At 62.9% G+C, this 56223-nt stretch carries 57 protein-coding genes (1 of these 57 only partly in view); 13 read left to right on the top strand and 44 right to left on the bottom strand.

The window, feature by feature from the left end; all coding sequences use genetic code 11:
* On the top strand, positions 1-433 hold the 3' portion of the coding sequence (locus Q0025_RS04230; protein WP_297296344.1) for a TSUP family transporter. 341 nt of this gene lie to the left of the window's left edge; the window shows 433 of its 774 coding nt (coding positions 342-774); the start codon falls outside the window, past its left edge; it ends in the stop codon at positions 431-433.
* Positions 434-484: 51 nt separating this feature from the next.
* Positions 485-982, top strand: coding sequence for a TOBE domain-containing protein (locus tag Q0025_RS04225; RefSeq protein WP_297296343.1), 498 nt, complete (start codon positions 485-487; stop codon positions 980-982).
* On the opposite strand, the gene Q0025_RS04220 is transcribed toward Q0025_RS04225, so the two are convergent.
* Positions 912-1310: a LysR family transcriptional regulator gene (locus Q0025_RS04220; RefSeq protein ID WP_297296341.1), complete on the bottom strand. Its 399-nt coding sequence runs from the start codon at positions 1308-1310 to the stop codon at positions 912-914. The two genes, Q0025_RS04225 and Q0025_RS04220, sit on opposite strands and share 71 nt — an antisense overlap.
* Before the next feature lie 160 nt (positions 1311-1470).
* Here Q0025_RS04220 and Q0025_RS04215 point away from each other — a divergent pair, with 160 nt between their 5' ends.
* Positions 1471-1761: a hypothetical protein gene (locus Q0025_RS04215; protein WP_297296339.1), complete on the top strand. Its 291-nt coding sequence runs from the start codon at positions 1471-1473 to the stop codon at positions 1759-1761.
* Between the two features lie 60 nt (positions 1762-1821).
* Entirely contained in the window at positions 1822-2265 is a 444-nt protein-coding gene (gene cdd / locus Q0025_RS04210; protein ID WP_297296337.1) for a cytidine deaminase, read from the top strand.
* Here the strand turns inward: cdd and Q0025_RS04205 are convergent.
* Positions 2252-3103 carry an NlpC/P60 family protein gene (locus Q0025_RS04205; RefSeq protein WP_297296334.1) on the bottom strand — a complete coding sequence of 284 codons (852 nt, stop codon included), beginning with the start codon at positions 3101-3103 and terminating at the stop codon, positions 2252-2254. The two genes, cdd and Q0025_RS04205, sit on opposite strands and share 14 nt — an antisense overlap.
* Positions 3100-4491, bottom strand: a complete 1392-nt coding sequence (locus Q0025_RS04200; RefSeq protein WP_297296332.1) for a M17 family metallopeptidase — start codon at positions 4489-4491, stop codon at positions 3100-3102. Before Q0025_RS04200 ends, Q0025_RS04205 begins: the two co-directional genes overlap by 4 nt.
* Before the next feature lie 209 nt (positions 4492-4700).
* On the opposite strand from Q0025_RS04200, the gene Q0025_RS04195 reads away from it, so the two are divergent.
* Positions 4701-5558, top strand: a complete 858-nt coding sequence (locus Q0025_RS04195; RefSeq protein ID WP_297296330.1) for a tetratricopeptide repeat protein — start codon at positions 4701-4703, stop codon at positions 5556-5558.
* Between the two features lie 39 nt (positions 5559-5597).
* Here the strand turns inward: Q0025_RS04195 and Q0025_RS04190 are convergent, their stop codons facing one another.
* The 9 genes from Q0025_RS04190 to Q0025_RS04150 form a co-directional block, all read right to left on the bottom strand.
* Entirely contained in the window at positions 5598-6569 is a 972-nt protein-coding gene (locus Q0025_RS04190) for a type II secretion system F family protein (protein WP_297296328.1), read from the bottom strand.
* 28 nt (positions 6570-6597) lie between these two features.
* The gene (locus tag Q0025_RS04185; protein WP_297296326.1) at positions 6598-7572 is read right to left on the bottom strand and encodes a type II secretion system F family protein; all 975 of its coding nucleotides are present in this window, start codon (positions 7570-7572) and stop codon (positions 6598-6600) included.
* 35 nt (positions 7573-7607) lie between these two features.
* Entirely contained in the window at positions 7608-9059 is a 1452-nt protein-coding gene (locus Q0025_RS04180) for a CpaF family protein (RefSeq protein ID WP_297296324.1), read from the bottom strand.
* Positions 9060-9185: 126 nt separating this feature from the next.
* Positions 9186-10430, bottom strand: a complete 1245-nt coding sequence (locus Q0025_RS04175; protein WP_297296322.1) for a CtpF protein — start codon at positions 10428-10430, stop codon at positions 9186-9188.
* Positions 10427-11182 carry a CpaD family pilus assembly protein gene (locus Q0025_RS04170; RefSeq protein ID WP_297296320.1) on the bottom strand — a complete coding sequence of 252 codons (756 nt, stop codon included), beginning with the start codon at positions 11180-11182 and terminating at the stop codon, positions 10427-10429. Before Q0025_RS04170 ends, Q0025_RS04175 begins: the two co-directional genes overlap by 4 nt.
* 26 nt (positions 11183-11208) lie before the next feature.
* A complete protein-coding gene (locus Q0025_RS04165; RefSeq protein ID WP_297296318.1) occupies positions 11209-12645 on the bottom strand; it encodes a type II and III secretion system protein family protein in 1437 nt (478 codons plus the stop codon).
* 40 nt (positions 12646-12685) lie between these two features.
* Positions 12686-13486: a Flp pilus assembly protein CpaB gene (gene cpaB, locus Q0025_RS04160; RefSeq protein ID WP_297296317.1), complete on the bottom strand. Its 801-nt coding sequence runs from the start codon at positions 13484-13486 to the stop codon at positions 12686-12688.
* Positions 13487-13615: 129 nt separating this feature from the next.
* Entirely contained in the window at positions 13616-14119 is a 504-nt protein-coding gene (locus Q0025_RS04155) for a prepilin peptidase (protein ID WP_297296315.1), read from the bottom strand.
* A gap of 278 nt (positions 14120-14397) precedes the next feature.
* Positions 14398-14562, bottom strand: coding sequence for a Flp family type IVb pilin (locus tag Q0025_RS04150; protein ID WP_297296313.1), 165 nt, complete (start codon positions 14560-14562; stop codon positions 14398-14400).
* A 432-nt stretch (positions 14563-14994) separates the two neighbouring features.
* Here Q0025_RS04150 and Q0025_RS04145 point away from each other — a divergent pair, with 432 nt between their 5' ends.
* Positions 14995-15405, top strand: a complete 411-nt coding sequence (locus tag Q0025_RS04145; protein ID WP_297296311.1) for a pilus assembly protein N-terminal domain-containing protein — start codon at positions 14995-14997, stop codon at positions 15403-15405.
* Between the two features lie 347 nt (positions 15406-15752).
* On the opposite strand, the gene Q0025_RS04140 is transcribed toward Q0025_RS04145, so the two are convergent.
* Positions 15753-17252 carry a phosphomannomutase/phosphoglucomutase gene (locus tag Q0025_RS04140; RefSeq protein WP_297296309.1) on the bottom strand — a complete coding sequence of 500 codons (1500 nt, stop codon included), beginning with the start codon at positions 17250-17252 and terminating at the stop codon, positions 15753-15755.
* A 256-nt stretch (positions 17253-17508) separates the two neighbouring features.
* Here Q0025_RS04140 and fae point away from each other — a divergent pair, with 256 nt between their 5' ends.
* Positions 17509-18030: a formaldehyde-activating enzyme gene (gene fae / locus Q0025_RS04135; RefSeq protein ID WP_297296307.1), complete on the top strand. Its 522-nt coding sequence runs from the start codon at positions 17509-17511 to the stop codon at positions 18028-18030.
* Between the two features lie 148 nt (positions 18031-18178).
* On the opposite strand, the gene Q0025_RS04130 is transcribed toward fae, so the two are convergent.
* The 5 genes from Q0025_RS04130 to Q0025_RS04110 form a co-directional block, all read right to left on the bottom strand.
* On the bottom strand, positions 18179-18724 hold the full coding sequence (locus Q0025_RS04130; protein ID WP_297296305.1) for a TIGR02281 family clan AA aspartic protease: 546 nt from the start codon (positions 18722-18724) through the stop codon (positions 18179-18181).
* Positions 18725-18815: 91 nt separating this feature from the next.
* Complete coding sequence (locus tag Q0025_RS04125) at positions 18816-19478, bottom strand: CoA transferase subunit B (protein WP_297296303.1); 663 nt, start codon at positions 19476-19478, stop codon at positions 18816-18818.
* 10 nt (positions 19479-19488) lie between these two features.
* On the bottom strand, positions 19489-20196 hold the full coding sequence (locus Q0025_RS04120) for a CoA transferase subunit A (RefSeq protein WP_297296301.1): 708 nt from the start codon (positions 20194-20196) through the stop codon (positions 19489-19491).
* A gap of 91 nt (positions 20197-20287) precedes the next feature.
* Positions 20288-21061 (bottom strand): trans-aconitate 2-methyltransferase, encoded by a 774-nt coding sequence (gene tam, locus Q0025_RS04115; protein WP_297296299.1) that lies wholly within the window; start codon positions 21059-21061, stop codon positions 20288-20290.
* An 11-nt stretch (positions 21062-21072) separates the two neighbouring features.
* Positions 21073-21276, bottom strand: a complete 204-nt coding sequence (locus tag Q0025_RS04110) for a heavy-metal-associated domain-containing protein (RefSeq protein ID WP_297296297.1) — start codon at positions 21274-21276, stop codon at positions 21073-21075.
* 62 nt (positions 21277-21338) lie between these two features.
* Here Q0025_RS04110 and Q0025_RS04105 point away from each other — a divergent pair, with 62 nt between their 5' ends.
* On the top strand, positions 21339-23639 hold the full coding sequence (locus Q0025_RS04105) for a heavy metal translocating P-type ATPase (protein ID WP_297296295.1): 2301 nt from the start codon (positions 21339-21341) through the stop codon (positions 23637-23639).
* 98 nt (positions 23640-23737) lie between these two features.
* Here the strand turns inward: Q0025_RS04105 and Q0025_RS04100 are convergent, their stop codons facing one another.
* The 9 genes from Q0025_RS04100 to Q0025_RS04060 form a co-directional block, all read right to left on the bottom strand.
* Entirely contained in the window at positions 23738-25492 is a 1755-nt protein-coding gene (locus Q0025_RS04100) for a PAS domain S-box protein (protein WP_297296293.1), read from the bottom strand.
* 180 nt (positions 25493-25672) lie between these two features.
* A complete protein-coding gene (gene moeB, locus Q0025_RS04095; RefSeq protein ID WP_297296291.1) occupies positions 25673-26491 on the bottom strand; it encodes a molybdopterin-synthase adenylyltransferase MoeB in 819 nt (272 codons plus the stop codon).
* 38 nt (positions 26492-26529) lie between these two features.
* Positions 26530-27144 carry a Holliday junction branch migration protein RuvA gene (ruvA, locus tag Q0025_RS04090; protein WP_297296289.1) on the bottom strand — a complete coding sequence of 205 codons (615 nt, stop codon included), beginning with the start codon at positions 27142-27144 and terminating at the stop codon, positions 26530-26532.
* Positions 27141-27659: a crossover junction endodeoxyribonuclease RuvC gene (ruvC, locus tag Q0025_RS04085; protein ID WP_297296287.1), complete on the bottom strand. Its 519-nt coding sequence runs from the start codon at positions 27657-27659 to the stop codon at positions 27141-27143. Before ruvC ends, ruvA begins: the two co-directional genes overlap by 4 nt.
* Positions 27660-27725: 66 nt before the next feature.
* Entirely contained in the window at positions 27726-29189 is a 1464-nt protein-coding gene (gene dnaA, locus Q0025_RS04080; RefSeq protein ID WP_297296285.1) for a chromosomal replication initiator protein DnaA, read from the bottom strand.
* 1025 nt (positions 29190-30214) lie between these two features.
* Positions 30215-31858, bottom strand: a complete 1644-nt coding sequence (locus Q0025_RS04075; RefSeq protein ID WP_297296283.1) for a cisplatin damage response ATP-dependent DNA ligase — start codon at positions 31856-31858, stop codon at positions 30215-30217.
* Positions 31855-32874 carry a ligase-associated DNA damage response exonuclease gene (locus Q0025_RS04070; RefSeq protein ID WP_297296281.1) on the bottom strand — a complete coding sequence of 340 codons (1020 nt, stop codon included), beginning with the start codon at positions 32872-32874 and terminating at the stop codon, positions 31855-31857. Before Q0025_RS04070 ends, Q0025_RS04075 begins: the two co-directional genes overlap by 4 nt.
* A gap of 50 nt (positions 32875-32924) precedes the next feature.
* Complete coding sequence (locus tag Q0025_RS04065; protein ID WP_297296279.1) at positions 32925-33230, bottom strand: hypothetical protein; 306 nt, start codon at positions 33228-33230, stop codon at positions 32925-32927.
* Positions 33231-33467: 237 nt separating this feature from the next.
* Positions 33468-33866 (bottom strand): hypothetical protein, encoded by a 399-nt coding sequence (locus Q0025_RS04060; protein WP_297296278.1) that lies wholly within the window; start codon positions 33864-33866, stop codon positions 33468-33470.
* A gap of 339 nt (positions 33867-34205) precedes the next feature.
* Between Q0025_RS04060 and Q0025_RS04055 the strand changes: the two genes are divergently transcribed.
* The gene (locus tag Q0025_RS04055) at positions 34206-35132 is read left to right on the top strand and encodes a methyltransferase domain-containing protein (protein WP_297296276.1); all 927 of its coding nucleotides are present in this window, start codon (positions 34206-34208) and stop codon (positions 35130-35132) included.
* Between the two features lie 3 nt (positions 35133-35135).
* Here the strand turns inward: Q0025_RS04055 and Q0025_RS04050 are convergent, their stop codons facing one another.
* The 9 genes from Q0025_RS04050 to Q0025_RS04010 all read right to left on the bottom strand — a co-directional run bounded on the left by Q0025_RS04050 (position 35136) and on the right by Q0025_RS04010 (position 41917).
* On the bottom strand, positions 35136-35465 hold the full coding sequence (locus Q0025_RS04050) for a polyhydroxyalkanoic acid system family protein (protein ID WP_297296274.1): 330 nt from the start codon (positions 35463-35465) through the stop codon (positions 35136-35138).
* Positions 35466-35541: 76 nt separating this feature from the next.
* Complete coding sequence (locus Q0025_RS04045) at positions 35542-36423, bottom strand: CopD family protein (RefSeq protein WP_297296272.1); 882 nt, start codon at positions 36421-36423, stop codon at positions 35542-35544.
* Between the two features lie 65 nt (positions 36424-36488).
* On the bottom strand, positions 36489-36848 hold the full coding sequence (locus Q0025_RS04040; protein WP_297296270.1) for a copper resistance protein CopC: 360 nt from the start codon (positions 36846-36848) through the stop codon (positions 36489-36491).
* Positions 36849-36859: 11 nt separating this feature from the next.
* On the bottom strand, positions 36860-37819 hold the full coding sequence (locus tag Q0025_RS04035; RefSeq protein ID WP_297296268.1) for a hypothetical protein: 960 nt from the start codon (positions 37817-37819) through the stop codon (positions 36860-36862).
* A gap of 119 nt (positions 37820-37938) precedes the next feature.
* Entirely contained in the window at positions 37939-38295 is a 357-nt protein-coding gene (locus tag Q0025_RS04030) for a DUF2946 family protein (RefSeq protein ID WP_297296266.1), read from the bottom strand.
* A 165-nt stretch (positions 38296-38460) separates the two neighbouring features.
* The gene (locus Q0025_RS04025) at positions 38461-39162 is read right to left on the bottom strand and encodes a glutathione S-transferase N-terminal domain-containing protein (RefSeq protein WP_297296264.1); all 702 of its coding nucleotides are present in this window, start codon (positions 39160-39162) and stop codon (positions 38461-38463) included.
* Positions 39163-39217: 55 nt separating this feature from the next.
* Positions 39218-40090, bottom strand: coding sequence for an NAD-dependent epimerase/dehydratase family protein (locus tag Q0025_RS04020; RefSeq protein ID WP_297296262.1), 873 nt, complete (start codon positions 40088-40090; stop codon positions 39218-39220).
* A gap of 13 nt (positions 40091-40103) precedes the next feature.
* Positions 40104-41219, bottom strand: coding sequence for a tRNA epoxyqueuosine(34) reductase QueG (gene queG / locus Q0025_RS04015; protein ID WP_297296378.1), 1116 nt, complete (start codon positions 41217-41219; stop codon positions 40104-40106).
* 5 nt (positions 41220-41224) lie between these two features.
* Complete coding sequence (locus Q0025_RS04010; protein ID WP_297296260.1) at positions 41225-41917, bottom strand: glutathione S-transferase family protein; 693 nt, start codon at positions 41915-41917, stop codon at positions 41225-41227.
* 1098 nt (positions 41918-43015) lie between these two features.
* On the opposite strand from Q0025_RS04010, the gene Q0025_RS04005 reads away from it, so the two are divergent.
* Entirely contained in the window at positions 43016-43591 is a 576-nt protein-coding gene (locus tag Q0025_RS04005) for an arginine decarboxylase, pyruvoyl-dependent (RefSeq protein WP_297296258.1), read from the top strand.
* Positions 43588-44481, top strand: coding sequence for an agmatinase (gene speB / locus Q0025_RS04000; RefSeq protein WP_297296256.1), 894 nt, complete (start codon positions 43588-43590; stop codon positions 44479-44481). The genes Q0025_RS04005 and speB overlap by 4 nt, the downstream gene beginning before the upstream one ends.
* Positions 44482-44605: 124 nt before the next feature.
* Here speB and Q0025_RS03995 read toward each other — a convergent pair whose 3' ends face one another.
* The 7 genes from Q0025_RS03995 to Q0025_RS03965 form a co-directional block, all read right to left on the bottom strand.
* Positions 44606-45817 (bottom strand): AIPR family protein, encoded by a 1212-nt coding sequence (locus Q0025_RS03995; RefSeq protein ID WP_297296254.1) that lies wholly within the window; start codon positions 45815-45817, stop codon positions 44606-44608.
* Positions 45818-45948: 131 nt separating this feature from the next.
* The gene (locus Q0025_RS03990) at positions 45949-46830 is read right to left on the bottom strand and encodes a transglutaminase family protein (protein ID WP_297296252.1); all 882 of its coding nucleotides are present in this window, start codon (positions 46828-46830) and stop codon (positions 45949-45951) included.
* Entirely contained in the window at positions 46827-49337 is a 2511-nt protein-coding gene (locus Q0025_RS03985) for a circularly permuted type 2 ATP-grasp protein (RefSeq protein ID WP_297296250.1), read from the bottom strand. Before Q0025_RS03985 ends, Q0025_RS03990 begins: the two co-directional genes overlap by 4 nt.
* Complete coding sequence (mog, locus tag Q0025_RS03980) at positions 49334-49879, bottom strand: molybdopterin adenylyltransferase (RefSeq protein ID WP_297296248.1); 546 nt, start codon at positions 49877-49879, stop codon at positions 49334-49336. Before mog ends, Q0025_RS03985 begins: the two co-directional genes overlap by 4 nt.
* Before the next feature lie 51 nt (positions 49880-49930).
* Positions 49931-50692, bottom strand: coding sequence for an SPFH domain-containing protein (locus tag Q0025_RS03975; RefSeq protein WP_297296246.1), 762 nt, complete (start codon positions 50690-50692; stop codon positions 49931-49933).
* Positions 50693-50737: 45 nt separating this feature from the next.
* Positions 50738-51895: a hypothetical protein gene (locus Q0025_RS03970; RefSeq protein ID WP_297296244.1), complete on the bottom strand. Its 1158-nt coding sequence runs from the start codon at positions 51893-51895 to the stop codon at positions 50738-50740.
* Entirely contained in the window at positions 51892-53775 is a 1884-nt protein-coding gene (locus tag Q0025_RS03965; protein WP_297296242.1) for an extracellular solute-binding protein, read from the bottom strand. Before Q0025_RS03965 ends, Q0025_RS03970 begins: the two co-directional genes overlap by 4 nt.
* A 349-nt stretch (positions 53776-54124) precedes the next feature.
* Here Q0025_RS03965 and Q0025_RS03960 point away from each other — a divergent pair, with 349 nt between their 5' ends.
* Positions 54125-54775 (top strand): invasion associated locus B family protein, encoded by a 651-nt coding sequence (locus tag Q0025_RS03960; protein ID WP_297296240.1) that lies wholly within the window; start codon positions 54125-54127, stop codon positions 54773-54775.
* Positions 54776-54834: 59 nt separating this feature from the next.
* Here Q0025_RS03960 and hspQ read toward each other — a convergent pair whose 3' ends face one another.
* Positions 54835-55164 carry a heat shock protein HspQ gene (gene hspQ / locus Q0025_RS03955; protein ID WP_297296376.1) on the bottom strand — a complete coding sequence of 110 codons (330 nt, stop codon included), beginning with the start codon at positions 55162-55164 and terminating at the stop codon, positions 54835-54837.
* Between the two features lie 207 nt (positions 55165-55371).
* Between hspQ and Q0025_RS03950 the strand changes: the two genes are divergently transcribed.
* On the top strand, positions 55372-56223 hold an 852-nt coding region (locus Q0025_RS03950; RefSeq protein ID WP_297296238.1), incomplete at its 3' end, for an NAD(P)H-hydrate epimerase.

Below are 56223 nucleotides of genomic sequence, written 5' to 3'. Positions count from 1 at the left end.
CTATTTCTTATTCGCGCCGACGGCGGCCGAGATCGGCGGCGCGGCGCGCCTCGGCCCCAAGGCCTATTTCGGCGCGGCGGTACCGGGGATCGGCTTCTATGACGGCTTTCTCGGGCCGGGCACCGGGTCCTTCTTCGCCTTGGCCGGCGTCGCGTTGCGCGGCGAGCCCCTGCTCAAAGCCACGGCGCTTGCCAAAGTACTCAATTTCGGGAGCAATCTCGGGGCCTTAACCCTGTTCCTCCTGGCCGGCAAAGTCGTCTGGGCCTATGGCGCGGTGATGATCGTCGGGCAGGTGCTCGGCGCCATCGCCGGCTCGCATGCCATGATCCGCGGCGGGGCGCGGCTGATCCGGCCGCTGATCGTTGCCATCTGCCTCGTCATGCTGGCGCGCTATCTTTGGCAAAAGGGCTATTTCGCCGCGCCTGGGCGGTGAATTGACGCCAACGCCGCGGCGCGCGAAGACTGCGCGATGGATCGCGGACCGATGCAAACTCTCCCCGCCAATGACGAGACGGCGCCCCCCAGCGCCCCGCAGCTCGAAACGACGGTCTTCGCCCGCATCCTCAGCCATGATCCCGACCTGGCGCTGACCAGTCTGCTCTTCGACGATGGCGAACTGCGCTTGCCCCTGGTCGATCTGCCGCTCGGCAGCAGCGTGGTCGTGAAGATCGATGCGCGCGATGTCTCGATCGCCCTATCGCGGCCGATGGATGTTTCGATCACCAACCGGCTGCCGGGCGCCATCGACGAGATCGAATATCTGACACCGCCCTATGTGCGGGCCACGTTCAGCCTCGGCAAGACGCGGCTGCATTCGCTCATCACGCGCGAATCGGTCGTGCGGCTCGCGCTCGTGCCAGGACTTAAAGCCTGGGCGATGATCAAGGCGGTGGCGATTTCGGGGCGTGGCGTCAGGCCAGATCGCGCTCCGCAACCGCGCTCCTGGCCTTCGGGTCGAAGCTCCAATCAAGAGACGCCGTAATTTCGTCGAGCGATTTTTTCGCCGCAGTGCCGGCGTGCCGCTCGATTGACAGATAAAGCGCGACAAGCCGTTCGCCGAAGGCGGTGATTTCCGCGCCGCCGCCGCGCCGCCCCGGATAAGTCGCAACGACCGGGCTTTCGAAAGTCCGGTTCAACGCATCCACGATCAGCCAGCATTTGCGGTAGGAGAGGCCGAGCGCCCGGCTCGCGCCGATGATCGAGCGCTGCGTGCGGATAGCGTTGACGAGCTCGATTTCCTCACGCCCGAATGTGCCGCCATTGGGGAAATTGATTTCCACAGTCACCCGTGCGGAGTTTTGCCCGTCCATGACCTCTCCCTTGCGCCGGGCGCAGGCTAGCAGACGCGCCGGGGTTTGTCGCCGCGGACGCGGCCTCGACCGGCTCGCCGTACGTGCGCAAAAGCACAGAAATGCCGGTGACGACAGGGTTTTGGTCGCCCGCACCGAACCTCCCCCAAAGGTTTCCCCTATGGCCATCGAAGCCCTTTATCCAAGTCGCCGCTATCCCCAGAGCAACAATCCACTGCTTCGGCGTGAACGCCGCCGCCAGCAGCAGATCGCGGCCTTGGCCTTGGTTTTGTCCGCCCTCTCCATGGCGGCGTTGCGGGTCGTGCCGAACGAAGCGGCTGCGGAATCGCGCGCCCCGGCCGTGCAACGGGCCGCAACCATGATGCCGCAGCCGCATCGGCCGATCAGAGTGATCCCGCTCTACACAATTCCGCCCGAGCAGGCGGCCGGGATTTTCTCATATCGGAACTAGTTTTCGGCGGGTTCGGGCGATTATATCTAGCCGGGTTCCAGCTCTACGAAGCCGACGGATATGAACACCGAAAACAAGATCTCGAAAGCCGCCCTCGACAAGCTTTTCGCAGCGGCACTCGCGGCGCGCGAAAATGCCTATGCGCCTTATTCGCATTTTGCGGTTGGCGCCGCCGTTCAGACGCCCTCCGGGGACGTCTTCGCCGGCGCCAATGTCGAGAATGCCGCTTATCCCGCCGGCTGTTGCGCCGAAACCGGCGCGATTGCCGCGATGGTCGCCGCAGGCGGCCGGCAGATTGCCGATGTTCTGGTGATTGCGGATTGCGACCGCGGCATCTTGCCTTGTGGCGCCTGCCGTCAACGCATCGCCGAATTCGCGACGGAAGACGCGATGGTTCACAGCGCCGGTCCCGATGGCGTGCGCAAGAGCATCCGTTTCGCCGCGCTTCTACCCGAGGCTTTCGATCGCGAGACGCTCGACAGCGAGCCGGTCAGAGCCGTTTGATCGACGTGATCTCGCCGGCGCCTTTTTGGCGGTTACGCGCGCGCGCTTGCGCCAAAGGCTCCGCGGCGACGAGCATATGGTGGCCGTTGGCATGCACGAGCGTAGCCGCATCGCGCATGATGCCGACGTGACCCTTCCAGAAGACGAGGTCCCCGCGGTTGAGATGGGCGAGCCCATCGTCCGCCGGTAACGCACGGCCCAAGGCCGCCTCCTGCAAATCCGTGTCACGCGGCGCAGCGTGGCCCGCAGCGGCAAGCGCGATCTGCACCAGGCCCGAGCAATCGATGCCGAGGCTGGTCTTGCCGCCCCAGAGATAGGGGCTGCCGAGCAAAGTCTCTGCGATCGTAACGAAGTCGGTGGCCGCCTCGGCAAGCGGCATGAGATGCGCGGCAAAAACGAAGCCGCCTTCTGCAAGCCGAGCGAAATCACCCGCCATGTCGGTGATCTGCACTGCTGCGCCACGTGGCAATGCAGCTTGCGCCGGCAGCTTCATGTTTGCCGCCGGATAGATAAAGGTGCGGTTGACGCCGACGCGATGCGTCGGCGCGGCGGGTCCTTCGGCCAATGCTTCGCGCGACAGATAGCCGACATAATGGTCGGCTGCGAGCTGTACCCAAGCCCAGCCTTCGTGCTCCTCATAAAGCATGACGTCTTCGCCGAAGAGAACTTGCGTATCGATCGGCGCGTCGAGCGCCGGCACGCGGCGCAGGTCGGCGGTCTCGGTGCGCAGGCGCATCGGCCGGCCTTCGACAAAGTGCGAAGCCTCGACGCTGCCACGCAGCTGCGCGGCGGCGAGATCGGGCCGCGCCGGGGTCAGCCGGGGATCGAAAGCGATCACGCGTGTGCTCCGTAACGGGCTTCGAGAAGATCGAAGAGGAGACGCGCGACTTGAATTTCGCCGCCCTCCGGCCGCGCCGGTTTTGCGTTCGGCGTCCAGGCATAGAGATCGAAATGCGTCCAGCTTTTGCTCTTCTCGACGAAGCGTTTGAGGAACAAAGCTGCTGTGATCGATCCGGCGAAGCTGCTGTTGCCGCTGTTGTTCACATCGGCCAGCTTGCTGTCGATCAGTTTGTCGTAAGGCGCCCAGAGCGGCAGCCGCCAGACCGGATCGTTGGCGGCCTTCGCCGATTTTTCGATCTCGGCGGCGAGCCGGTCGTCCTGCGTGTAGAACGGCGGCAGGTCGGGGCCCAGCGCGACGCGCGCGGCGCCGGTCAGCGTCGCGAAATCGAAGAGCAAGTCGGGCGCCTCCTCATCGGCAAGCGCCAGGGCGTCGGCGAGGATCAGTCTGCCTTCGGCATCGGTATTGCCGACCTCGACGCTGAGGCCTTTGCGGCTCGGATAGATGTCGCTCGGCCGCATCGCGCTGGCCGAGATGGCATTCTCCACGATCGGCAGCAGAACCCGCAGCCGCACTGGCAGGCCCCGATCCATGATGAAATGCGCCAATGCCAGGGCCGTCGCCGCGCCGCCCATGTCCTTTTTCATGAGGATCATGCCGCTCGACGGCTTGATGTCGAGGCCGCCGGTGTCGAAGCAGACGCCTTTGCCGACAAGCGTGACTTTCGGCGCCGCTTCCGGGCCCCAGGAAAAATCGACGAGCCGGGGCGCCTTCGCCGCAGCGCGGCCGACGGCATGGATCAGCGGAAAATTTTCTTCGCGCAGCGCGTCGCCGAGCGTGATCGCGGCTTCGGCACCGAATTGCGCCGCAAGCATCACAGCCGCCGCTTCGAGCGCATCGGGGTCGAGGTCGTTGGCGGGTGTATTGATGAGATCACGGCCAAGCGTCACGCCGGCGGCGAGAGTCTTGATCCGCGCCAGGTCGATGTCGGCGGGCGGCACGAGCTGCGCTTGATCGTGCTGCTTCTTTTTTTTGTATTTATCGAAGCGATAGGATGCGAGCGCCCAGGCTAGAACCGCGAGCGCCGTATCGTGCGGTGCGTTGGCGAAGCGATAGACCGCGGGCGGCAGTACCGCGGTGAGCTTGCCGGGCAAAAAGGCATCGCGATGAGGTGTCGACTTACCCTCAAGTCCGAAGAGCACGTGGCCGAGCCGCCCTTCCGCATCGGGAATCACGAGGTGCTGGCCGGGAGTCGGTTCGAATTTCGAACTGGCGGCAAAGTGCGCCGCTGGCGCCGGCAAGGCGGCCTTGATCTCCGACCAGGACTCCTGCGTCACGAACCTGATCGGCACCGCATCGGCCGGCGAGGGCCTCTCGTAAAAAGCCATTCAAACATCTCCTTCAACACAAACTTTAAGCGAAGCGGCATGTCCATGCAGCCGATTAAAGCCGCAAACAGGTCGTTTAACAGTTTATTAGGGTTAACTTTTTATTTCTAACGTCAGTTGGAAATGAGGGTCAATCCATGCGCATGTCTTGCACCGCGAGGCGCTGTGCCATCCCTGCGAGGCCATCTCGGGCATGGCTCAAGAGCGCCGTGGCGCCGGCCGCGCTCCTCATCGCGGCGCTCTGCCTCGCCGGCTGCCATAATATCAGCGACGACATCACCGGCTCGATCGGCCAGGATTCGGTGCCGCCAAATTCGCCGGCCCAGCTTCAACGCTATACCGAGGATCTCGGTCAGCGTTATGACGCGCAGCCCTACGACAAACATACCGCCATGGCTTACGCGCGCGCGCTACGCGCCAGCGGACGCTACGATCAGGCTGTGGCCGTGGCGCAGCGGCTCGCCGCCAAATATCCTAAGGATATGCAAGTGCTCGGCGCTTATGGCAAGGCGCTGGCCGAGGACGGACGGCTGCGCGAAGCCGAGACCATCTTGCCCGAGGCGCATACGCCCGACCAGCCGAACTGGTCGATCCTTTCGGCGCAGGGCGTCGTCGAAGATCAGCTTGGCGATCACGATCAGGCACAAGCCTATTATCGCGCCGCGCTGAAGATTGCGCCGAACCAGCCGGAAGTTTTGTCGAACCTCGGTCTTTCCTACGCGTTGTCACGACAATTGCCGTTGGCGGAAGAGACCATGCGGCTCGCCGCGGCCCAGCCCGGCGCCGATACGCGCGTGCGGCAGAACCTCGCACTGGTGCTTGCCCTCGAAGGCAAGTTCGATGCGGCGCAGGGCGTCGCGCAGGAGGATTTGTCGCCGGTCGACGCGGCGGAGAACGTTGCTTCGATCAAAGAGATGATCGCACAATCGGACACGTGGAATCAGATCCGCAGCTACGACAAGCCGAAACTCGCCGCAGCCGCCCCGCATCGGGTCCGTCATTACGCGCGGCTCAATAAAACCCCACCGGAAGACCTGCGCCCGACCCAGGTCGGTGCCGCCGACTGAGACGGGTTTGCTGCCAGACCGGCGCGGCAGATCCTCGCATCAGTGCATCGTCGCCGTGACTTGGATCATGGCCGGCGTGATGATCACCGCAAAGAGCACCGGCAAGAAGAACACGATCATCGGAACGGTGAGCTTCGGCGGCAAAGCCGCGGCTTTCTTTTCCGCCTCGTTCATCCGCCTCTGCCGGCTTTCGTTGGCGACGACGCGCAGCGCCTGACCGAGGGGGGTGCCGTAGCGCTCCGCCTGGGTCAGAACGGTCGAGATTTGCTTCAGCGACTCGACGCCGGTCCGGGCGGCGAGATTTTCAAACGCTTGGCGCCTGTCGGACAGATACGAGAGCTCAGCGGTCGTCAGCGTCAATTCCTCGGCGAGCGGTATGGATTGAGCGCCGACTTCCTGCGCGACCTTGCGGAAGGCAAGCTCGATCGACATGCCGGATTCGACGCAGATGAGCATCAGGTCGAGCGCATCGGGCACCGCTCTCGACATCGACTTCTGCCGCTTGGCGATCGTATTGCTGATATAGATTTCCGGGGCTTTCAGCCCGAGATAGGTGGCGGCGATGGCCGCGCCGATTTTCATCATCGTCGGCCAGCCGAAATTGCTTAAAAAGAACAGATAAAGAAGCGCGAAGACGAACAGTCCGATCGGCGTCACGAGACGGAAGAAGAGGAACCCGACTTCCGCCTGGGGGCCGCGGAAGCCCGCCATGATCATCTGCTTCTTCGCCTGGTCAGTACCGAGCCAAGACGATAAATTGAACCGATCGACGATGTTCTTCATATAGGCTTTGGGCTGCTGGCGCAGGCTGATCTTCGACTCGTTCAGCCGTTCACGCTCGCGCGCGCGGATGCGCTCGCGTTCCGAGGCGATGACCTTCATGCGCCGGCCGAGCTTGTCGGAGTCAAACAGCGACATGGCAAGCGTGAGGATCGTGGCGAAAGTCGCGATCGCGACGAGAGCCGCCAAAATCGTCTGTCGGTTCAGCAGAAATTCAATCAGATCGTCCATGCCGGTTCGCCTATCGGTTGCTTTTGCATCAATAGTCGAAATTGACCATTTTGCGCATGATGAAAATGCCGATTGCCATCCAGATCGCGCTCGCAGCCAGGACGATTTGGCCGACCGGCTTCGTCCACAGCAGAGAGATGTAGCTGGGGCTCGTCAGATAGACGAGGCCGGCGACGATAAAGGGCAGCGAGGCGATGATCATCGCCGAGGCTTTCGCTTCGGACGAAAAGGCCTTGATCTTACCCTCCATCATCTTGCGATCGCGCAACACGCCGGAGAGGTTCGACAAAGCCTCGGAGAGATTGCCGCCGGCCTTTTGTTGGATGTTGATGACAATGGAAAAAAAGCTCGTCTCGGTGATTGGCACTTGTTGGGCGAGACGCTCGCAGGCCTCCGAAATCGATAAGCCCATGGTCGCCGATTCGACCACCTGGCGGAACTCGCTGCGCACCGGTTCGTCGACTTCGGCGGCGATGATGCGCAGGCAGTCGCCGAGCGGCAGGCCGGCCTTGACGCCGCGCACGATGATGTCGATCGAGTCCGGAAACAGATTGACGAATTTCCGCAGTCGCCGCTTGGCGAGAAAGTCGAGCGCCCAAATCGGCAGGCCGAAGCTGCCGGCCAAAGCCGCGGCGGCGGCCAGATAGGGCTTGTGGGTCAAGGCAAAAAACAAAAATCCGAGCAGAAGACCGGAGAGTGCGGAATAGACGAAGAAAACCTGCCGCGACATACGCAAACCGGCGCGGGTGATCCGTGTATCGAGGCTCGCGCGTTTGCGGGCGTTGCGGCGCTCGATCTCTTTCAGACTATCGGCGATCTGCTTGCGCCGCGCCGTGGCATCGGGCTGTCTGTCGATTGGCCTGCTGCGGGCAGGGGCCGAGAAGACCGCCTGGCGTTTTTCGGCTTGGCGTTCGCCGCTGAGCAGCGGATAGACGAAGACGAAGCCGAAGCCGCCGACCGCGATCGTCGCCAACAGAGCCGAGAGCAGGGCGTGAATGGGCATGATTTAGCCTCGCATCGCGGTATGGCGCATGGCGGTCATGCGCTGTTCTTTTCGCTGGCGTCGAGCGCCGCGGCGAGCCGCACTTCCTCGCCGAAATAACGAGCGCGTTCCCAAAACCGCGGCCGGCCGATGCCGGTCGAGCGGTGCTGGCCCTTGATACGGCCGGAGGCGTCTTCGCCGTCGATTTCATAGACGAGCAGATCTTGGGTCGTGACGACATCGCCTTCGAGCCCCATGATCTCGGTGATGTGGGTGACGCGGCGCGAGCCGTCGCGCAAGCGCGCCGTCTGGATGATGACGTCGATCGACGAGACGAGCATTTCGCGCACCGTGCGCGCCGGCAGCGCAAAGCCGCCCATGGTGATCATCGATTCGATACGGCTGAGCGCTTCGCGCGGCGAGTTGGCGTGCACGGTGCCCATCGAGCCGTCGTGGCCGGTGTTCATCGCCTGGAGCAGGTCGAACGCTTCCGGGCCGCGGACCTCACCGACGATGATCCGCTCGGGGCGCATACGCAGGCAGTTGCGGACGAGATCGCGCATCGTCACGGCGCCGCTGCCCTCGAGGTTCGGCGGCCGGGTTTCGAGCCGCACCACATGCTGCTGCTGCAATTGCAGTTCGGCGGCGTCCTCGCAGGTGATAATGCGTTCGCCGTCGTCAATATAATGGGTGAGGCAGTTGAGCAGCGTCGTCTTGCCGGAGCCGGTGCCGCCGGAAATCAGGACATTGCAGCGGACGCGGCCGATGATCTTCAGGATTTCGCCGCCCTCGGGCGAGACGCAACCGAAGCGAATGAGCTGTTCGAGTGTCAGCTTGTCCTTGCGGAATTTGCGGATCGTCAGCACCGGCCCGTCGATGGCGAGGGGCGGCGCGATGACGTTGACGCGGGAGCCGTCGGCGAGGCGGGCGTCGCAGATCGGCGAGGCTTCGTCGACCCGGCGTCCCACTTGGCTCACCATCCGCTGGCAGATGTTCATGAGCTGCGCATTGTCGCGGAAGCGAACGTTGGTGAGCTGGATCTTGCCGCCGACTTCGATGAAAGTCTGCGTCGCGCCATTGACCATGATGTCGGCGATCTCGTCGCGCGCCAGCAAAGGCTCGAGCGGGCCATAGCCCAGGACGTCATTGCAGATGTCGTTGAGCAGGTCTTCCTGCTCGGAAATAGACATCACGATGTTCTTGATCGCGATGATCTCGTTGACGATGTCGCGGATTTCCTCGCGCGCGCTCTCGGCGTCGAGCCGGGCCAGTTGCGACAGGTCGATGCCCTCGATCAGGGCGCCGAAGATCATGCTCTTGGTGACGTAATATTCGTCCGAGCGCCGGGCTTCGGCGGGCGGCGGCGGGGCGGCGGTCGGCGGATCGATGGTGACCGGCGCAGTCTTGCGTATGCTCTCGGACACGGTGCGGAAATTCGTGACTGTGGCCGCCGGTGCCGGCGCGCGCACGGGCGCGCTTTCGCTTGCGGGCGACCGCTTTCCGAACATGCCTTACTCCTCTTTCGCGGGTGCCTGGAAGGCGATCACGCAAACCTGCCGCACCTTGCGCCTAGCAAATCGCGCAAGCCTAAAAAAATCCCTACGAAATATGCGCATTTGGCCGCCTGACGGCGGTCACGAGGCCCGGCTCAAGCCCAGCTTCAACTTGAATGGCTCGAGCAAATTCTTTCTGGCCTTGCGGATTTCCGCCCGGCCGGTCACGGCGCGCGCTAATTCCAGGATCGTCTCGTTAATTTTGCTGGCCGGTTCGACCTCGGCGATCATCTGGCCATTGTTGGCGGCCGTGCCGAAAAGCTTCGGCTCGAAACCGATGAGGCCCATCGGGTCGAGATCGACTGCCTTGGCGAAATCGGAAGCAGCGATTTCCGGCCGCTTGGGCACGCCGACGAAATTCAGGATCAGCTTGGGTTTGGCATCGTTCGGCCGGGCGGCACGGATCGTATCGAGCAGGCTCTTGGCGTTGCGCAGATTGGCGAGGTCGGGCGCGGCGACGAGGACGATCTCGTCGGCACCGACGATGACGCGCCGCATCCAGGCGGTCCATCCATGTGGAATGTCGAGGATGACGCAAGGCGTCGACGCGCGCAGGATATCGATGATGGCGTCGAAGGCTGTTTCGGGGAAGTCGTAGATCCGGTCGAGCGTTGCCGGCGCGGCAAGCAGCCCGAGCTTGTCGCCACAACGCGACAGCAGCCGGTCGATGAGGTTGGAATCGACCCGGTCCGGCGCAAAGACGGCTTCGGCGATGCCTTGCGGCGGATCCTGATTGAAGTCGAGCCCCGCCGTGCCGAAGCCGAGGTCGAGATCGACGAGCGCCGTCTGGATGTCGAAGTCGCGCGGGATCGACCAGGCGACGTTGTGGGCGAGTGTCGAAGCCCCGACGCCGCCTTTGGCGCCGACGAACGCGACGATCTTGCCGACGGGCTCCGCGCCGGCGCCGCTGTAAAGGCGCGAAACGGTGCGAATGAAATCAAGCACGGTGAACGGCGCGACGAGATATTCGCTCACGCCGCGCGACATCAGTTCGCGGTAGAGCACGATATCGTTCATGCGTCCGCTCACCAGGACTTTGGTGCCGGCGTCGCAGAATTCAGCCAGCGCGTTCAGATAATCGACGAGCTCTTCGCGCTTGGCCGTGGTTTCGAGAAAGATGACGTTCGGGGTCGGCGCCGAGCGATAGGCTTCGATCGCCGCGGCGGCGCCGCCCATGTGAAGCTTGACGTGCGCGCGTTCCATCCGCCGATCGCCGATCGCCGATTGGACGATCTGCGCGACCTCCGGCGTTTCGCAAAAAGCCTGCATCGAAATGCGCGGAATGGGCGCAATCTGCTCGGGCTGGACGTCCAAATCGTCACTCATTGCGTGCTTCCGATATTGCTGATGTCGGTACTCTTGACCCTCCAATTCGTGGTCGGATCGGTGCCCTGGCGGACTTGGGCAATAGCGCGCGCCTGCATTTCGGTGTCGGCCGGATCCTCGGCGCGCGGCTCGACGAGATCGCGCGGATCGGCGACCTGTTCCGCGATCATGCTCTGATAGGCGCAGCCGTAATTCCAATAGGGCGTGTTGTCCCATCCCTGCAGACCGCCGCCTGAAGCAAGGTCGGCCGGCCATTGGCCGCAGGGATCGGCGACCTTGGACTTGAGGCCGACGAAGCTCAAGCGCACCGGCGAGGCGAGATCGCCGTTGACGACCGGATAGTTTGTGACCTGCAACGGTGCCCGCGCCCCGCCGGCCGCGAGCGCGCGGCGGACCCATTCGATCCGCGAGCGATCGGCGGCGCCATAGCCGCCGGCCGGGATGAAGACCTGGATCGGGCCCTGGCCGGTCGCGCGGTAGAGCGCGCCATATTGGGCGACCTGTTCGTAAGTGTGTCGGTCGAGGCCGCGCATCTCGCGTGGCGGAAAAATGTCGAGTTTTTGCGCAGCCTCGGCGAGAACGATCGGATGGCGGTTGCGGTAATCCTGCATCGGGATCGATGAAGTCCGCATCCGGTCGACATTGGTCGCGCATCCGCCGAGCAGCGCCAGAGCGCCGAGCGGCAGGAGCAGGAGGCCGCGGACGGGGCCGTTCCGGCGGGCCTGGGCTTTTTTCTTCAATGAGGTTGGCATGGTCAGTCCCACGTTTCCCTGTCGGCTCAGTTCAAGATGAAGCCGATGCGGCCTTTGAAATTCTTCACAGCTTCGGGGTTGTTCGGCGAGGCATAAAGGCGATTGATGCGGCCCAGCAGCCAGGCTTGCGGATCGGTCGAATCGGCGAAGCCGTCATCCGGGCGCGCCAGCGCAGCGGTCGTCGTCGGGCGCACGAGATAGGGCGTCACGATGATCATCAGCTCGGTCTCTTGCTTCTGGTAGTCGCGCGAGCGGAAGAGCGTGCCGAGGATCGGCAGGTTCATCAGGCCGGGAAAGCCATTGATGACTTGCGCCATCTCCGTCTGGAGCAATCCGGCCGAGGCGATCGAGCCGCCGGACGGCAGTTCGACGCTGGTCGAATTTTTGCGTGTCAAAAGGCCTGGGGTCGGCACGCCCTGAATAAGGACCGTCTTGGTGTCATCGATATCGGTGACTTCGGTCGAGAGGTGCAGAAGAATGCGGCCTTCGCTCATGACGATCGGCGCGAAGGTCAGGTTGACGCCGTAGGGTTGATAAACGGCGCCGCCGGAGCAAACCGTCGTCGTCGCGCCGGGGCATTGCGTCGGCGGACCCGGGATCGGGAACTCGCCGCCGACCGTGAAGGTCGCGGTCTCGCCCGAGACGGCGGTCACGGTCGGCTCTGCCAAGACCCGGGTCACGCCGTACCGTTCAAAGGCTTGCAACGTCGCCGAGACGGTGTTCGACGGGTTGTGAAGCGTGATGCCGCTCGTCTGTCCGGTGGGCGATGTGGCGATATTGCCGTTGATGCCGAACGGGTTGTACTGCGTGAACGGCCCCCAGGTGCTCGAGGTCAGGCCGAGCTGTTTGGCGACATCGCGGCGAATTTCCGCGACCGTCACTTTCAGCATGACCTGATCGCGGCCGCGGATGACGAGAGAATTGACGACGAGGTTTTGCGATGAGCCGGCGCCGCCGGTGGGGCCGAGTTCTTTTACAAAGCCTTGGGCGATGTCGTCGGCACGCTGCGCCTCTTCGGGTGAATCGACCTCGCCCGAAAGGATGATCGTGTCGTTGACGGTACGGGCAATGACGTTCGAATTCGGCATGGCCGCCCGCAAAATCTGCTGCAATTCACCGACGTCCCGGCCGATGCTGATCTGCAGCGCAGCGATCTGGTGACCTTCCTTATCCATGGCGAAAACGGTCGTCTGGCCATTGTCGAGGCCGATCACATAGAGCTTGCGCGCCGAGCGGACGATGGCATTGGCGACTTTCGGATTGCCGACGAAGATTTCGGACGCATCCTGCGGCAGATCGACGATGACCGACTTGCCGACGCCCATCGAAATGCGCCGCGTATAGGCGGCATCGCTGCCGTCCTCGATCTGCATCCGCGACTGCGCGCATAGGTCCTTGACCGGGGCGAGCAGGATAAGCGCTGCGGACAATCCGCAAACGAAAGTCGAAACGCGGCGTTTCATGCGAAGAATTCCTTGAGACTGTTTTGTGTCCGCCTTCAACTCAACGCACGCGGCCGGGAGCCGGGATACCGAAACGAACGATTGTGTAATTCGTGTCCTTGTCGGGTGCATCGCCGCTGGCGGTCGTGCTCGAATCGGACATGCTGCGTAAGCTGAGGGAAAGCTGGCCGACGCGTTGTGCGAGAATGATCTGCTCAACCTGGCGCGGCGTCAGTTCGAGGGTCGCGTTGGAGCCGCCGATCACCGGCTCTTTGCCGGGCTTTTGAATGCTTTCGCCGATCGCCAGCACGCGGACATTGTGCAGGATCGTTTCGCTGACCATGCCATCGCCGCCATCGGCGCGCGCCACATCGTCATCCTTGAACGTGTGGATCACATCGACATGGTCGCCGGGAAGAATGAAATTGCCGGCCGTCGTGCCGCCTTGCGGCTCGATGGCAATGGCCACGGCGCGCATGCCGGAGGGGAGCAGCGCCGCCATGAAGCCGGCCTTGCCGGGCTGGATGAGACGGTCGCGATAGACAGGCTCGCCTTCGCTCAGATGGCTGCGGACGAGCCAGCCGGTGAATTCGTTGATCGCGCCGGGGTCTTTTGCCTGCACGATCGAATCGGGCGGCGCGCCGTTTTTCGGCCAGCTCTGCCAACGCAAATCGCCTTGCTCGATCATATTGCCGAATGGGATGTCCTGGCCGGCGACAAGAACCTGATCCATCGCCGGCGGCGGCGCCGGCACGGCGATCTTAATGGGCGCCGGGGACTTCGGGCCGCTCAGGAACATGAAAAACGCCCCAACGCCGGCGAGCGCGGCGGAGCCAAGGATGACGAGGCGGGCAGTTTTCATATGCTGAACCAATCGACGCGGATGTTTGAACCCACCTCGAATACGACCATGCAAACGTCAAATTAAGGTTAACCAAACCTCTCCAATTGCGCATGGTTGCGCCGCGGTAAGACAGCTAAGCTCAGTTCGCTAGCGCGCGACGGCGGAGGCCCAGATCGCCGTTTCGGGATAAAGCACGAGACCGGCGACCGCTAATGCGATGCCATAAGGCACGCCATTGGCTTTGTCGTGCAGCCGTGCGAGCCACGTCTGGCCGAGCAGCACGGGCGGTAAAGGGTAGCGACGCAAAACGAGAATGGAAAGCGTCAAAACGCCGCCGAGCACCGCAGCATAAAGGCTATAGTCGGCGAGATGATCAAAGCCGAACCAGAGCGCGGTTGCCGCCGCGAGTTTGGCATCGCCGCCGCCGATCCAGCCGCGCGCGAACATGAAAAAGGTAATGAGGAGAACCATCGCCCCGGCGGCGGTGTGCAACTCGATGTCCTCAACCGGCATGGCCAGCGCAAGAGCCAAAACGAAAAAGATCACGATCAGCGCCAGCGAGACGAAATTCGAAATCGTCATGGTGAAGAGATCGGAAAAGGCGGCATAGGCCATAAGAGCGGGGAACAAGACGAGCGTGGCGAAGATCATGGTCCGGCCTGTGGCGGCGGGGCGTCCCGCATGCGGCTTAAAGATTAACGGGGTTGCGTTTACCGGACGTTAACGGCTTTGAACCCGGGCGCCGCGCTAGCGAGCCCCGACCGGTCGCACGCAAAGCGTCTCAAATTGGCGCATGGCCGGCAGGCGGGTCCGCCGAGAAAAAATCTGCACGGAATATCCGTGCGAGAAGGCGCCGCACGGCGCCGAGGATCTGCGGCCCGCGCCGTTCATGTGAGGCCGGGCCGCAGATAAGTCGTTCGCCGACCGATTTAGGTCAAGTTGTTGGCGACGGCGTTGAACTTGGTGACCAACCTCGTGCCGACCGACGAAATCGCGCTGATGATCACGACGGCGATCAAGCCGGCGATCAGACCATATTCGATAGCCGTCGCACCGGACTCGTCCTTGGCGAAACGGGCCAAAATATTGCTCATGGTTGCTTCCTCTTCGCGAGTTTTCAAAAATTTATTCCTGCTTGGTGGCGGAATGGTCGGAGCATAAGCGGCTTTTGCTCAAAACCGCTTAAGCCACGGCGGCTTTTCGGACGCTTGAAATTATCGAGTTCTTAATGAGTGTGGAGGTGCCGCCAAAATCATTTGCGCTCGGCGAAGTCCCCGGCGCCGTGCCGGATTTAAATGACCCGTCAAGTATTTGCGCGGCCCCGCCAAGGGTTGAAATGGGCGGAATCGCCACGGCGCGTTCGCGTCAAAAAGGTCTGTTTGCGTCTTTGCGCGGCGCCGCGGTTTAGCAAAAATTCACTATTTCGGAGTGAAGTCCGAAGCAGAGTTTGTGTTCGCGAAGGGCAGCCGATGGGTCCGCAAATATCGAAGCTTTGGCGCCTTAGCGTGGCGGCTGCGGCTCTTTGCGTGTCTTTTGCGTCGGGGTTGTCGGCCTTCGCCGAAGGCACGCTGACCGTCACGGTGGATCAGGCGCAACTCGTCCCGATTCCCTCCAATGTGCGTACGCTCATCATCGGCAATCCAATGATCGCCGATGTGACGTTGCTGAAGACCGGCAATGCGATGGTTGTCACCGGCAAGGGCTTCGGCGAGACCAATCTCATCACTCTCGATGCCGCCGGCAAGGTGGTGACCAATTCCAATATTCTGGTCGTCGGCAACAGCAAGATGCTGGTGGTCCAGCGCGGTATGGACCGTCAATCCTATACATGCGCGCCGCGCTGCCAGCCGACCGCGGTTCTTGGCGACGACAAAAAGTTCTTCAGCGACGTGACGGCGCAAATTCAGGAGCACAATTCCGACGCGCTGGGCAAATAGCGCGTCCTTAGAGCGGGATGCGAAAAAGTGTCAGCGGTTTTTCGCGAAAAATCCCGCTCTACATTATGAGAATCGATCGCGTTTATGATTTCGGATCGATTTCGATCCGAAATCATCGCGATCTAATGCGGGATGCGAAAAAGTGTCAGCGGTTTTTCGCGAAAAATCCCGCTCTACATTATGAGAATCGATCGCGTTTATGATTTCGGATCGATTTCGATCCGAAATCATCGCGATCTAATGCGGGATGCGAAAAAGTGTCAGCGGTTTTTCGCAAACAATCCCGCTCCAACCGCTGATCGATCACGGTCATGATTTCGGGTCGAGTCGATCCGAAATCATATGGTCTAGATCGTCTGATTATAGGCACCGACTTCGGGATGGCGCCGCAGCACGGCGTCGACGGCCTTGAACATCTCGTGCAACCGCGCCTCTGACACGGGGCTTTCGACGACGACGACCAGTTCCGGCTTGTTCGACGAGGCGCGCACCAGGCCCCAGGTGCCGTCTTCGGTCACGACCCGCACACCGTTCACGGTCACGAGGTCGCGGATTTTTTGTCCGCCGACCGGTTCGCCCCTGGCCTGCATGTCGCGGAAGGCGGCGACGACCTCATCGACGATTCCATATTTGCACTCGTCGTCGCAGTGCGGCGCCATGGTGGGCGAGCCCCAGGTCTTCGGCAGATCGGCATAAAGATCGGCCATTGACTGACCGGGATTGCGGTCGAGCATTTCGAGCACGTGGATCGCGGTCAACAGCCCGTCGTCGTAGCCGCGCCCGACCGGCGCATTGAAAAAGAAATGCCCGGATTTCTCGAATCCGGCGAGCGCGTTCAGGTCGGTGACGCGGCGCTTGATATAGGAATGTCCGGTCTTCCAATAATCCGCCTTGACGCCATTGGCCTGCAGCACCGGATCGGTGAGGAAAAGTCCGGTCGATTTCACATCGACGACGAAGGTCGCGCCGGGATGAAGCTTCGACAAATCCCGCGCCAGCATCACGCCGATCTTGTCGGCGAAAATCTCCTCGCCGTGATTATCGACGACGCCGCAGCGGTCGCCGTCGCCGTCGAAACCGAGCCCGACATCGGCGCCAACCTCGCGCACCTTGTCGGCCATCGCATGCAGCATTTTCATGTCTTCGGGATTGGGATTGTAATGCGGGAAGGTATAGTCGAGCTCGGTATCGAGCGGCACGACCTCGCAACCGAGTTTTTCCAGAACCTGCGGCGCGAAGGCGCCTGCGGTGCCGTTGCCGCAGGCGGCGACGACTTTCAGTTTGCGCTTGAGCTTCGGCCGGTTCACGAGATCGGCGATATAGCGCGCCGAGAAGTTCGGCACATAGCGATAGCTGCCACCCTCAGCATAGCGATAGGTGCCGCCAAGGACGATTTCCTTCAGCCGGGTCATTTCGTCCGGCCCGAAGGTCACTGGCCGCTGCGACCCCATTTTGACGCCCGTCCAGCCGTTGTCGTTATGCGAGGCGGTCACCATCGCGACGGCCGGCACGTCGAGGTCGAATTGGGCGAAATAAGCCATTGGCGAGAGCGCCAGACCGATGTCGTGGACCTTGATGCCGGCGGCCACCAGGCCGGTCACCAGCGCGAGCTTGATCGACGATGAATAGCTGCGGAAATCGTGTCCGGTGACAATCTCCGGCCGCACGCCGAACTCGTGCAAAAGCGTCCCCAGGCCGAGGCCCAACGCCTCGACGCCCATCAGGTTGATTTCCTTTTCGAAAAGCCAGCGCGCGTCATATTCGCGAAAGCCCGTCGGCTTCACCATCGGCGTGCATTCATAAGCATAAGTATTGGGCTTGAGCGCGGGCTCTGGTTTCGGAAACATGCAAAATCCTCTGTGAAGCCGCGAATATCTTTGCGGGCGGGACGTTATGAGCGGGCCGGGCGGAGAGCAAGCCGATTTAGCCGAGGCGACCGATAAAGAATTCCCGCCGCTTCAGCGCCAAGCTTGCGCAAAATTGCGTCGCATGCGCCGCGCAGGGGCTCCGTTTCCAATCAAATAAATCGAGCGGCATCAAGGCGCCGGATCCGAAGAGCGGCTTTCGGCGTTTACACCAGGTCGTTTTGGATTGGAGGATCAAATGAGCAAGTCAAAGATCGACCGTGTGATGTTCGGCGAAGCGCTGGTCGGCGACGGCAAGGAGGTCGCCCATATCGATCTTCTGATCGGGCCGCGCGGCAGCCCGGCCGAGGCCGCGTTCTGCAACGCGCTGACCAATCAGAAAATCGGCGATAATGCGCTCCTCGCTCTCGTCGCGCCAAACCTGCCGGCAAAGCCGGCAACGGTGATGTTCAACAAAGTTCAGATCAAGGACGCCAAACAGGCGACGCAATTGTTCGGCCCGGCGCAGACCGCTGTCGCGCGGGCCGTTATCGATACGGTGAAGAAGGGGCTCATCCCCAAGGCGGAGGTCAATGACATCTTCATCTGCGTCGGTGTTTTCATCGAGTGGGACGCGAACGACGACAAGAAGATTCAAGATTGGAATTACGAAGCGACCAAGCTGGCGCTCGAGCGAGCCATTACCGGCGAGCCGACGATCGACGAAATCATCCAGCGATCGGATAGCATGAAGCACCCGCTCGCGGCGCGTGCTGCCTGAATTTCCAGTCACTACCGCGTCGCGCGAGGCCCGACCTAGAGCGGGATGCGAAAAAGTGTCCGCGGTTTTTCGCAAAAATCCCGCTCTAAATGATGAGAATCGATCACGTTTATGATTTCGGGTCGATTCGATCCGAAATCATCGTGATCTAGCGCTGCAGGATAAGCCTGCCATCGGAAATATGGACGCCGCCGAGGCGGCTCAGCGCGCTCATGCCGAGCAGGCTGCGGCCCAGCGCGCCGGGCTGCATGACCAAGGCATCGACATCGTCGATTTCGATATTGGCGATCCGCAGCGCGTTGAGATGCACCTTGGCCGCCGTGCCGATGCCGTTCGCGGTCATCGTCCGGTAGCGGAAGTCGGCCGGGGCGAGATTGATGCCGAGCGCATCGGCGTCCTCGCTCGTCAGCGACAGATAGGTCGCGCCGGTGTCGACGACGACCTGGATCGTCCGCCCGTCGATGTCGATATCGGTGAGATAATTGCCGGCGGCGTCGGGCGCGATTTCGACTGTGTCGAGGCTCTGGCTCCCCCGGCTCGCAGGCGCTGCCGCGAGGGCCGTGGCCGGCGGCTCTTCAACCACGGCAGGGGCCGGGCGTAGCAGGTTGACCGCCAGTCTGCCGTTGAGCATAGGGCCGAGGGCAAGTGTCGCAGCGATGACGACGGCCAGAAGAGTGAGGGCAAAACGCAGCATCAGAGGCGCCGTAAATCCGATCGCCAGCATGCGGCGAAAAGCTTTCGGCGCGATTAAGCCAAAGCCCGCGTTTTTGGGGCTCGGCGGGCCGTCAAGCGGCCTGCGAGCCGAGTTCCGGGTCGATTTTCAGATTGGCCTCGGTTTTCTGACGGATGTCTTCCACGCTGACGCCAGGCGCGAGCTCGATCAGCGTCAGGCCGGTGCCTCCCGTCTTGTCGACGGTGAAGACGCCGAGATCGGTGATGATGAGGTCGACGACGCCGGAGCCGGTGAGCGGCAGCGTGCAATGATGCAAGAGTTTCGGCTCGCCCTTGGCGGTATGTTCCATGACGACGACGACGCGCTTGACGCCAGCGACGAGATCCATCGCGCCGCCCATGCCCTTCACCATCTTGCCGGGAATCATCCAATTGGCGAGATCGCCGTTTTCGGCAACTTCCATCGCGCCGAGAATGGCAAGATCGATATGGCCGCCGCGGATCATGGCGAAACTGTCGGCCGAGGAAAAATAGCTCGTCGTCGGCAATTGGGTGATCGTCTGCTTGCCGGCATTGATGAGATCAGGATCCTCCTCGCCTTCATAAGGGAAGGGACCCATGCCCAGCATGCCGTTCTCGCTCTGCAATTGCACATCCATGCCAGGCGGAATGAAATTGGCGACAAGAGTGGGAATGCCGATGCCGAGGTTCACATAGAAGCCGTCGCGCAATTCCTTCGCGGCGCGTTCGGCCATCTGGTCGCGTGTCCAGGCCATGATCGTCTCCTCAAGCTGCGCCGCGCGGGCGCGTCGTGCGTTTTTCGATCGGCTTTGCCGGGTTCGGCGCATAGACGATCCGCTGCACGAAAATGCCCGGCGTATGGATGTCGTCCGGGTCGATGTCGCCCGCTTCGACGAGATGCTCGACCTCGGCAATGGTCAATTTGCCCGCCGTCGCCATCATCGGATTGAAATTCCGCGCCGTCTTGCGGAAGACCAGATTGCCTTCGGTATCGGCCTTGAACGCATGGACGAGGGAAATGTCGGCGATGAGGCCGCGCTCCATCACATAGGTCTCGCCGTCGAAGTCCTTGTGCTCCTTGCCTTCGGCGATGATCGTGCCGACGCCGGTCTTGGTATAAAAGGCGGGGATGCCGGCGCCGCCGGCACGAATGCGCTCGGCGAGCGTGCCTTGCGGATTGAATTCGAGCTCCAGCGCGCCGGACAGATATTGCTCGGCAAAAAGCTTGTTCTCGCCGACGTAGGACGAAACCATCTTCCGGATCTGTTTCGTCTCGAGCAGGATGCCGAGGCCGACGCCATCGACACCGGCATTGTTGGAGATGACGGTCAGGTCCTTGGCGCCGAGGTCGTGAATGGCTTGGATCAGGCTCGTCGGAATGCCGCACAGGCCGAAGCCGCCGGCCATCAGCGTCATGCCGTCCTTGAGGACGTCGGCGAGCGCGCTCCGCGCGTCGGGGTAGAGCTTGTTCATCCTCCGGCTGCCTCTTTTGTCGTGGGGGCGCGGCATTCCTAAGCCGCCCATTGGTGCAATGCAAGAAGCGCGCTGTCGGACGAAAGGCCGCTCAGCCGCGGACGGCGATGAAGAAGAAGCGCGGGAAGTGCAGCACAACACGGCCATCGGCGCGCGGCGGATAGGCCAACGCGACCGCGGCGCTATAGGCGTCGAGATAGGCCCTTTTTTCGGCCGCATCGAGCAAGGCGAGATAGGGGCGCAGGCCCGAGCCCATCATCCATTCGACGATCGCGGCCGGAGTCTCCAAAACGTGATGATAAATCGTATGCCAAAGGTCGAAGCTCCGGCACAGCGGCCGCAGCCGGTCGTAATAGACCTCCGGCGCAGGCAGAAGCTTGCGGGCCTCGCGGACACGGGCGAGCTTTTCCGCCCAGGGGCCATTCTCGGCCACGGTGCGCATCAGGATTTTGGCCGGCTCGCCCAGATTGTCGGGCATCTGGACGGCCAGCACGCCGCCAGACGGCAAGGCCTTGAGCAGGGTCTCGAAAACGTCGAGATGTCCGGGAATCCATTGGAACACGGCATTGGCGAAGAGCAAATCCGCCGGCCGCTCCGGCCGCCACTGCTGCAGATCCGCGGTTTGGAAATCGACCCCCGGCAGACTGGCGCGCGCCCGCGCCAGCATCTCCTCGGAGCTATCGATCCCGACGATCTCGGCGCCCGGAAAGCGCCGCATGAGAAGCTCGGTCGAATTGCCCGGGCCGCAGCCGAGATCATAGACGAGACGCGCATCGCCGACCGGGACCTGCGCCAAAAGATCGCGCGCCGCGCGGGTGCGCTCATCGCCATAGCGCAAATAGAGCTGAGGGTCCCAGGTCGACACGATTACGCCATTTAGGCTTCGAGCAAAGTGCTCTCGTAACCTACAGCCGCCAACGCTTCGGCGACAAGCTTCGGCAGCGTGCGCGTATCGACGGCAACCTCGCGCGCCGCGAGATCGCAGGAAACCTTGGCGCCCGGATCGAGGGATTTCACCGCGCCTTCGATCGTTCTCACACAGCCGTCACAATTCATTTTAGGAACCTTATAAAGTTGCATTGCACCTCCTCCGAAACTGGCAGCCCCTTGCGCGGCACGACGCCGCGGCCGATATTTGCAACATGTCTATTAGCGCGTCAGATACAAGCCCTAAAACGAGCGTAAACCTGAAGATCGAGGGCATGACGTGCGCCTCCTGCGTCAGTCATGTCGAGAAAGCTTTGTCCCGCGTGCCCGGCGTCGAATCGGCCAATGTCAATTTGGCGCGCGAAACCGCCCGGGTCGTCGTCACACCGGGGTCCGCAACCGTCGATGACCTGACCAAGGCGGTCGAAAGAGCCGGCTATTCGGCGCGGCCCGACGTTCCGGTCATTCCCGGCCATTCGCACCATGACATGGACGGTGCACCGGACAGCACGGATCATATGCATCACGGCGGCCCGCGCCGCGACGAGCTCATTCTGGCGATCGTGCTCACCGTGCCGGTCCTGCTGATGGCGATGGTACCGGACATGGTTCCGGCGCTCGACGATTTCATCCGTACTAATCTCGGCATCTTCCCCTGGCGGGTGACGCAGGCGCTGCTGACGACGGTCGTGCTTTTCGGGCCGGGCAGGGTGTTCTTCAAGACGGGTATCCCCGCCCTGCTGCGCGGCGCGCCGGAGATGAATTCGCTCGTTGCGCTCGGCACATTCGCCGCCTGGACCTATTCGATCGTCGCGACCTTCCTGCCGCAAGTCTTCCCGGCGGGCACGGCGAACGTCTATTTCGAAGCTGCCGCCGTCATCGCAACGCTCGTTCTTCTTGGCCGCTACATGGAGGCGCATGCCCGCCGCGAGGCGGGCTCGGCGATCGAACACCTGCTGCGGCTTGCACCCGATACCGCGACCGTGCTGCGCGACGGCGCGCCGGTAGAAGTCAAGCTCGACACGATCGTGCCGGGCGATATTCTGCTGATCCGCCCCGGCGACCGCGTGCCGCTCGATGGCGAGGTCATCGACGGCGCATCGCTGGTCGATGAATCCATGCTCACCGGCGAGTCGCAGCCGGTCAACAAAGCGCTCGGCGCGCAGGTTTTCGGCGGCACGGTCAATAGCAACGGCAGCCTGACGATCCGCGTCACCAAAGTCGGCGCCGATACCGTGCTGGCGCGCATTGTCCACATGGTCGGTGAAGCGCAGGGCGCAAAACTCCCGGTCCAGGCGCTCGCAGACAGAGTAACGGGCTGGTTCGTGCCGGCGGTCATTGCCGTGGCGCTGCTGACGTTCGTTTTATGGTTCGCCTTCGGGCCGCGTCCCTCGATCGCCTACGCGCTCGTCAATATGGTCGCAGTGCTCATCGTCGCATGTCCCTGTGCGATGGGTCTCGCAACCCCCGTTTCGGTGATGGTCGCGACCGGCCGCAGCGCACAGCTCGGCATTCTCTTCCGCGATGCGACGGCCTTGCAGACTTTGCGCGACGTGAGCGTCATCGCCTTCGACAAGACCGGCACGTTGACCGAGGGCCATCCGGCCCTGACCGATATCGAAGTCGCGGCGGGTTTCGATGCCGATAAAATCGTGGCCGCGGCGGCCGCGGTCGAAGCCTTGTCGGAACATCCGCTCGGCAAGGCTTTGGTGGCGGCGGCGAAGGCGCGCGGCCTCGCCGTTCCCAAAGCCGTGGATTTTCAGGCGACGCCCGGCTTCGGCGTCACCGCCGCCGTCGATAGCCAGGCGATAGCGATCGGTTCGGCGCGGTTCATGGCGAAGCTCGGCGTCGATGTCTCGATATTCGATGCGGCCGCGGCCACATTGAGCGAGGCAGGGAAATCGCCGCTCTTCGTCGCGCTTGGCCAGCGCGCCGCGGCGATCCTTGCCGTGGCCGATCCCGTCAAACCCTCCGCACAAGCGGCCATCGCAGCCCTGAAGAAGGATGGCCTCAGCGTTGCGATGGTCAGTGGCGATCGCAAGGCGACGGCTGAGGCCGTCGGCCGCGCGCTCGGCATCGACAGGGTGGAGGCGGAGGTCCTTCCCGAAGGCAAAGCGGCGGCGGTCAAGGATTTGCGCCCGCAGGGCGGCAAAATCGCCTTCGTCGGCGACGGCATCAACGACGCCCCGGCACTCGCCGCAGCCGATGTCGGATTGGCGGTCGGCACGGGCACGGATATCGCCATCGAAACCGCCGACGTCGTGATGATGCGCGACGATCTCGGCACGGTCGCCAGTGCCATCGATCTCAGCCGCGCGACATTGCGCAACATCAGCCAGAATCTGTTCTGGGCCTTGGCTTACAATGTGATCCTGATCCCGGTCGCGGCCGGCGCGCTCTACGGTTTCGGCCATATTCTTCTCTCGCCCATGCTGGCGGCGGCCGCGATGGCCTTCTCATCGCTCTTCGTCGTCGGCAATGCGATGCGGCTGCGACGCTTTCAGCCGCGCGCTTAGAATGCCGCCGGAGCGATCAGAGCGAGGAACAGGCCGAGCCGCGCAAGGTGTGAATAATCGCGGTGGCGCATTGCGCGAGGTCTAGGCCGGCATGCGCTTTAACCTGTCGGTTCGACTGCCTTCTCGCGCACGACGGATTTTGCCGGAACGTCCAGTTCCCAAATAACGCCCTCCGGCGCGAACGTCGCCTTGGATTGACCGCCGAGCGCCTGGCCGGCGATGCGCTCCATCACCATGCGCCCGAAACCGCGATGATCCGGAGCCTGCACCGGCGGCCCGTGCTCCTCGCGCCAGTTGAGCCGCATGCGCGGTTCGCCGCCATCATCGACGATCGACCATGAGACGACCACGATGCCGGCCTCGACCGAGAGCGCGCCGAACTTCGCCGCATTGGTCGAAAGCTCGTGCAGCACGATGCCGATGTTCTGCGCCGCTTCGGGCTGCAAGATGACGTCGCGACCCTGAATCAGAATGCGCGTATCGATGAGATCGCCGAAATGCTGAAGCTGCGAGCGGATCAATTGCGTCAGCGAGGCGCCGGCCCAATCGTCGATTGAGAGCAGATCGTGGGAGCCGGCGAGGCTCGACAAGCGTTCGCTGAACCGGCCGACGAAATCCTTCGGATCCGTCTGCAGCGATAAGGATTGACGTGCCATCGCCTGAATGACGGCGAGCAGATTTTTCGAGCGGTGCGTCAGTTCGCGCATCAGGAAATGCACGTGTTCTTCGCGCTGTTTTTGCGCCGTGATGTCGCGGATGATGAGCGAGGCGCCGAACAGATTGCCCTCGACGCTGCGTACCGGCGCACCCCTGATCCAGACGTCCAACGAGCGTCCGTCCCGGTCGAGACGGCGCGTCTGATATTCGACCGCTTCGCCGTTCATCAGCCGTTGCATCATCGTGGATCGCTCCTCCATCAGTTCGTCCGGCACGATGAATTGGGCGCTTTTGCCGATGACATCTTTGGCGGGATAGCCGAACAATTGCTCGGCGCCATAATTCCAGGTGCGAATGACGTCATCGAAATCGACGCTGACGATAGCGTCGATGGACGAAGCGACAATGGCCGCGAGCTGCGCATTACGCAATTCGCCGCGCTTGCGCCCGGTAATATCCGAGCAAAGGCAAAGGATGCGCTGGATCTCGCCGTCAGCGCGAAAGAAGCTGCCGCGGGCGCTGATCCAGCGGGTCGCGCCGTCGTCGGCGCGGCGGACGCGGAATTCGCGTTCGAATTGACCGCCTTCGCGGATCAGGCGCCGGTATTCCTTCGTCAAAGCGACGCGATCGTCGGGATGCACGACATTGAGGATCATCCCGAAGCGCAGCCGCTTTTCCGATGTGTTCGGGGGCAGGGCAAAGATCTGCGCGAATTTTTCCGACCATAGCGCACGCCGCGTGACAAGATCGCAATCGACGACGGCAAGGCCGCCGGTGTCCTGGACGAGTTGCAGGCGCGCTTCGGCGTCGCGCAACGCAAGGCGCGCGCGATTGAGGCGCAGAAGCGAGCGCACCAGCGTCATGAGTTCCGACGGTTCGAACGGATCGAGAAGAAACCCATCGATCGCTGCATCGATCGCGGGAGTGCTTTTGGCACTCGCCGCATGCGCCATGCGCAGCACTGCTGTCGATGGACTCCGCTCCTTGATGCTTTGATAGAAGGCGCTCTCGTCGCCTTCCGCGGCGTCGTCATTGACAATGATGAGGTCGAACGCTTCCGCATCGAGACAGCGTAACGCCTCGCGCCCCGTCTCGACGGCGGTCAGGCGCAGATCCGTTCGCTCCAAAAGCTCGACCTTCAATTCGCGCGAGAGCGGATCACGATCGACAATCAGCAGTTTTCGACTGGTGTCCATTCAAGCGGCGACCTGTTTGCGTCCACGGATCCCGAGTCTGCGGCCAAGGCTACGATTTGCCCAATCTCCCCCTAGCCTATGCTTTGAAGGAAACTTGGTTCCACATCGTAAGGGGTATTTGGCTTAAACAATTGCGAAAGATTAACAAACCCGGTCCACCCTGGCGGGAATGCCTGGAGCTCAAAGGGGCGGATCGGCTTCGCTAGGTTGGGTAACGGGCTTTAGCTTGACCGCAGAGCCGTTGAGCGGGTTGGCCTCGTCCCAGCCATAAGCGATTGTCTCAAAGCGCATCTGCGCCAGATCGACAAGCAGCAGACGGCCGACGAGCCCTTCGCCGAAGCCGACGATCTCGCGGATGATTTCATGCGCCGTCAGGCTGCCGAGCGCGCCGGCCAACGCGCCGATGACCCCGGCCTCTTCGCAGCTCGGCACCGTGCCTGGCGGCGGCGGTTCGGGAAAAAGACAGCGATAGGTCGGATTCGGCGCTCCGGATGCGGCGTTTTCGAAGGGCCGCAGCGTCGTCAGCGAGCCATCGAACGTGCCGATCGCGGCGGTGACGAGCGGCCGCTGCTCGTAGAAACAGGCGTCGGAGACGGCGTAGCGGGTGGCGAAATTGTCGGAGCCGTCGGCGACGATGTCCCAGCCCGAGACGCGCGCGCGCGCGTTCGCCGCGTCGATACGGGAAGCGATCGGTGTGAGCTTCACGTGCGGATTGAGGCGATGCGCGGCAACGGCGGCGCAATCGGCCTTGCGCTTGCCGATATCCTGCGTCGTATAAATCACCTGTCTTTGCAGGTTGGACAGCGAGACGACATCGTCGTCGACGATGCCGATCTCGCCAACGCCGGCCGCAGCAAGATATTGGATGACCGGCGTGCCGAGGCCGCCGGCGCCGACGACGAGAACGCGCGCAGCCTTCAATTTCTGTTGGCCAGGACCGCCGATATCGCGCAGGATCAGATGGCGCGCATAGCGCTCGACTTCGCTCTCGGAAAACATCGCCTCTATGTAATATGCCGCGCGAAAAAGTCGATGCTTTAGCGCGAGAGTTCGCGCAGGCCGCGGCGGATCAGCGCCGCCGCCTCGGCATTTTCGCCGAGTTCTGCGCGCGCGGCCGCAATCGCATTGGTCGCCTGCTGGCGGCTGTAATCGAGATTGATCAGCGCGGCGATCGCGTCCTCGATAGCCGGCGTCTCAGCCGCGCCGAGGGCTGCAGCCGTAGCGCCGGCAAGCGACGGTACGCCGAACGAAGCCGGCGCCTTGTCCTTCAATTCCGCGACGAGCCGCGCCGCCAATCGCGGACCGACACCCGGCGTGCGCGCCAGCGCCGACTTATCCTGACGCGCAATGGCCAAGCCGAGTTCGTCGGCGCTCAACATGCCGAGCAGCGCCAAGGCGACTTTCGCACCGACGCCTTGCACGGTCTGCAAGAGACGAAACCAATCGCGCTCGCCTTCGCTGAGAAAGCCATAGAGCCGGATCGAATCCTCGCGCACCTGCGTTTCGATGGCGAGCGTCGCGCCAGCGCCGGCCTGCGGCAGGCTTTGCAGGGTTCGCGTCGAGCCATGCACGACATAGCCGACCCCGTTTACGTCGAGGATCAGGAAATCCTCTCCGATCGAGTCGATCGTGCCGCGCAGCTTGCCGATCATGCCCGGCGCACCACCGCTGTCTTGCAATGATGCGCATGGGTGATGGCGATGGCGAGCGCATCGGCCGCATCGGCGGCGAGCCCCTGTGGGTCGAAGGCAGCGCATTTCGGCAACAGCATTCGTACCATCAGGGCGATCTGCGCCTTTTCGGCATGGCCCGTGCCGGTGACTGTTTTCTTGATGAGATTGGCGGCATATTCGGCGACGGGCAGGCCGGCGAGTGCCGGGACAACCAGCGCAATGCCGCGCGCCTGGCCGAGCTTCAGGGCCGATTGCGGGTCGCGATTGACGAAGGTCTCTTCGACCGCGGCTTCCTGCGGGGCATGCAGGTCGATGACACGGGCGAGCCCCTCGTGCAGACGGCGCAGGCGCACACCCAGTTCGTCGCGGCTATTCGAATGGATCGAGCCGCTCGCCACGTAGGAGAGGCGCGATCCGGCGTAATCGATGATGCCCCAGCCCATGTTGCGCAGGCCGGGGTCGATGCCGAGAATGCGAATCGCCGTAGCACCCATGCTCCGGCTTTACCTCTTTCCGCGCCCTTTGCCCATGCCACACGCTCGGTGCCGGCGCGGCGGAAATCAGTTCTCGGTCAACATCCGCTTCAAGAGCTCGATCTCTTCCGAGAGGCGGCCGTCGGTGCCGACGAGGGATTCGATCTTGCGCACGGCATGGAGGACCGTGGTGTGATCGCGGCCGCCGAAGCGCCGGCCGATCTCCGGCAGCGAGCGCGGCGTCAGCGTCTTGGCCAGGAACATGGCGATCTGGCGGGGGCGCACCACATTGGCGGTGCGCCGAGCGGAGAGAATATCTGCCTTCGTCACGTTGTAATGGCTGGCGACGAGCTTCTGAATATCCTCGATCTTGACCTTTTTCGGCTCGCGCGGGCGGATCAAGTCCTGGATCGCCCGTTCGGCCGCCTCGAGGCTCAGCGGTGCGCGGTTCAAGGAGGCATGCGCGACGAGCCGGTTGACGGCGCCGTCGAGATCGCGGCCGTTCGTCTGAATGACGCTCGCCACATAGGCCAGCACCGCGGGGGACAATTCGAACTGCGGGTGCAACACTTTCGCTGCGGCGACGCGGGCTTCGAGCATCCTGAGCCGCAGCGGCTCGTCGAGCGCGCCCATCTCGACACAGAGGCCGCCGGCGAGCCGCGAACGAACCCGCTCCTCGAGGGCTTCCAGTTCGCCCGGCGGCCGATCGGCGGCAATGACGATCTGGCGGCGCGCGTCGATGAGTGCGTTGAGCGTGTGGCAGAACTCCTGCTGGATCGATTTGCCGCGCAGGAATTGCACATCGTCGATCACGAGAAGATCGATCGCCCGCAATTTCTCCTTGAACGAGATCGCCGTCGCGGCCTCCAAGGCGCTGGCGAAACTGTGCATGAATTTCTCGGCCGTCAGATAGATGACCCGGCGCCGCTGCCCGGCTGCGGCATGGGCGATGGCCTGCAGCAGATGGGTTTTGCCAAGACCGACGGAGGCGTGGATATAGAGCGGATTGAAGCGCACCGCCTCGCCTGGCGCTGCCGAGGCGATGTCCTGTGCCGAAGCATAGGCGAGCTGGTTGGAGCGGCCGACGATGAAGGTCGCGAAATTCAACCGCCGGTCGAGCGGCGAGCCGCCGAGAGTTTCCGTCTCGCCGTGTCCGCGCGCCGTCGTTTTTACGTCCTTTTCTTTGGGCGCTCCGGCGCGTGCCGGCTCATTGCCATGGCCGCGCGGCTGCGACGCTTCGAAAGTCCCGGCGTCGTGAGATTCCTCATGGTCGAGGCGCGGCTGCGCGTTGCTGCCGACCGGGACGCGGGTCGAGGACCGGACCGTGATGACGACCTGTTTTACCGCCGGGAATTCGCCGCCGATCGCTGCGAGAATCCGCGCCGCATAATGCGTCTGGATCCACATTTTCAAGAATTTCGTCGGTACCGAGAGATAGGCGACATCGCCCGCAAGCTGCGCCAATTCAAGGCGCAGAAACCAGGAGCTATAGGTCGCCTCGCCAAGCTCCGCCTTCAGCCGGCGGCAGATCGCAGCCCATGAATCTTTCATATTGGTTTTCGATGACGAAGCGTCTTCGTTGGATTCAGTTCGGCGTGGGTTTAGCATCGGCTTTCATCTCAGAGAATAGAGGTCCGTCGGCGCAAAGCACCGTTGCAGAAGCCTTCTGCAGAAAAGTGAAATTCAACTGGCGCTTAGCGAGACGTTTGCGGGCTCAAGGGCCGTCTATTATCGCGCTCGCCGGCGCTGCTCAACGCACCAACAGCGCTCGGTAGCGGGTAAAATCCCCGTCCGTGCGAAAACGATACGCTGAAGATCTGCCGCAAGAATTTTGTCGAGCAACAACAGCCCTTGTCATAGCCAAAAATCCCCCATCTTCGAAATCGAAATTTCGAAGCCCAAGCAGTTCATACGCGACTGGTGAGTTAAGCTGAGCGCTACTCTAAGCCCCTTCCCGCGGCACGCAAATACTCTTTGCAAACTTTCCTTACGGCTCTCTCCGACGCGACTTTCATGCGCAAAACTACGCAGAAAAATCGCTGTCACTTAGGAAAAAACGCGCTCGAGGTTCGCTCGAAGCATTGGTGCAGTCGGTGCGCCCGGCCACGGAAGAAACTCTAACATAGAACTAACGCCTCGCAAGAAAATCGTGTCACGAAAATTTCATGGCAATGCCGCGTGGCCGCTGCGGCTTGCGTTATCGTGTAGCGCGCCGGCGGTGTAACCCAATGATTCAAAGGAAATCTAACCATATGTTGAAGCCGTGCGCGGTGAAGCTTCCTCGCATCGTCCTTGCATCGAAGTGAAACGTGAAGAAGCGACCGAACCGATACCGATTTTGAACGCGTTCCGGCGCTTTGCCTTTAAAACGTTGAATCGCATAGAACTTGATTGAGCGGCAAAAGACGCTCCGAAAACGCAGCGCGGTGCAAAACGCCGAGGCGTTCATCCCGCCGTGTCAAGCGCGCAAGACGCGTGCTCGCCTTTATGACGATTGCGTTGCCGAAGTGAGACTCTTGCTTTTTGCCGTCGCGCCGGCTTCATGTGACATGCCTTTTGCGCCACGGTCGCACGGTTCATGCGATGATCAGGCGTTCGAGCGTCTCCAGGCGGTCCGCCTCCCGCGCCGGCTTGTCCCAGCGGATACGGTTGATACGGGGAAAGCGCATGGCGACGCCGGACTTGTGGCGGCTGGAGCGGTTCAGCCCCTCGAAGGCGATTTCGAGCACGAGCCCGTCGTCTTTCCCGTAGGCGACTTCGCGCACCGGGCCGAAACGATTGGTTGTGTGATTGCGCACATAGCGGTCGAGAAGCCGCAACTCCTCGTCGGTGAAGCCGAAATACGCCTTGCCGACGGGCACCAGTTCATCGCCGCCGGTCGCGGCGCGCCAGACGCCGAAGGTGAAATCGGAATAGAACGACGAGCGCTTGCCGTGGCCGCGCTGCGCATACATAAGCACCGCGTCGACGGCGAAGGGATCGCGCTTCCATTTATACCAAAGGCCTTTCGGCCGGCCGGGCACATAGATCGAATCCCGCCGCTTGAGCATGACGCCTTCGATGGCGGCCCAATCGGCGCCGGCGCCGGCGCTTGCCGGGTCGTGCCGGGCGGCGGCGAGAAAATCCCACGATGCGAACGCGATCTCCGGCGACAGATCAAGGCGTTCGACGCGGGCGGCGGCGACGAAGGCTTCGAGTTTTTGCCGCCGCTCGGCGAAGGGCAGGGCGCGCAGGTCCTCGCCGTCCAAGGCGAGCAGGTCGTAGGCGCGGATATGTGCCGGGAAATCGCTTAGGAGGGCGGCGGTTACCTGTTTGCGGTTGAGCCGCTGCTGCAGCACGCCAAAAGCCTGCACGCGGCCGTCGCGCACGATCAGCAATTCGCCGTCGAGAGAGAAGGATTCGGACGCCGCCCGCCCGAGCCTGTCGACCAGGTCCGGAAAGGCAGCGGAAATCTCTTCGCCGGTGCGGGAGTAAAGCCGAATGATTTTTCCCCGCGGCCCGCGGCCGACAGCCGCCTGGACCCGGATCCCGTCCCATTTCCATTCCGCGGCGAAATCGGCCGGCGTCAAAGCCGCCAGCTCTTTTTCGGTGACGGCATGGGCGAGCATCGCCGGGCAGAAGCGCGCCGGATCGGCCGGATCGGGCCGCGCCTCGCGGCCTTCGAGCCAGGCGAAAAGATCGAGATAGGGCGGCGCCAGTCCATGCCAAAGATCTTCGATGTCGTTGGCGCTATACCCGCCGAGTTCGGCCACTGCCTGTTTGGCGAGCCGTGCCGAAACCCCCACGCGCAAGGCCCCGGTGATGAGTTTGAGGAGCGCCCAGCGGCCAGTCTCGTCGAGCGCATCGAGCAGCCGCGCCAAGACGCGCGGCAGATCGAGTTTGCTTGCGCTTTCCAGCGTTTCGATCACTTCGGCGAGCCCCGGCGGCGGCGCGGCCGTTTCGTCGGCTTTGCCCGGCCAGAGCAGCGCGACGGTTTCCGACAGATCGCCGACGAAATCATAGGAGAGATCGAACAGGACCGGATCGACGCGCTCATAAATCAGCATGCGGATGAGCGCCGGCTTGGCGAGGCGGAAACTCAGGGCGCCCGTCAGCGCGGCGAGCCCGAAGCCCCGGTCGGGATCGCCGACCTGGCGGAAATAATCCGTCATCAGCCGCAATTTGCCGAGTCGCGACGGCTCGTAGGCCAAGCGGTCGAGGAGGGCCGCGAAACGGTTCACGCGCCGGTCTCGGGCGGCGCGTCCGCCTCTTCGTCGCCGTAGCCGAGAATGTGCAGCGGCTCAGCGTTGAGGCCGCGCTGGCGGAAGCAATGAACTAAGGCGTCCGGTTCGCCGTGCGTGACCAGCAATGTTTCGCAGTTGGTTTCTTGGATCGTCGCACAGAGTCCATCCCAATCGGCGTGATCGGAGATGACGAGCGGCAATTCAATGCCGCGTTGGCGGGCATGCGCTCGCACCCGCATCCAACCGGAGGCGAAGGCCGTCAGCGGCTCGGCAAATTTTCGGCTCCAAAGATCGTTGAGGGCGGTCGGCGGACAAAGAACGATTTCGCCCGGCAGATCGCCTGCGCCGGTCGCCCGGCGCACATCGCCCAGCGCGATTCCCGCTTCCTGGTAATAGGCGGTGATTTTCTCGAGCGCACCATGGATATAGACCGGCCGGTCATAGCCCGCGGCGCGCAGCAGCGCGATCACGCGTTGCGCCTTGCCAAGCGCGTAGACGCCGACGAGATGCGTCCGTTCGGGAAAGAGCCGCTGCGAGGCAAGAAGCTTGTCGATTTCGGCGGCGGTCTTGGCATGGCGGAAAACCGGCAGTCCGAAGGTTGCTTCGCTGATGAACGTGTCGCAGACAAGCGGCGTGAAACGGGCGCAGGTCGGGTCGGCCTCGCGCTTGTAATCGCCGGAAATCACCGTGCGGGCGCCGCCGCGTTCGAGCTGGATTTGCGCCGAGCCGAGGACATGGCCGGCGGGATGGAAGCTGACGGCAACGCCGCCGACGCCGAGCGTTTCGCCATAGGCCACGGACTGCGTGGCGCCGGCAAAATTTTCGCCGTAGCGCACCGCCATGAGCGCCAGTGTCTCTGCCGTCGCGAGCACTTGCGCGTGCCCTGCGCGGGCGTGATCGGCATGTGCGTGGGTGATGATTGCGCGCCCGACCGGCCGCAGCGGATCGATAAAAAAATCGCCCGCCGCGCAATAGAGCCCAGCGGGTTTTAGCGTCAGGAGACCGGCTTGCATCCCCTCAAGATAGGCATGCGCGAAGGTCCCGAAAAGCGTGGCGGCCTTGTCTATTCGCAGGCCATTCCGCGCGGCACGTAAAGGCCGCCATAGGGGCCCTGCGCAGTGGTCACGACCTTCGTCGCGCGGACGCATTCGTCATCGCCATCGCGACTCAGAGCGACGGAGGGTCCCTGCGCCAGCGGGGCGTAGCTTGTCTTTTCGGTTGGAAGACTGCGATAGCCGAGATCGGCGCGCATCGGCGAACCGAAAATCGGCGAGCCGAACACCAACGCGGCTGCAAGGCACGACAGACCAATGCCAACCACCATCGACCGCATAACGCCACCATCGAGGATTTGCCGAGACGACTGCATAGTCTGCCCCTCCACTCAATCCTTACGCCGCAATTAAACAATAAGGCGGGGGACCAGGGGGTCGGTGCGCAAACGCACATGCGCCAACTCCGCGGTTGCCGCCGGGTTGCATGACGCAGAAACAAAAAAGAAGTCTTGCAAAAAAGACGGGGAATTTTGGTGCGCCGGTAGGCAAGCCGCTACCACGCGGCTTGCCCTTGATCTCATTGCCCGATTCAGGCTCCGGCTACGCGGATTTTAGTAAGGATAATAATACGGATATCCGTAATAGGGCCGGCAATGGTAATAGCCGTAATAATAGCCGCAGGGGTAGCCGTAGCCGTAATAATAAGGATAGGCGAGCGCGCTGCCGAGCGCGAGACCGCCGATCAGACCGGCCGCGCCCCAGCCCCAGCCACCACCATAACCGCCATAATAGCCGCGGCGCCAACCACCGCCCCAACCGCCGCCGCGCCAGCCACCGCCCCAACCACCACCGTGCCAGCCGCCGCCGTGCCAACCGCCGCCGCCATGCCAGCCGCCGCCGCCCCAACCGCCATGGAAAGCCATGGCCGGCGTGGATGACGAGACAACGCCAATGCTGAGCGTGGCGGCCACCAGACTGCTGGCAACCAGCTTCTTCATGAAAGGCGACATTGCTCTCTCCTCTGATTCACGGCCGGCCAAACTCAAGCCCGCCTTGAAGGCAAAATTCTCAGATAATCCCGGCAGTTCCCACCTGCGGGCCGTACAGCTGTGAGACAGTTCGCTGCCTCTATCCGAGCCTACGGACTGAACCCGTCTCATGCCCATTTAATCGAGCATCGACTTGAACTCACGATGAACATTTGTCGGTGCGCCGGCGCACGCTTTCCCGGGGCGTCGTAAATGCTTAATTAAGACAGTGAGTTAATGGACCATCACAAGCCGGCCATCGCCGCCCGCCGCGCGGTTGGATGGCATTAGGAAAGAGATGAAGAAAGAGACCGCAAGGCGATGATGGGCGAATTCATCCGCGATGCAGCGCTTCTGCTTTCCTCTGGCGATCTGATCGCCGATCGCCGTTTCGCCTATGCGGCTGATTATGCCGCGCGCGGCGACCATCATGCAGCGCACGATTTGCTACAACAGGTTCTCGAACGCGTGCCGGCCTGGGCTGCTGCCTGGTTCGCGCTGGGCGAGGCCTGCGCTGCACTCGGCAAGTTTGACGCGGCGTGCGCCGCCTATGAACGCGCTTTGGCCGTAGCGCCACACGACGCTCTGGGCGCCGCTCTCAAGCTCGCGCAATTCGGTGCTGCGCCGCTGCCGGACACTGCGCCCGACGCCTATGTGAAACGCCTTTTCGATGATTATGCTGATCGTTTCGAGACGCATCTCGTTGGCCGGCTTGGTTATCGCGGGCCGCAGCTTTTGGCCGATGCGATCGCGCGCCTGCGCCAGACGCCTTTCGCGCAAGCGATCGATCTCGGCTGCGGCACGGGGCTCTGCGGCGAGCGGTTCCGCGCCGATGTCGGCCAGCTTGCCGGCGTCGATCTTTCGCCGCGGATGATCGCGCAAGCGCGGGCGAAACATATCTACGACCGGCTCGACGTCGCCGACATAGAAACGTTCCTTGCTGGCGAAGCGGCCGGCAGCGCCGATCTTGTGCTGGCGGCGGACGTGCTCGTCTATATCGGCGATCTGCGGCCGCTCTTCGCCGCCGCGCACCGCGTGCTACAGCGGCACGGGCTCTTTGCTTTCACCGCGCAAACGGCATCGCGCGGGTTCGAACTGGGCGATGATCTGCGTTATGCGCACGCCCCCGGCTACATCCGCGAGGTCGCGCGCGAGAGCGGTCTCTCGCTGCCTCTGCTGGAGCATGCCGCGGCGCGCCGTGGCGCTGGCGGCGATGTTGCGGGATTGGTCGCGGTGCTCGAAAAATGAGGTTCAGGATTGCTTCGGCGCATAGCCGAGCGCGAGCGTATCTTTCGCCGTCGCCGTCAATTTGGCGCGCAGCGGCGCCGCGAGTCTCGCGAGCAGCCAAGGCAGAACGATCTCGATGCGGACGCTGTCGGCCGACACATCAATGCGCGCCTTCGCTTCCTGCGCCAGCGCGACGACGCGGATATTCGCCGTATCGCCCGTCCAGACGATCTCCGAATAGGCGAATTTATTGATGTATTCCTGCTTGAGACGGTCGATTTCCGCAGCAATGCGCCGGCGCGCCTCGTCGGCGCCGAGGTTATGCGGGACGGCAATGACGATTGAATCCGACATGGACTTTTCCCACCTTTACGGCCCGAGTCTGGCCCGAGGCGGACGCTGAAGGCAAGCTCCAAAGCAACCTTTGCGGCTAATTCGGCGGCGGCGTCACGCCAAGAAGCGCGGCGGCGCCGATCACGATGATCCCGAGCGCCAATTCGGTGCTGATGCTTGCGGCAAGGCGCGCCGGCATGGCCCGCGAATGGGCGCCGAGCCGCGGCAAAGCGATGAAGCGATTGTATGAAGCCAAAGCCAGCATCAGCGCGACCAGCAACAGCTTGGTGATGAGAATTGCACCATAATCCGTTGCCGCGAGGCGACCGATATGGCCCGCTAGGCGGAACCAGGTATTGGCGAGGCCGCTCAACAGAATGAACACGACCGCAGCCGTCGCCAGCGTCGAATAGCGCGACAAGACGGTGATGGTATCGGCCGGCGCAGCGCGCGCGCGCAGCGAAAAAAGCAGAACGGGCAGCCCGCCGACCCAGGCGGCGCCGGCCAGAACATGGGCGCCATAGGCGGCGATCATCATCGCGCCGGAAAGATTGGCGCCGCCATTGGCGGCATGGCCAAGCCAGGCTTGATCGATCAGCAAGCCGGCGGCGATCAGAAGCCAAGCCATAAACCGGATGCGCCGGGGCAAGACGATCGCAAGCACTGCCGCGGCGAGCAGGACGAGCCGGATAATGACGATCGGTCCGAACCGCGTTGCGAAAAAGAAGGCCTTGAGGGCGCCGGGCGTCGCAGCTTCGCCGAAGCCGCCGACTATGTTGGCGATGAGCGCAGCGATCCAGACGAAGCCCGAGATCGCCGCGGTGATGGCGACGACATGCAACAGCCGATCGGCCGCATGAAAGACACGTGCCGCATGGGCGCCGCACGTCAGCAGGAACGCGAGCGGACACCCGAAGAGCGCGAAAAGCGCGGCAAAATGAACCCACCGCGCGGCAACGAGGATTTCGATCGTCGTCATCGGATAGACAAACTGATGGTGCGAAAAAGCTCGCGCCGGGAGTGAACCGGCGCGAGGCGCTTCGATTATGGGGAGATCGTGAACTTATACGTGCCTTGCGTGCGGTGTGTATCGACCGATACGACGTGCCAGCTGACGCTATACGTGCCGGGCTTCAGTGCATGAATAAGCCGCACATGCAGCGAGTTCGCCGGGCCGAAGACCGGACTTCCGATCGCAACGGCGCCAGATGGGCCGCTGACGCGTACGCCAGAAAAGGCCGGCACGATGTCTTCGGTAAAGGTCAGCTCCAACTCGACAGGGGATGAGCCCATCGTCGTGCCGACACTTGGCACCGCATGATCGAGAAAGGCATGCGCGAAGGCTGCGGTGGGCAGGATTGCGGCGAGGCAGACCGCGCCAATAAAAAGCAAAGTGCGTTGCATGATCATACCCTTCAATATCTGGCGAGGGGGGAGACGGGGGCGCTGAAGAGCGGCTTGCCGATCGTTGTCGGGGCCACGTCGTCAAGGAAAATATCGAGGACGGCAAGCGCGCCGACATGATGGCCGCTCGCCCGGTTGATCGGAATCTGCGCCATCACCCCGATCTCGAAATATTGGCCGATATAATAGAGCGATGGGCCGACGACGCCCGTTGTTTCGTAAGGCGAGAATTGGCCCGGAACGATCGGCCCTTCATTGGCGACCGGCGTGCTGAAATCGCCCTCGAAGGCGGGGATCAGCCGTTTGAAAAGATCCGGCACCTGATGAACGAAGGAATTCTCATAGAGCAGGCTATACTGGAGCGAGGCGCCGTAGGTCAGCACATTCGGGTTGGTGCTGCCGTCCGCATTGATGGCGACGGTCGGGATCGAATAATCGACTTCGCCTGTCACCGCGAAGGGGCGCAGCCAATCGGCCGAGGCGTCACCGAATCCTTTACCGATGAAGAATTTCGGCGTGATCGTCGAAAACGGGTCGGACGGCAACGACGCGCTTTGCGGACTGCCGGTACGGCCGATCTCGGCGCTCACGGCCGCCGAGATGATGAACTCGTGCTCGGGGTTCTGGAAGAAGGCGAACTTGGCTTCGGTTTCGATATTGGCCCAGCCTTGCGCTTTGGGATTGCGCTGCCAGGTAAAGCCTTTGGAGCCGATCGAAAGGCCAAGATCGGGCGTGATCGTCTTCATATATTCCCATCCCAGCGAAGTGGAGATCGGCCCCAGCGTTCCGTCGGGATTGGCGGCGGCGAGGTAGGAAAACGTCGGCAGGGCCAGTTCATCGTTGACGCCTGGATCGTCGATTGTGAGCGTCGCCGGGAAGACGCGATTGCCGACGATGGTGTGGGCGCAGACGGAACTTGCGGCGAGCATAAGCGACGCGGCCGCGAGCGCGCGCGTGAAGTGTCGAGACATGGAAAATCCTCAGCTTGAAGAAAACGGTGCCAGCCTCGGCAGGCCGCAACAGCAGCACTCATGCCGCGCAGCGACCAGCAAGCAGGCAGGGCAATGCGAAGCGGCGCGCCGCTTCGTCTCTAGCTGAAGCAGGGAGGGCCGCGTGGCTGCGCCGCGATGGCGAAGCGCAGACGCAAGAAAGCCCGAGTGGGCCGCGGCTGTATCCGTGTCGCGACGGACGCAAGAACGGCAAGCGCGATGATCGGCGCCAGCGCGAGCGCCGCATGGCAATGCAGCGCGCAGAAGGGGCAGGAATGCTGCTGCTGGGGGACGCCGCCGGATTTCGATGCCGGCGTCTCATCGCCCGAAGCGGCATGGCAGATCGGGAAGCCGGACAGGTCCGGCCCTGACGTAAACCCGGCCATGCAGAGCGCCGCGGCGGCGAGCTGCAGATAAAGCCCGAGAATGGCAAGGCCGGCGACAAATTGATTGCGCACCGGAGGCTTCAGGCGAAGTCCGCCGATCGGCGCGATCAATCTGTTTGCCGCAAGGCTCTTCACGCCATCGTCCCCCGCGCGAACCTAGGCCAATCAGGCCGCGCGGGATAGAGTGTTACGATAGTTTCGCGATTTCGTCACGCTCTGTAGCGTGCCCGGCACGCCTCAGACGGTCTTGGCAGCAGTCTGGCCGAAGAGATGTTTGCGCGCTTCGTCGTCTGGCGGGGCCGGCGGCGCGGGATTGATCTCCTTGGCCTTGGCATAGGCGGCAATCGTTGCCGGGCGCCCTTTGATTGCCTCGAACCAGCGCTTCAGATGCGGAAAATCGTCGAGAGTCTGGCCTTGCGCCACATAAGGCACGATCCAGGGATAAGAGGCCATGTCGGCGATCGAATACTCGCCGGCGAGAAATTCGCGGTCGGCGAGGCGCTTGTTCATTACGCCATAGAGCCGGTTGGTCTCGTCCATATAGCGTTTGATGGCGTAAGGGATCTTCTCCGGCGCATAATTGCGGAAATGATTGTTCTGTCCGGCCATCGGGCCAAGGCCGCCGACCTGCCAGAACAGCCATTCGAGCGTCGCGATTCGCTTGCGGATATCGGAAGAAAGGAACTTGCCGGTCTTTTCGGCGAGATAGAGCAGGATCGCACCGGATTCGAACACCGAGATCGGGGCGCCGCCGTCCTTGGGCGCGCGATCGACGATCGAGGGGATGCGATTGTTCGGCGCGATGGCCAGAAACTCGGGCTTGAACTGCTCGCCGCGGCCGATGTTCACCGGATGGATTTCATAAGGAAGCTGCGCTTCCTCCAGAAACAGCGTGATCTTATGGCCGTTCGGCGTCGTCCAATAATAGAGTTCAATCATGCTCGACGTCCTCATTGGTCGTGCGGCCGAAGCGGATCGGCATCCAAGATGACGGCTAGCGTCCTTCGCCGGCATCCCAGAGCGCGTTCAGCCCCTCGCGATAGGTCGGATAGGCGAGCGCGACGCCAAGCTCGTTTTTCAGCTTGCCGTTTGCCGCACGCTTGTTCTCCTCATAGAAGCTGCGCGCCAGGGGACTCAAGGCCGCGGTCTCGAAATCTTCCTCCGGCGGGGGCGCCCGGCCCATCAATTTCGCGGCATAAGCGATGACATCCTGCGGCGGCGCCGGCTCGTCGTCGGCGACGTTCCAGATGTCGTTGGCGCCCTCATAGGCGAGCGCCGCGGCGATGGCGCTCGCAATGTCGGCGGCATGAATGCGGTTGAACACCTGGTCCTTCTTCACCACCCGTTGCGCCGTGCCGTTCTTCAATTGCACGAGCGCGTTGCGGCCCGGCCCATAAATGCCGGCGAGGCGCAAAATCTGGATCGTCTTGCGGTCGTCTTTAGCGAGCGCCTGCCAGGCTTTTTCGGCGCGCAGCCGCGCGATCGAGCGCGGCTGTTTCGGCGCCGGCACGCGCGTCTCATCGACCCATTCACCGGCCCGGTCGCCATAGACCCCGATGGTCGAAAGATAGATGATCCTGAGCCGCTGCGGCAGTTGCGACAGCAGGCGGCCGAATTTGGCGAGCGCCGGATCGACCGAGATATCCGGCGGGATCGAGACGAGGAGCGCGTCGGCGCGGGTCAGCGCCGCGGCGATCTCGGGGTCGGCCCGTTCGGCATCAAACATGAAGCCCGAGACGCGCGGGTCGCCGAGCCGTTCGAGCGCGTAATGGCTGCGTGCCGTGCCGGCGATCGTGTCGAACTGATCGCCATAGGCCTTGATGAAATGCTCTGCGCTATAGCCGAGACCGAAGCAGAAAAGATTCATGACAATGATCTGCTTAGCACGCCGCGGCGGCCGCGTCCCACTCGGCTTCGACCGCAGCGTCGGCTTCATGGGGGCGCAGCCTTGGCGCGAGCCCGGCGAGGCGCGCCGGCGCCAGGCGGCCGAGCGCCCAGACCGCCATGGCCCGGACGAGAGGTGACGCGTCGCCCAGCCGCGCCTCGATCAAGGGCAGCAGCGAAGCATCGCCGGAATTGCCGGCGGCGATGAGCACGTTGCGCAGGAAGCGGGCGGCGCCGATGCGCTTCACCGGGCTGCCGGAGAAGAGCGCGCGGAAACCCGCGTCGTCGAGCGCCAGAAGATCCTTGAGCTTCGGCGCGAGGCGATCGGCGCGGGCCTGCAGCTTCGCTTCGCGCGACGCTTGCGCAAACTTGTTCCACGGGCATATGGCGAGGCAATCGTCGCAGCCGTAGATGCGATTGCCCATCGCCTCGCGAAACTCGGCCGCGATATGTCCCTTATGCTCGATCGTGAGATAGGAGATGCAGCGCCGCGCATCGATGAGGTAGGGCTGCGGGAAGGCATTGGTCGGGCAGGCGTTGAGGCAGGCCCGGCATTGGCCGCAATGATCCGTCTCCGCCTCGTCCGGTTCGAGCGCGAGATCGGTGAACAAAGCGCCGAGAAAGAGCCACGACCCCGCTTCGCGCGAGACGAGATTGGTATGTTTGCCCTGCCAGCCGAGGCCGGCGGCCTCGCCCAGCGGCTTTTCCATCACCGGCGCCGTATCGACGAAGACTTTCAGTTCGCTGCCCGGCGCTTGCGCGGCGAGCCAGGCGCCGAGCTGTTTCAGCCGTCCCTTGATCAGATCGTGATAGTCGCGATGCCGCGCATAGACGGAAATATTGCCGCGATCCTGCAGCGCCAGCGTTGCCAGCGGGTCGCCCTCCGGCGCATAGTTCAGCCCCAGCATGACGACGCTTTTGACCTCCGGCCAAAGCGCCGAAGGGGAGGCCCGGCGCGCCTGCGTCTCGCTCATATAATCCATGTCGCCGGCATAGCCCGCATCGAGCCAGGCCTTGAGCCGCGCCGTCGTCTTCGGCGCGGCATCGGCGCGGGCAATGCGGCACAGATCGAAGCCGAGCCCGCGCGCCTTGTCCTTGAGCGTCGTCTTCAGCGCGCTCAGAAATCGAGGTCCGCGTAGACCGCCGGCGGGCTGATCCCCGGCACCCGGTCGGCGAGCAGGGCGCGGAAGCTTTTGCGCGATTTGACCCGCGCGTACCAGAGCTTCGCCGCTTCGTTCTCGTCCCATGGCACATCGCCCAGAAAATCGGCGACCGAAATATGCGCCGCCGCGGCCAAGTCGGCATAGCTCATGGCGTCGCCGGCGAGCCAGTTCCGCTGCGCCGTCAGATAGCCGATATAGCGCAGATGATAGCGGATATTGGCGCGCGCCGCGCGCACCAGATCCATGTCCGGCGCGCCGCCGCCGGCCTCGGCCGGCATGAAGCGCTTGTAGACCTTTTCCGTCACCAGCCAATTCGAGACTTCGCCGTAGAATTTCTGTGCGAACCAGGCGACGAGCCGGCGCACTTCCACGCGCGCCTCGGGGTCGAGCGGCAGCAGCCTGTGCTCGGCCAAGGTCCCGCCCAGTACATCGTCGAGATATTCGACGATCACGCCGGCGCCCGGGATGATGCGGTCATGGTCGGTGATGAGCACCGGCGTCTCGCCGGCCGGGTCGAGGGCGAGAAAATCGTGCCGGCGCTCGAAGACGCGTTCCTCAATAAGCTCGGGCTCGACGCCATATTCGGCGAGAGCGAGGCGGACGAAACGCGATTGGGGATCGAGAGGATGATGATAAAGCTGAGGCATTCGGCTGAAATAACAAGAGGATGCGCAGGACCGGCAGAGACCGGATAGGGCGGCGCGTGTTTCGGAAGGCGAACCTCTACCGCTCTAGAGAGGTGCTGCGGCAGGAGCAAGATGCGTGGTGTCGCACAAATGCGGCCCTTTTGGTGCGGACGCGCGCAAAAGGGTGAAGCCGCGCGATAAAGTAAACGGCGCTCAGGCCGCAGCGCTTGCCGAGCGGTTTTGGCCGTGCGCGCTCCGCGGCAAGCCAATTCGCGACATTATACTTGACGGGACCAGCCCCTGCAGAATTGCGGAATAAGAGGAGGTTTGATCAAGAGGAGGTTTGATCAAGATCATCTCGCGCACCACGGGATCAATATACGAATTTCGTCCCACTCAACGCCGGAGGAGGACGTCATGAAGCGTTTAATGATTGGTCTCGCGATGCTCGTGCTTATCCCGGGTTTTGCTCCTACGCCAACATTAGCGAATGCGCCAACAGTAGCGAAGCTCAATCCCTGCAACCGGTCAAAGTATTTTCCAACGCCCACCGAGCATCACATGGCGTATGCTTGCAATTATCACGCAAGGAAGCACCGGCATATCGGAAACACTGCGGAAAATAGATGATTTTGATAACAGGCCATCTCAATCGGCGATTTCTTCCACGCGCTGTTCGTCCATCTCGACTAGATTGTCCCAATTCTTCGCGATCGCGGTGGACATGTTTGAAATTGAGCGCCGTCTAGGCGCGCTCGAAAGGCCCAAAGCGCGGCCGCGGCTTTTTGAAGAACGTCCTTTGCCATCCTATCGGCCAGCTCTTCAAGAGTATCGCCCGGCTCATTAGGTGATCCCTCAATGTAAAAACCAACTTTCACATTCCGGCATGGGGTCCCGTCAAATATCGCCGGCCAATTTCCGGAACAATGCGGAGCCTTCGGGGGAAATCGGTCGGATATTGGCGGATTTAAATGATGCTGAGGTCAAGCCAATTTTCGGATAAACCTAAGACGACGCAATGGCGCCGCTCCAGAGTCATTGCTCATCGTCGCAAGCCCCTGTCGCATTCTCGGCACGTGCGCCCGGTAAACGCAGCGTCGGATCTTCGAGGGCCCATCGATGTTTCCCGTACCGACCCATGTTTTCCTCACCCGCGGCGTTGGCGTTCATCGCGACCAGCTCACCGCCTTCGAGTTTGCTTTGCGCGACGCCGATATCGAGCAGCAGAACCTTGTGTCCGTGTCGTCGATCGTCCCGCCGGGATGCCGGCTCATCGCCGCCGCCGAAGGCATCGAGACATTGCGTCCGGGCGAGATTACCTTCTGCGTCTTGGCGCGGGCCGAGACCAACGAGCCGCGGCGGCGCATTCATGCGAGCGTCGGGCTCGCGCGCCCGGTCGATCCCGCGATCTATGGGTATGTTTCGGAATACCACGGCTTCGGCATGACCGAGAGCGAGAGCGGCGATTATGCCGAAGACCTCGCCGCCACCATGCTGGCGACGACGCTCGGCATCGATTTCGATTCCAATGCCGCCTGGAACGAGCGGCGCAAAGTCTATGAGGCGAGCGGCCATGTCTTCGACAGCACGTCGATCACCGCCGCGACGGAAGGCGACAGCGAGGGCCTGTGGACCTGTGCCGTGGCGGTCGCGATTTTCCGCTTTGAGGCGTCGATGACGGGCGGGGCCGCATGAGCGAGCCGCCGACCTTCGCTTTGCCGCCGACCTTCCTCGGCGTCAGCAACACGGCGCGCACTTCGGCCATTTGCATCGCCGGCATTCCGCTCGATATCGGCACGACCAACCGCAGCGGCGCCCGCTTCGGTCCCGAGGCGATCCGGCGCGCCAGCCGCATGCTCGTCGATGGCGCGCATCCTCAGCACTGGGTCGATCCTGCCGCCGACTTGCAGCCCGCCGACATCGGCAATTTCGAACTTCTGCTCGGCGATCTGCCCGCGAGCCTCGCGCTGATCGAGAAACAGGCGGCGCCGCTCGCGCATCTTGCGGCGCTCGGCGGCGAGCATACGATCACGCTGGCGCTCTTGCGCGCGCTGGCAAAAAAGCAAGGGCCGCTCGGGCTCGTGCATTTCGATGCGCATGTCGATACCTGGCGCGATAATTTCGGCCAGGCCTATGCGCATGGCTCGGTCTTTTTTCACGCCATCGAAGAAGGCCTGGTCGATCCGCGCCGCATGATCCAGATCGGCATCCGTTCGCCGGTTCAGAAAGACGTCTTCGATTGGACGCTCTCGAAAGGGGTGACGATTCTCACCGCGGAGGACGCGCATCTCGCGACACCGAGTTATCTTTCGAGGACGATCCGTTCGGTCGTCGCCGAAGGCCCGACGTATCTGAGTTTCGATATCGACGTGCTCGATCCCGCCTTTGCGCCCGGCACCGGCACGCCCGAAATCGGCGGCCTCGCGACATGGCAGGCGCAAGCCATCCTGCGTCAGCTCGGCGGGATCGATTTCGTCGGCATGGACGTGGTCGAAGTCGCGCCGGCCTATGACCATGCGGACATCACCGCCTTGGCGGCGGCGACGATGGTCTGGGAATATCTCGCGCTCGTTGCCGCACGGTAGGTGCGGTCGCGCCGACCCCATCATTCATCGAGCGCGCTGCCCGATGCGGGTGGTGAAGTGAAAGTGCGAAGGTTGCGAGAACTTTGCTAAAAGTTCCCGCAACTGTCAGCGCAGCGTGGGCTTATTAAGCATTCGCTTTGGCGAATTTTTCCACAAGTCGTTTGTGATTTCGCGTCTGATTAAACAGCATTGTCCAGGAGTCACGATGTTTACCGAGATTCCAAGGATTGCCTTTGACCGAGTCACTCTTGAGTACTTCCTTGAGAGGCAGGAAAATTCCGTCCTTCTCTTCCCACAAAGCGGGCGGAACTAAGGCCCACCCGCTCGATGTACGTTCGACGAACACGGATAAGGCAGCCAGAATTGGAAAGATAATGCCATCCGCCACGTCAACAATCTTGTTCCCGTCACGGACCACGCCTTGTTGAATGAAGGTGCCGATGAATCCCTGATGGCTCTTCCAGCGTTTATAAATTGCCCAAGCATTGGGTGCCATCTCGATGACAAAGTCATAGACTTCCTTAGCCTTTTGATGGTCCTTTTGCCCCACGGTATGCGCGACGTTGAACAAATTCTGAAAGTCTTTCAGACATTTGGCGCGCATGGAATAAGTGAAGACCTTGTTCGGGTTGTCCTGGTCCTTTTCAATTGGCCAGAGCGAAGGCGGAATCAAAGCCATCGTAACTTGGAGCAATTTTTGTGTATCAATAAATCCCTCGCCACCATCCGTTTCGTTTAAGCGAATCTTCCAAGACGGATTTGCCGCCAGCATGGATGCTTTCAGGTCGTCCAAAACGCCTTTCTTGCCTGCGATGCTAAGTGGATCGACATTATTTTGGGAGTTTCGAGCGATAGAAACTTCACCAATAAATGTATCATCATTGGTGACGACGATTTCAAATTTAATGCTGACGGACGGTGGTTCCTGCTCGGCAGGAAGGTCGTCGTAGAATTCCTGCAAAACGCCTTGAGTCTGCGCGCCGTTTATAAGGCTCGGGGATAGAAGCTTTGCTTTCCTTTTGCTCTCGTCGATCTCGACTTCTCTCGCGACGATAACAACGCCGCCGTTTTTCACGGCAAACGAAGATGCATCGCTGCGCAAAGTATCGAACATAGCGCGGTGAACCGAGGTCAAAGTGTGACGCTTGCGACCACCTGCATCGGGGATGTAGTCGCGGACGTTCTCGTCGTTGGGTAGATCGAGTACGCTCGGCGCCGGTGCGGTACCGACATAAATCTTACGCCCCGCTGCCGCGTCTTCGGGCGAGGTGATATTCCGAATATTATGGAAGGGGAAGTCGAGCAGCAGCGGCTGCCGCGAATCAGAACGCGTCATGATAATCTCCTATCATCCAACCGTCCCGCGATCCCGATGGCGGTATGCCATGGAAGAACGAGTCAGACACCCAAACCATAATATCTGAACGAAGGCGCCGCAAGCCCGTGGTCGAACTTTTTTAGGGCAAGTCACCCCCGCCGCGGCACGACATCGACTTTCACGTCGATCTCCTGTTCGCCCGCGCCGGTGACGATGCCGGCGACCGGCGAGATGTCGGCATAGTCGCGCCCTTCCGCGAGCATGACATGGTCGTTGTTGACGAGCGTGCTGTTGGTCGGATCGAGCCCGATCCAGCCGAGGCGTTCGCCGCACCAGAGCGAGACCCAGGCGTGCATGGCGTCGGAGCCTTCGAGCTTCGGCGTGCCGTCGAGCGGGATGGTGCGAATATAGCCGGAGATATAGGCGGCGGGCAGGCCCAAGCCGCGCAGCCCGGCGATCATGATATGGGCGAAGTCTTGGCAGACGCCGGATTTCTGCGCGAAGGCCTGCGACAGCGGTGTCGAGATGACGGTCGAGGTCGGGTCGTAGACAAAATCCTTGCGGATGCGGCGCATCAGTTCGACGGCGGCCTCGAGCACCGGACGGCCGTCGCTGAAGCTCTCGCGCGCATAGGCCGTCGCCGGCGCAAAGCGCGGCACATAGCGGCTCGGGTGCAGATAATGCGCCGGCGAGCGGTTGCCGAGCGACTGGCTGGCGAAGGCATCTTCGCGGACGAATTCCCAGGCGCCGGTCGAGGCGGGATCGGGCGGCGGCCGCCGGTCGATCTCGACGACCGAGGTCGCCTCGACGAGGAGCTGACGATGCGCCGTCTCGATCATCATCGAGGTGACGCGATTGCCGAAGAAGCAGGTACGCTCGTGCAGCTCCTTCGGCGCCGGATCGATCATCAGGCGCGTCTGCAGCACGCGCTGGCCCGGCCCATCCAGCGGCAGCAGGCGCAGGGCGCAATAGTTGAACGTCACCGTCGACCCATATTCGTAGGTCGTGACGTGTTTGATGTCGTAGATCACGCCAAGCCGCTCGCGGTATCCGCCCGCGCCACGTGCGGGCCTTGCAGAAAATAGCGGGCCGCAATCGCCTCGGCGAGGGCGAGCAGGGCATTTTCGAAGGCGAGCGTGCGGTTGATGTCGAGCTTGTCGGCGAGGGTCGTCGAAATGTCGGCGGCGAGTTGCAGGGCGAGCCGGCGCGGCGCTTCGAGCATGCCGTCCTCGGCCAAGACCGGCAGTTCGGCGATATGGCCGTTCAATTTCTCGACCTGGAAGGCGACGGAGCGCGGGTTGAACGGGTCGAGCACCGCCATGTCCCGCACCGGGCCGAGCGCGACGCCCATCATGTAGCGCGAGCGGTAGGTGATCGGCGAATCGATGAGGTCGAGCAGAATGTCGAGTTCTTCGACCGGCGCCTCGGGATGGGCGAAATGGCGAGCGAAGCGGCAGGTGTTGATGGCGCGCTCGATGCGCCGGCCCATCTGCACGAAATGCCAGCCGGCGCCGCGATTCATGTTTTCCTGCGCAAGGCCGGCGATGGCGGCAATCGTCTCGAGCGCCGCATTGGCGCGCTCGAAGGCTTCGGCCTCGGTCAGCGAGGCATCTTCGTCGCGGTCGAGCCCCATGCGCAATTGCTCGATCAGCCGCCAGGTGTCGGTCGAAAGCCGCTCGCGGATGAAGGAGGCAGCGCGATGCGCGTCGCGCACCAGCGCCAAGGCCGAGCCGAATTCCTTGTTCGAATGCAGGCCCGTCGCGGCAAGATGCATGACCTCGGCCGAGGCCTTGGCCGGCACCGTGCCCCAGGCGATAAAGAGGCGCACGATCCGCTCGATCGCCGAGCGGGCATTGCCGGCGGTATCGGTTTCGATCAGGCGGCCGGCGAGACAACGGATGAGCCGCAGCGTCGCTTCGGCGCGTTCGAGATAGCGGCCGAGCCAGAACAGATTGTCGGCGGCGCGGCTCGGCAGATGGCCCATGACGCGGCGGATGCGCACCGTCTCGTCGGTCGGCAGCAGCGTCACGTGTTCGACCGGCCCGTCGGCGAGCACCCAGACATCGGCGGAGCGCACGCCCTCGCCCATCGAGACGGCGCGGGCATCCGGGCGTCCGGAGATGCGGCAGAAGCCGCCGGGCATGATCGCCCAGCCGTCGCGCGTGCGCGCCGCATAGACGCGCAGGACGAAGGGGCGCGGCTCCAGCCTGCCGTTTTCCCACACCGGCGTCGTCGAAAGATTGACCACCTCCTGGCCGACGAAATCGACGCCGCGCCGGTCGATCTCGGCGCGGAGCCGCTGTTTTTCGTCGCCGGTCAGCGAAGCGCCGACGATCGCCTGATTGGCGGGGTAGCCGAGCACCGGATTGCCGAAGGCGCCGGCGATCGCCATCCGGTCGGGCCGTGCCAGAACCCGCTCGCGCTCGCGCGGCTGGCCGCACCACCAGGTCGCGACATTCGGCATCAGCAGATCTTCGCCGAGGATGCGCCGACAGAGCCGCGGCAGGAAACTCATCATCACCGGCGCTTCGAGCACCCCCGAGCCGAGCCCATTGGCCATCACCACGCCGCCGGCGCGCAGAGCCTCGACAAGGCCCGGCACGCCGAGGCGCGAGCGCGCATTGAGTTCGAGCGGGTCGGCGAAATCGGAATCGATGCGCCGCCAGATCACATCGGCGCGTTTCAGGCCGGCAATAGTGCGGACATTGATCTCGTTGTCGCGCATCGTCAGGTCGCCGCCTTCGACGAGCAGGAAGCCGAGATAGCGGGCGAGATAGGCCTGTTCGAAATAGGTCTCGTTATAGGGCCCGGGCGTCAGCAAGCAGATGCGCGGATCGGCATGCGAGGCGGCGCCGATCAGCCCGTCGCGGAAGGCCTGGAAGAACGGCGCCAGTCTTTCGACATTCATGTCGCGATAGAGCGCCGGAAAGGCGCGCGACTGCACCAATCTGTTCGCCAGCGCATAGCCGGCGCCCGACGGCGCCTGGGTGCGGTCGCCGATCACCCACCAGCTTCCGTCCGGTCCGCGGCCGATATCGGCGGCATAGAGAAACAGGAAATTGCCGGACGGCGGCTTGAGGCCTTGCAGCTGCGGCAGGAAGTCGGCGCAGCCCGTCACCGCCGCTGCGGGCAGATCGCCGTTCTCGACGAGCGTCGCCGGGCCGTAGATGTCGCTGACCACGGCTTCGAGGAGGCGCGCGCGCTGCGTCACCCCGGCGGCGATGGCGCGCCATTCGTCTGCCTCGATCAACAGCGGCAGATGGCTTAGCGGCCAGGCGCGCTCGCTCGTGTCGCCATAGGCGCGATAGGAGACGCCGGTGTCGCGGATGTTGCGGTCGGCGGTGGCAAAACGGCGGTCGATCTCGGCGGCGCCGAGTTCGCTCAACGCGTGAAAAAACTTCACCCAATGCGATCGCGGCCGGCCATCGGCGCCGATGAATTCGTCCGGTACATTGGCGAGCGGGCGATAGCCGGCGACAAGCGACCGAAATCGCGCTTCGGCTGTTTCATCCGGGGAAGACGAGGCGCGCATCGTCATGATTTGGGCCGGAAGGATTTGATGAACGTCGGGTCCGTCTCAAGCCGCGCCGCGCCGATCAGATCGAGGCAATAGGGCACCGCGGGGAAGACGGCATTGAGACATGTTTCGATCGCCGCCGGCTTGCCCGGCAGGTTGATGACGAGGCAGGGGCCGCGATGCGCGGCGCGCTGGCGCGAGAGGATCGCGGTCGGGACGTCCTTGAGGCTTTCGGCGCGCATCGCTTCGCCGAAGCCCGGCAGCTCGCGCGGCGCCGCGGCCAGCGTCGCCTCCGGCGTCAGGTCGCGCGGCGAAGGTCCGGTGCCGCCGGTCGTCAGGATCAGATCGCAGCCCTCGTTGTCGGCGAGATCGATCAGCGTATCGCGCACGGATTCAAAGCCATCCGGGACGACCTTGTGCATGATCGCGAAGCGCGAGGTCAGAATGCGGTTCAAATAGGCAACGATCGCCGGACCACTTTCGTCCTTGTAGAGGCCTTGGCTCGCCCGGTCGGAGACGGTGACGACGCCGATCAGCGCTGTATCTTTGGCTTTCACTGGCATTTTAACTTTGTTCGATCGGTGTTCCCGCAGGATGGTTGGCTCATGCAATTGTCATTCTCGGCGTGCCGCGCCGGCGCCAATGGCGCGCGCCATTTCGACGAATTCGCTCGGCATCATGATGATGGTCATCGAATTCTGCTCGGCGCCGACCTCGGTGATCATCTGCATGCGGCGCAGTTCAAGGCCGGCGGGACTTTGCATAATGGTTTCCGCCGCCTGACGTAAGAGCCGCGCCGCATCGACCTCGGCCTCCGCCTTGATCTGCCGCGCGCGCTTTTCGCGCAAGGCTTCGGCCTCCTGCGCCATGGCGCGCTGCATGGTTTCGGGGATTTCGACGTCCTTCATCTGCACGCGCTCGACCTTCACGCCCCAAGGCTCGGTCACAACATCTATCATGCTCTGCAAGGCTTCGGAGACCGCGGCTTGTTCTTTCAACACTTCGTCAAGCGAATGCTGGCCGATCACATTGCGCAAGGCGGTCACGGCCACTTGCACGACGCTGTTGCCGACGTCGGTGACTTCGATGACCGCAAGTTTCGGATCGATGATGCGCCGCCAGATGACGGCATTGATCTTGATCGGCACATTGTCGCGGGTGATGGCCTCCTGCGGCTCGACCGCCGTCGTCTGCGTGCGCAGATCAACTTTCACCTGCCATTCGACAAAAGGGATCAGGAAATAAAGCCCGGGCCCCGCCGTGCGCACGTAGCGGCCGAGCCGGAAGACGACGGCGCGCTCATATTGGTTCGCGACTTTGCAGGTCGCGAAGAAGAAGGCGGCAGCCAGAACGACGAGTGCGGCCAGACCAAACATCACGCCTCCTTGGCGCGGCCGGAGCGGGGCGCGGACTATGCCCGATCAAGAGGCCGGCGTCACCGCGGCCCCTCTGAAGGCCAGCGCGCCGTCCGAATCCGCTGCCTTTTCAAACGTCAAAATGCGCGATTCCTCAAAGCCGATGAAATGCGGCTCGGCGGCCGGCGGCACCGGCACATGATTGCGGCGCGGCTCAGCGATGACGCTCGTTTCGTCCGTCGCGTAAAGATCCAGGACTTGGCACGGCGCCTCGATCGCCGGCGGCGGCCGAAAGGCCGCGCCCGCCGTCAGGCGCGAGACCAGCACGACCGAGGCAAGGCCGTCGTAAATTCCGGCGAAATCGCTCGCCAGGCCGACCGGCAGGACGAGATGCGCCGCTTCCGCCTGGTTGCGCGCCGCCAGGAAATCTTCCTCGGCGAACGGGCCGTGCAGATAGAGCGGGGCGCCGGATAAAAGCGCTGCGCAGGGGCCGGCGACAAAGCCCGCGGCGGAGACCGGCGCGAGCGTCGTCAGGATGGGCGTCACCCGGCCGATGCGGACACGGGCGACGAAATCGAGCCCGGCAGCGAGCAAGGCCGACTGGCGATGCTGCACCGGACGCGCATGGCGGCGGTCATAGGTGATGATCGGCGGCGGCTCCGCCGGAAGCGGCTTGCCGCGTTCGATGCCGAAGTCCGGGTGCTGGGCAGCGTATTGCAGCATGGCGCCGACCCCCAGATCGATCGCGCCGTCGCGCTCGCCGGGGCCGAAATTGCCGACCAGCCGGATCGAGGGAACCGCGGCCGCGGCTGCCAGGCAGGTCTCGATCGGGGCCAACTCGCCATAGGTGGCCGGGCCAGCAACGGCCGCGGCACCGACGGCTTCGGCATAGGCGGACAATGCCCCGGCATCGAGATCGACCGGCGCCAAAGCGGGCACGAAGCCGCCGCGCAGAGCCGCAATCGTGGCGGTTGCAACCGAGACTTCGGCGCCGCCGACGATCACGATCCGTTCGCCGGCATCGAGCCCGCAATCGGCAAAAATCCGCGCCAGAGCCGCAACATGGGCTGCGACAATGCCGTAGGGCCAAGGGCTCGCCCGGTCGGCGAAGGCCAGCGCATCCGGCCGCAGCCGGGCTGCGCCCGAGACGAGCATGTCGAGACTATGCGGCGTCAGGGTGTCGCGCGGGGCGATCATGGCGTCGCGGGGCTGCATCACGTTCACGGCTTCTTCCTCCACCAGGAATCGAGCGTGTCATCGAGCGTCGGAAATCCGTAGGCCGGTAATTTCATCGGCCTGGCAAGCGTAGTCGAAGCCGCAATCCACTGATTTCGTGAATAATAGAGCGGCACGATGTAAAAACCGGACAGCAGGACCCGGTCGAGCGCCCGGACGGCGGTCACGAAATCGTCCTCGGATTTGGCCGCCAGCAAGGCTTCGATCATGGCATCGACCGCGGGCGACTTGACGCCGGCGAGATTGAAGGAGGCCGGCTCGTCGGCCGCCGCCGAGCCCCAGCGCGTGCGCTCCTCGCTGCCGGGCGAAGCCGAGGCCAGCCACGAGCCGATCATCATGTCGAAGTCGAAATTCTGCCGCCGGCGCTGGAATTGCACCTCATCGACAAGCCGCACGCGGGCCTCGACGCCGATGCGGGCGAGGGAATCGGCATAGTCGAGGGCGAGCCGCTCCTGCATGCGGTCCTCGACCATGATCTCGAAACTCAGCGGACGGCCGTCGCGGACCAATCTGTCATTGGTCACGTGATAACCGGCAGAACCGAGAAGGGTCAGCGCGCGCAGCGGCCAGAGCCGGTCGCGGCCGGAGCCGTCCGTTTGCGGCGGGTGCCAGAGGCCTTCGAGAAAATCGGGCCGCACCGCGCCCGGAAACGGCTTCAGCAGCGCCCGTTCGGCAAAGCTCGCCGGCCGGCCGGCCGACGTGAAGATCGAATCGTCGAAGAAACTTTTGCTGCGCGTATAAAGCCCGTCGAAGAGATTGGCGTTCACCCACTCGAAGTCGAACATCATGCCGAGCGCTTCGCGCACCCGCACGTCCTTGAAGAAGTCGCGGCGGGTGTTGAAGACGAAACCGTCCATGCCTTTGGGGCCGCCGATCGGCAGGCTGTCGGTCGCGACGCGGTGATCGCGCAGCGCCGGGAAATCATAGCCCGTCGTCCAGCGCGCCGGATCGGTCTCGATGCGAAAGTCGATCAGGCCGGCGCGAAAGGCCTCGAACAGACTGTTCGGGTCGCGAAAATAGTCGAACTCGATCGTGTCGAAGTTGAAGAGCCCGCGCTGGCTCGGCAAATCCTTGGCCCAATAGCGGCGATTGCGCGCCAAGACGAGCTTCTGGCCGGGCTCGACGGCAACGATCCGGTAGGGGCCCGAGCCGAGCGGAATGTCGAAACTCGCAGATTCGAAATCGACCGCATCGGTCGCTTTGCGCGACAGCACCGGCATCAACGCCAGGATCAGCGGCAATTCGCGATCGCCGAGGCCCGGAAAATCGAAGCGGATTGTCTCGGCATCGGGCGTCTCGACGCTTTTGACAAGCGTATAGGCGCTGCGCTGTTGCGGTCGGCCCTTGGTCTTCAGCAAGTCGAAGGTGAACAGCACATCCGCTGCGGTGATCGGCGAGCCGTCGGCGAAACGCGCGGCCGGATCGAGATGGAACAGGGCATAATCGCGCGCATCGTCCGTTTCGATGCTTTTGGCGATCAGGCCATACATCGTGAATGGCTCGTCCATCGAGCGCGCCATCAAGGTCTGGAACACGGCGGGCACCAAGCCTTGCGCCGCGGAGCCGGATTTGATGTTGAACGGATTGAGGCTGTCGAAAGTGCCAAGGTAACCGAGCGTCAGCTTGCCGCCCTTTTTCGCCGCGGGATCGGTATAGGGAAAATTTTTATAATCGGGCGGCAGTGCCGGATCGCCATGCATGGCAATGGCGTAGGACGGCGGCGCCGGGGCCGAACTGGCGATGCCGAAGGCCGCCGTCGCAAGCGCCGTTACACTCGCGCCGAGAGCGCCGCGCAGCCGGAGCAGGGCTTGGCGCCAGCTCAGGTTGCAAAACCGATCCTGAAGACGGCGAATCGCTTCAGATTGCATGGGGCGAGTCTAGAGCCTGGCGCGCGAAAGCGTGAAACGGATTTTCACCGCAGCGCGGCAGAGACCCGTTCATGAATTCGAATTTTCACCGATTTCTGCGGCGAAGACGCGGCAAATTTGCCAAAAGCGCGACGAATCCGACGGATCGCCGCCGACAGCCAATTTGTCGCCGCAATCGCGGGCGATTCCGCCACGCCATTCTTGACTGACGGCCAAGCTTCGCGTCTTTGTGGCCCGCGGCTGACAAATGCTGTATCTGACCCCGCGCTGGCGGCTATTTGGGCCGAGCGTCGTTCACCGGAAAGGTTTCTCTATGGCGTCCTCGTTGATGCGTCTTGGCTTTGCTGGCTTGACTTCCTTGTTTGTTCTCGCCGGCGTGGTTCAATCGCAGGCGCAGACCCCGCCGCAGCAACAGCAGCAGCCGCAAGGCCCTCTCAAGTTGGACCTCATCGGCACGCAGACCAAGTGGACGAAGGTCTGCGGCCATGACCAGGCCGCCAATCGCGACGTCTGCTATACGACGCGCGACTTCAGCGCCCAGGCCAATCAGCCCCCGGTGATCGCCGTCGCGGTCTACGATATCCGCGGCGAGGACACACGCATCGTCCGCCTGCTGATGCCGGTCGGGCTCATGCTGCGCCCGGGGTTCCGCTTCTGGGTCGATAAGGGCGAGACGCTCGACGGCACGTTCGAGATATGTTTCCCGAACGGATGTTTTGCGGAATCGAAGATCAAGGGGCCGACCGTCGCCGACATGAAGAAGGGGACGACGCTCAGCATTGCGGTGCGCAACCAAGCCAACAATGAAGTGACCTTCGAAGTGCCGCTCGCGGGCTTCGGCGACGCATTCGACGGTCCGGCCGTGGACCCCAAGGTCCTGCAGGCGGAGCAGCAGAAATTCCAGGACGAGCTCAAGAAGCGCGCCGAAGAGGAGCGCAAGCGCCTGCAGGCCGAAAAGGGCGGCGCGACGGGCGGCGCCGCGCCACCAGCAAGCAAGTAAGGCGCGCGAGTTCGAGAGACGCGGGCAGGGCGCGATGCCCTCCCGCCCGGACCGGCAGGCTAATTCAGCCGCGCCATCTTGACGTGATACCCGCCGTCTTCGGCGCGGGTGAACATTTCTTCGACCTGCGGATGCCGAACGGGATCGCCCGATGTGTCGGGCAGCAGGTTTTGCTCCGAGACATAGGCGACATATTCGGTGTCGGCGTTCTCGGCGAAGAGATGGTAGAAGGGTTGGTCCTTGCGCGGCCGCACTTCTTCGGGAATGGCAAGCCACCATTCGTCGGTGTTCGCGAACACAGGATCGACATCGTAAATGATCCCGCGGAAGGGATATTTCCGATGCCGGACGACTTGGCCGATTCCGAATTTGGCTTTGCGGGGTTTCACATTCACCGGGGATGCTCCGAAGAGCAGGATACGCGCGCCGAAAGTGGACGACGCTCAACTTTTCGGTAATCGTTTTGGTTATCCGCGGTGCCATGCAATGTCAACAAGTGCGGATTTTGATCGGCGGTTCAAAAGACCGTCGCGCGCCACGCCTATGTCTCGATTCTTTGCGAGTTGAGACGCTGAGAGCCGGAACGAGGTTGGGTCATGTTGTCGCGCTTTTTTCCGCCTGAATTGCTGACGACGGCGCAGATGAGTGAGGCCGATCGCCTGGCGATCGCAACGGGGGTACCGGGAACGATCTTGATGGCGCGCGCCGGCGAGGCCGTCGCCAAGGCCGCGGCGCGGCTGATGGCGGGTCGGGCGGCGCCGAGCGGCCGCATCGTTGTTTATTGCGGTCCCGGCAACAATGGCGGCGACGGCTTCGTTGCTGCGCGGCATTTGCGCGGCGAAGGCTTTCAAGTTTCGCTCGGCCTGCTCGGTGCGCGCGATCATCTCAAAGGCGATGCGGCTTGGGCGGCGGAAGGCTGGCAGGGCGACATCCTGAGCTTCGACAAAGTGCCGCTCGAAGATGCGCATCTCGCGGTCGTGGCCATCTTCGGTGCCGGCCTTACCCGCGACGTCGAGGGCGAGGCCGGCACGGCCATTCTGCGCCTCAACGATTGGACGCACCGCACACGCAAGCCGATCGTCGCCGTTGATATTCCCTCGGGCATCGATGGCTCGACGGGGCAGGTGCGCGGCGTCGCCGTCGAAGCGGCGCAAACGGTGACGTTTTTCCGGCTGAAGCCGGGTCATCTGCTGCTGCCCGGCCAGATCCATTGCGGCGAGATCAGCCTTGTCGATATCGGCATTCCCGAACAGGTCCTCGCAACGATCAAGCCGCAGACCTTCGCCAATGGCCCGGCGCTCTGGGGCCCGCATTTCCCGCGCCCGCATGTCGACGGCCACAAATATAAGCGCGGGCATGCGCTCGTCCTCTCCGGCGCGCTCGCACACACGGGCGCGGCGCGTCTCGCCGCGCGCGGCGCCTTGCGTGCCGGCGCCGGCCTCGTCACG

This window comes from uncultured Methylovirgula sp. (assembly GCF_947646745.1).
Lineage (GTDB): Bacteria > Pseudomonadota > Alphaproteobacteria > Rhizobiales > Beijerinckiaceae > Methylovirgula.
This window is presented reverse-complemented; position numbering and strand designations above follow the sequence as displayed.

Excerpts from the sequence above, each read along its gene's own strand:
- Q0025_RS04225 (WP_297296343.1), top strand. The coding sequence starts at position 485 with ATGCAAACTCTCCCCGCCAATGACGAGACGGCGCCCCCCAGCGCCCCG.
- Q0025_RS04220 (WP_297296341.1), bottom strand. The coding sequence starts at position 1,310 with ATGGACGGGCAAAACTCCGCACGGGTGACTGTGGAAATCAATTTCCCC.
- Q0025_RS04215 (WP_297296339.1), top strand. The coding sequence starts at position 1,471 with ATGGCCATCGAAGCCCTTTATCCAAGTCGCCGCTATCCCCAGAGCAAC.
- cdd (WP_297296337.1), top strand. The coding sequence starts at position 1,822 with ATGAACACCGAAAACAAGATCTCGAAAGCCGCCCTCGACAAGCTTTTC.
- Q0025_RS04200 (WP_297296332.1), bottom strand. The coding sequence starts at position 4,491 with ATGGCTTTTTACGAGAGGCCCTCGCCGGCCGATGCGGTGCCGATCAGG.
- Q0025_RS04190 (WP_297296328.1), bottom strand. The coding sequence starts at position 6,569 with ATGGACGATCTGATTGAATTTCTGCTGAACCGACAGACGATTTTGGCG.
- Q0025_RS04185 (WP_297296326.1), bottom strand. The coding sequence starts at position 7,572 with ATGCCCATTCACGCCCTGCTCTCGGCTCTGTTGGCGACGATCGCGGTC.
- Q0025_RS04180 (WP_297296324.1), bottom strand. The coding sequence starts at position 9,059 with ATGTTCGGAAAGCGGTCGCCCGCAAGCGAAAGCGCGCCCGTGCGCGCG.
- Q0025_RS04175 (WP_297296322.1), bottom strand. The coding sequence starts at position 10,430 with ATGAGTGACGATTTGGACGTCCAGCCCGAGCAGATTGCGCCCATTCCG.
- Q0025_RS04170 (WP_297296320.1), bottom strand. The coding sequence starts at position 11,182 with ATGCCAACCTCATTGAAGAAAAAAGCCCAGGCCCGCCGGAACGGCCCC.
- Q0025_RS04165 (WP_297296318.1), bottom strand. The coding sequence starts at position 12,645 with ATGAAACGCCGCGTTTCGACTTTCGTTTGCGGATTGTCCGCAGCGCTT.
- cpaB (WP_297296317.1), bottom strand. The coding sequence starts at position 13,486 with ATGAAAACTGCCCGCCTCGTCATCCTTGGCTCCGCCGCGCTCGCCGGC.
- Q0025_RS04155 (WP_297296315.1), bottom strand. The coding sequence starts at position 14,119 with ATGATCTTCGCCACGCTCGTCTTGTTCCCCGCTCTTATGGCCTATGCC.
- Q0025_RS04150 (WP_297296313.1), bottom strand. The coding sequence starts at position 14,562 with ATGAGCAATATTTTGGCCCGTTTCGCCAAGGACGAGTCCGGTGCGACG.
- Q0025_RS04140 (WP_297296309.1), bottom strand. The coding sequence starts at position 17,252 with ATGTTTCCGAAACCAGAGCCCGCGCTCAAGCCCAATACTTATGCTTAT.
- fae (WP_297296307.1), top strand. The coding sequence starts at position 17,509 with ATGAGCAAGTCAAAGATCGACCGTGTGATGTTCGGCGAAGCGCTGGTC.
- Q0025_RS04130 (WP_297296305.1), bottom strand. The coding sequence starts at position 18,724 with ATGCTGCGTTTTGCCCTCACTCTTCTGGCCGTCGTCATCGCTGCGACA.
- Q0025_RS04125 (WP_297296303.1), bottom strand. The coding sequence starts at position 19,478 with ATGGCCTGGACACGCGACCAGATGGCCGAACGCGCCGCGAAGGAATTG.
- Q0025_RS04120 (WP_297296301.1), bottom strand. The coding sequence starts at position 20,196 with ATGAACAAGCTCTACCCCGACGCGCGGAGCGCGCTCGCCGACGTCCTC.
- Q0025_RS04110 (WP_297296297.1), bottom strand. The coding sequence starts at position 21,276 with ATGCAACTTTATAAGGTTCCTAAAATGAATTGTGACGGCTGTGTGAGA.
- Q0025_RS04105 (WP_297296295.1), top strand. The coding sequence starts at position 21,339 with ATGTCTATTAGCGCGTCAGATACAAGCCCTAAAACGAGCGTAAACCTG.
- Q0025_RS04100 (WP_297296293.1), bottom strand. The coding sequence starts at position 25,492 with ATGGACACCAGTCGAAAACTGCTGATTGTCGATCGTGATCCGCTCTCG.
- moeB (WP_297296291.1), bottom strand. The coding sequence starts at position 26,491 with ATGTTTTCCGAGAGCGAAGTCGAGCGCTATGCGCGCCATCTGATCCTG.
- ruvA (WP_297296289.1), bottom strand. The coding sequence starts at position 27,144 with ATGATCGGCAAGCTGCGCGGCACGATCGACTCGATCGGAGAGGATTTC.
- ruvC (WP_297296287.1), bottom strand. The coding sequence starts at position 27,659 with ATGGGTGCTACGGCGATTCGCATTCTCGGCATCGACCCCGGCCTGCGC.
- dnaA (WP_297296285.1), bottom strand. The coding sequence starts at position 29,189 with ATGAAAGATTCATGGGCTGCGATCTGCCGCCGGCTGAAGGCGGAGCTT.
- Q0025_RS04070 (WP_297296281.1), bottom strand. The coding sequence starts at position 32,874 with ATGCAAGCCGGTCTCCTGACGCTAAAACCCGCTGGGCTCTATTGCGCG.
- Q0025_RS04065 (WP_297296279.1), bottom strand. The coding sequence starts at position 33,230 with ATGCAGTCGTCTCGGCAAATCCTCGATGGTGGCGTTATGCGGTCGATG.
- Q0025_RS04060 (WP_297296278.1), bottom strand. The coding sequence starts at position 33,866 with ATGTCGCCTTTCATGAAGAAGCTGGTTGCCAGCAGTCTGGTGGCCGCC.
- Q0025_RS04055 (WP_297296276.1), top strand. The coding sequence starts at position 34,206 with ATGATGGGCGAATTCATCCGCGATGCAGCGCTTCTGCTTTCCTCTGGC.
- Q0025_RS04050 (WP_297296274.1), bottom strand. The coding sequence starts at position 35,465 with ATGTCGGATTCAATCGTCATTGCCGTCCCGCATAACCTCGGCGCCGAC.
- Q0025_RS04045 (WP_297296272.1), bottom strand. The coding sequence starts at position 36,423 with ATGACGACGATCGAAATCCTCGTTGCCGCGCGGTGGGTTCATTTTGCC.
- Q0025_RS04040 (WP_297296270.1), bottom strand. The coding sequence starts at position 36,848 with ATGCAACGCACTTTGCTTTTTATTGGCGCGGTCTGCCTCGCCGCAATC.
- Q0025_RS04035 (WP_297296268.1), bottom strand. The coding sequence starts at position 37,819 with ATGTCTCGACACTTCACGCGCGCGCTCGCGGCCGCGTCGCTTATGCTC.
- Q0025_RS04025 (WP_297296264.1), bottom strand. The coding sequence starts at position 39,162 with ATGATTGAACTCTATTATTGGACGACGCCGAACGGCCATAAGATCACG.
- Q0025_RS04020 (WP_297296262.1), bottom strand. The coding sequence starts at position 40,090 with ATGAATCTTTTCTGCTTCGGTCTCGGCTATAGCGCAGAGCATTTCATC.
- Q0025_RS04010 (WP_297296260.1), bottom strand. The coding sequence starts at position 41,917 with ATGCCTCAGCTTTATCATCATCCTCTCGATCCCCAATCGCGTTTCGTC.
- Q0025_RS04005 (WP_297296258.1), top strand. The coding sequence starts at position 43,016 with ATGTTTCCCGTACCGACCCATGTTTTCCTCACCCGCGGCGTTGGCGTT.
- speB (WP_297296256.1), top strand. The coding sequence starts at position 43,588 with ATGAGCGAGCCGCCGACCTTCGCTTTGCCGCCGACCTTCCTCGGCGTC.
- Q0025_RS03995 (WP_297296254.1), bottom strand. The coding sequence starts at position 45,817 with ATGACGCGTTCTGATTCGCGGCAGCCGCTGCTGCTCGACTTCCCCTTC.
- Q0025_RS03985 (WP_297296250.1), bottom strand. The coding sequence starts at position 49,337 with ATGACGATGCGCGCCTCGTCTTCCCCGGATGAAACAGCCGAAGCGCGA.
- mog (WP_297296248.1), bottom strand. The coding sequence starts at position 49,879 with ATGCCAGTGAAAGCCAAAGATACAGCGCTGATCGGCGTCGTCACCGTC.
- Q0025_RS03975 (WP_297296246.1), bottom strand. The coding sequence starts at position 50,692 with ATGTTTGGTCTGGCCGCACTCGTCGTTCTGGCTGCCGCCTTCTTCTTC.
- Q0025_RS03965 (WP_297296242.1), bottom strand. The coding sequence starts at position 53,775 with ATGCAATCTGAAGCGATTCGCCGTCTTCAGGATCGGTTTTGCAACCTG.